Raw genomic sequence first — 57671 nt, 5'->3', positions numbered from 1 at the left:
ACTCCTAATGAACATCTCTCTCTTCATATGGGTGTATAATTCATTTCAAGAAAATAAGACAACACAAGTACCCCAAAAAGACTAAGTCTTTTTACAAGGCAGTTCACTTTAAAATAAACTGCCTTGTCGAGAAGAAACAGTAACTCTAGGCAGTAATCTATCTAGAATAATTTATGCTCAAAAATTTGCGCATAAATTATTCTCATTAACATTGAAAATGTTTCAGCTTAGTTCAAAGTCACTCGAGTGATTAGACATGATCCCCACAACAGAAGAATATACACACTTGATCTCATAATAGACCAATAAAACAATTCATTTAGATACATTGGATCATGGTTCAATAACCTAAAGACTCAAAATCGATTCTAGCTTCGCCCTACGCATGCACTCAACTAACAGGCTCCGAATTAGTGAAAAGCACAAAAACTCCCCCCGAAAACGTCTGCCAACTCATTGATGAACTTAAAGTGGTTAAGCTACAACACTTTGGCGAAGATAGTAAAAAACAAGAGCCAGGCTTAATAGAGCGATAATTATCGATACCGGATATTTTTTTATTGTCAATCCATCAATGCATGCTTGCATTCTGCTCTCTGTCCAAAGTTTCCCAGCTACCCTTAAGGAATATCTATCATCACGACTCGTGTTGATAACGATCAAATGCAGCATGTACCTCATTATTTTACTCTGAGCAAAATAGCCCAATGGGTGAAGACCCTCCCCACCCCCTACTTAGGGAAAATACTAGAATTCAACAGTTGCCCTTCTTACTAAATCATATCCAAAAATTCACGTTCACCAGTTAAGTGTGAAAATTAGAAAATCAAGTATTAAATTAAATAAACCATCATTTCATTTTTAATTCTACACAGATCTCACTTCACTAGTGAAATTAACTTTTTTTCTAGTTTCAGATCACAAAATATTCTCTATTTCATACTCACTCCCTTATTGAGTTCACAACCACATAAATTCAAATATAAACATCATTGATCAAATATAAATAAAACGTAAACTTAACTTTATCAACAAGGAGTATTCAATGTTCATCAACTATAATAATAATCCAAAAGATTCAAAAACTTATGACACATCCAGACTGCGAGATGAGTTTTTAACTGAACACCTCTTTAAATATGACAGTGTGCAGATAGTTTATAGTCATATAGATCGTGTTGTAGCAATTGGAGTATGCCCAACAACCACGGCAATAGCTCTCAATGATCATATTGATAAGAATGCATTCGGGACGGATTTTTTCCTACAACGTCGTGAATTAGGCATCGTGAATTTGGGCGGTCGCATTCAAGTTCAAACCAGCCAGCATATTTATACTCTAAATCAGTACGATGCACTCTATTTAGGCAAGGGTGAAGAAAATGTTGTTTTTAGTCGCCTAGATAAAGAGATAGAACCATCAATTTATTGTTTAAGTGCCCCTGCTCATCACACTTATCCATCACGAATCATTACTCAAGATGATGCGAGAAAAGTCGAATTGGGCAGTAATGAAGGAGCAAACAAACGAGTAATCAATCAATACCTACACCCTGATGTATTGCCAACCTGCCAATTATGTATGGGGGTTACTCATTTAGCACCAGGAAGCGTTTGGAACACAATGCCAGCCCATACACATGAACGCAGAATGGAAGCATACCTGTATTTTAATATCGAACCAGAGAATATCGTCTTCCACTTTATGGGAGAGCCTGATGAAACACGACACCTTATTGTAAGAAACAAACAATTGGTTCTTTCTCCCAGCTGGTCTATCCATTCGGGTTGTGGCACCAAAAACTACAGCTTCGTATGGGGAATGTTGGGAGAAAATCAAACCTTTGACGACATGGACTTTGTTGATATGAACAAAATCCAATAATAAACAAACCTAATAAAGTACCCCCCTTTTTTGGAGATATTCAATGCTAAAAAATAAAACATTTAAAATGGCAACGATTGCAGTCATGGTTGCAGGAACCCTAGGGTTTTCTACAATAGTGTCAGCTGCTACAGACATTAAAGCCGCGTTCAACCAATCTGATAAACACCCACAATACCTAGCTCTAGAAGAATTTGGGCAGCAGCTAGAAAAAGCGACAGATGGTCGCTACAAAATCACTATTTACCCAAATGCATTATTAGGAGATCAACGTGCGTCACTTGAACTTGTTCAATCAGGCGCGGTGCAAATGGCTGTGGTTGCTAATCCATTAATTGAAAACTATGACAACACGTTCACTGCAATTGGCATGCCTTTTGCATACACTGGAATAGAGCATCAAGAAAAAGTGTTCACTTCAGGTGCTCTTGATGAGCTATTTGCATCAACCAAGAAGTTTGGTTTTGAAGTACTCACGGCTTACACTGCAGGCTCGCGTAACATTTATACCAAAAACAAAAACGTAGAATCTGTTGCAGATATGAAAGGGCAGAAAATCCGTGTGATGCAATCAAATACTATGGTGGAAATGTTGTCTTGCATGGGCGGAACCGGAGTTCCAATGAGCCAAGGTGAAGTCTATACAGCTGTTCAACAGGGTGTACTAGACGGTGGTGAAAACAACGAAATCACTTATGCCGACATGAAACACTATGAAGTAGCACCCTACTTTAGCAAAACCTCTCACTTAATGGTGCCAGACCTTGTTGTCATTAGTAATGACTTTATGAACTCTATACCTGTATCCGATCAAGCCCTTATTCGTAAGATAGCAAAAGAGTCAACTGTTGATGAGTTTGCTAAATGGAATGAAAAAATTGGCGATGCACGTTCACTTGCAGAATCCAATGGCGCAACATTCCTTGATGTGGATGTGAAGCTATTCCAGGATAATTGTAAACCGCTACTGAAAAAGCTTATTAAAACGGACGCACAAAAAGAGATAACCAAAATCATCAATGAACAAGGCTAAGTATCAAAAGGCTAGGATGTGTAAATCTTATGATATCAAACATTTTATGAGTTGAAGGGGATAACCCTTAGACATCACCTAGCCTTTTAGCCGTTTTAAGGAAGAATTAAGTGGAAAAATTGTTGTACTGGGCCGACAAACTCAAAGCTATGACGGATTGGATAGTTGAAAGAGCGTGCGTTGCAATTATGGCACTGCTTACCATTCTTGTTACCTATCAGGTTGTTACCCGCTATCTTTTCGATAGCCCGAGCGCGGTTAGCGAAGTGCTATCTCGTTACATGTTTGTATGGTTAGTATTAATCGGCGGTGCTTACGTTTTTGGACTTCGAGAGCACATGGCTATTACATATGTCCGGGATAAGTTTTCGCCAAAAGCTGGCGTGTTAGTCGATATTTTTACTGAATGGACCATTGTTACATTTGCCTTTATTGTGATGTGGCAAGGCGGATATAAAGTAGCAGCTCGTCAAATGTGGCAGCAAGATTCAGCACTAGAGATCCCTATGGGTATTATTTATTCAGCCCTTCCCATTGCTGGTCTACTCATCATGCTTTACTTCATTATTAATCAAATGAAGTTAGTTCATCAATTTCATAAATTAAGAATAAAAGGTTGAGTTAGTATGGATGCAGCAACTATCGCCGCTCTAATAATGTTTGGCGGCGCTATCTTCTTACTCGTGTTGGGAGCTCCGATTGGTATAAGTATTGGATTACCTTCATTTTGTGCAATGGTAAGTATTCTTCCGATGGCTGGCGCTATGACAACCGCAGCTCAACGTATGTTCACAGGTCTTGATAGTTTCGCTTTACTTGCAATACCATTTTTTATCCTAGCCGGAAATATTATGAATAATGGGGGCATTGCGATTAGGCTGATTAACTGCTCTCGTATACTCACTGGCTACTTCCCAGGATCTCTAGCTCAAACAAATGTTGTATCAAATATGCTGTTTGGCTCAATAAGTGGATCTGGTGTAGCCTCAGCAGCGGCGATCGGCGGAATCATGAATCCTATTCAAGAGAAAGAAGGGTATGACCCTGCGTTTCGTACTGCTGTAAATATTGCATCAGCGCCCACCGGGATGTTAATCCCACCAAGCAATACGCTCATCGTATACGCGACAGTTGCAGGTTCAGTGTCAATCTCAGCATTATTTATGGGCGGCTACTTGCCTGGTCTACTTTGGGGAATTGGTGTCATGCTAGTGGCAGGTATCATGGCATACCGCCGGGGTTATATGTCTAAACATACACTCACTCTTTCTGAGCGATTTAAGTTGTTTATTGATGCTATTCCTAGCTTATCTCTAGTTATTGTTGTGATTGGAGGTATTCTTGCTGGTATATTCACTCCCACAGAAGCGTCGGCAATTGCGGTTGTCTATTCGTTAGCACTAGGCTTTGCTTACAAAGGAATAAAAGTTGATTTATTACCTAGTATTCTACTTTCCACCGCAAAACTAACTGCGATTGTTATTTTCATGATTGCAGCATCGTCGGTCATGTCTTGGGTCATGGCATTTACTCAGATACCTGGTGTTATTGCCGATACACTATTATCTCTGACGGACAACCCTATAATTATTTTATTAATTATCAATGTTATTTTACTGTTTGTTGGCACTTTTATGGACCCAACACCAGCGGTTCTCATTTTTACACCTATCTTTCTTCCAATCTGTATGAATCTAGGTATGGATCCCGTACAATTTGGTGTATTACTTGTATTCAACTTATCTTTAGGTACTATCACACCACCAGTAGGCCCAATTCTTTTTACAGGCTGTAAGGTTAGTGATATAAAAATTGATCAAGTTATAAAAACGCTGCTACCGTTCTTTGCCGTCATATTTGTGGTTTTGATGGCAGTGACTTATATACCGGCAATATCAATGGCGCTTCCGAAAATGATGGGATTGGTGAAGTAGATGGTATGGACCTTGTCCATTTAGAATATCGAGTCATACAATTGTATCTCTTGTATGGGCATGGTCTTTATCCCAAATAACCAGTTTGAATTTATGCCATAATAGGCAACTTCACTCATCTAATGATGAAAGCGTATTTGTAACACCGAGTAGAGTAATGGATCAAATAAAAAAAACTGAATATAGAGCGCCCGCTTTAGAAAAAGGACTTGACATTATTGAGCTCTTGGCTTTTTCATCTGAACCTCAAACGAAGAAACAAATAGCAGAAAAGTTGAATCGCAGTGTTAATGAAATATTTCGCATGCTATCTGTATTAATAGAGCGTCAATATATTGAATTTGATGAAGATTCCTCAAACTATGCACTAAGTTTAAAAACGTTTGTACTATCCAATCAGTACCCACCAACAGCTCAACTACTAAAACGCGCTAGACCCATGATGGAGGAGCTTTGCGCAAAAGTATCCCAATCTTGCCATCTAAGCCAATACTACAACGGTGAGTTAGTGGTTATTGGTGCGCAAGAAAGTCCATACAAAATGGGGTTTGGAGTTCGATTAGGTGCAAGTATAGATGTGTGCTCTTCAGGCTCTGGCACTGTACTTCTGGCTTATAGTTCAAACAAAAAGAGACAAGATATTATCGAAAAATCAAACGCAACTCAGGACGAAATTGATTATGTACTAAGCCACATGGATGAAACGGCACAAAATGGCTACTACGTTGGTGCTAGCCCTCAGATATCTGGCGTAACCAACATTAGCTTTCCTATTTTCGGAGCGCTAGGTGATATTATGGCTATTATCACAGTTCCATATATGACACTAAACTCACAAACTGTTCATCATCATATTGAAGATATTGAAAACACTCGCTTAGAATTAAGAAACGTAGCGAAAAACCTCTGTCAGAACTTCAAATAATTGTTATTTTCAATAATATATACAATTAGGGCCTTATTTGATGAAAACAACTCATTGTTGTTAACAGCAGTACAAAACGAATAATACATGGTTTAATATGGATTAGGTAACTGATTTCACTTTGCCCTTTCCAGTAGCCCATACTTAATTCTGCGTATAATATCTTCCCTCATACTACTTTCATATAAATGGAACCTCCCAATTTCAGATAATAAGTGCGATATTCATGGAAAGGTTTAGAACCGAGACTCGCAACCAATTTAGGAATAAACCGCTTCATACAGTGTGCCTAGAAGTTTGAGCAGCCAAGCCTGATGATCTTGAATACCCGTGATAAAGCTTTGACCGCCAATTTCGAGTGTGTCGATACCTTCGAATTTTAAGAATACCCAACGAGCAATCGGTTTGGTTGTCGTCTTGTTCTTCACCATACTAGGAAAGAATTCCTGGATATTGGTGAGACTTTCTCGGATTTTGTGCTCTAAACTTGCGTAAACGAGAAGGCTAAGTGTCATGATCATTAGCTGTGCCTCGATTCGCTGAGGCTTCTTCAGAAAAATTGATGATGTTAGGAACTCTGGGCTTTTTAAGAAGCGAAATCTACGCTCTACCTTTTGCTGTGACTTGTAATGCTCCAGTAACGAAGCCATTGTTAGACTTACGTGGTCAGTATCATTGGTAGCGAGGATAAACATGTCCACCTTAAGCTTGACCAGTTTCACTTTTTCTAAATCGGTATGAGGCGTAGCATCGATAAAATAGTGGTATCCCGTTGGCTTTGCGTCTTTCTTCGGCCGACCACGACCGGCATAGATTGGCTCTTTAACGATGGTTGATTGCGCGAAGCTAAGCAAGTGACACTGGCTGGCGAAGTCCCTCATTGCTTGCTCACAATGAACCAACAGCCACTTCTGAGTTAGCATCAATCCAGCAACCCGAGTAACCATTGCCTATACCGCTTAACTGCTTTGGCTCAAGGACCAATAGAGCTTCTTTGGCTGACTTGATAGTCATTGGGACGCGAGTAATAAACTTCTGCTGTTGCTCATCTAGTGAACGAATGCTTTCTTCCGAGTACAGAGCAGCATCAGCGATGAAGTAGCGACTGTTTTGTGCTGCCTTCCTTTAGACAATGGATATGTCGTTTAGTGATCTCTGAGAATGCTTTAGCGTCATTGGTATTGCCACTGAGTGCTTGCATGTAAACAGGTAGATCCGCTTGGTTTTAACAAATCAGCTCAAGGACGACTTGATTTAGCTCTGGACGGTGCTCTCGGCTGTAGCCTTTTACTAGTTTGATGGCATTAAGATCTTCGTCTTGGGCATATTCACCATCGACATGAAAACTAGTGATGTCAAGATGGACAGAGTTTGTTTTAAGTCCAAGCTTATCAACGATATGCTCTGCTATAGCTTAATAAAGTACGGATACATCTACTTCATATAAAGCATCTAGCGTGCGACCGAGTACATCGTCAGTTAAATGGTGTGCTTCAATGTCTTTAGCAAGCAACTTGGCGACAGGCTTCGTCTCGAAGAAATCAGAGAACATATGCAGCGTTCTACTGTGAAAGCCAAGGCCATTCAGAATCATTGCTAGGACGGCGTCGCCATGGGAGACGTTATGATCCGAGTATTTGGGGATGATACGATCAATAATACCGGGTAAGCCGATTTCATGACAGAAAGCAGCGATTAGCTCTAAGTGGTCTAGGCGTTTAATGACAGGTTGAGCAGCAGACATAATAAGTGACCGTTAAATAGCAGTAATAAATCAAAACTGGGGATCGCGGTCAATAGGTCTGTCGTATCTACATCTGCAAACGATCACTGGATCACATTATTTTAATTCTGAAATTGGCTGCGGAATGACGGTTGTATCGACGGTAATATGAAGTTTTCGTCAGACTCTACGCTTGTCATCTGTCCCGTGCTTTTTGACTTTCCATTCACCTTCACCAAACCTTAAGGCCAGTAGCATCAACGGCTAAGTACTGTATTACCCCCTCTTGTTTTAGGCTTAAGTGAGACCTCAACTTGCTTAGCTCTGCGACTGATGCAGGTGTAATTCGGACAAATTAAGGTACATGGGCTAGCCTAAATATCGAGTCGACAAATCCTTGCAGCGCTCTCAGTAGCATAGAAAAAACTCGTTCACCATAAGTGCTGTCGTAATCGCCAAACCACTGAACAGACCAGGCCTCCCGCGCTTATTCTGTTTGCTTTGCGCCCACCCGTTAATCGCCTCTTCATCAATCCAAAAGGTCAGAGAGCCATGATTAATTGGTTGTATTGTAACGAGGTTTAAGCATAGGGCTACGAGAGGGAGTGGACGTAGCTGATCAGATCGTAGGTTCTGGATTTAGTTCCATTGAATTACGCAACAAAGCCCCTTTGATGTGTTAGCTCCAATGGTTCGACTCTATAGTGAAGTGTTTAACTAAAGAATAGTTAATAAAACGTCACTACTCTCACGAATAGTGGCATTTTGATCATTATGTGGTCTTGAACCAGACCTAGAGTCGATATAACCCTTCAACAAAATAGTAATCGCTGTAAATCAGTGCACAATCAATACCGAACCCTTTCGGGTAATTAAAAGTTCCTCTAACTAAAATACATTGGTGCTAAATCTGAAAGCAGTAAAAGCGCACTAACAACACACGCGCCCGCCATCCATCACATCAATACTTCATCCCGCCGCAGATGAAGACCGAAATATCCGTGACAAAACGCCAAAATGTCGTCCAGAAGGAATTCAATGATCGCAACAATGAAACTAGACTCAAATCACATTTAGTCGTTTAAAGTAGAAATATGACTACCTAAACTTCAAATTATACTGGTAAATTACATTATATTGAAACGATGTTTCAAATAATTTCAAATTGCCTAATTGTTTCTTGAACGGCGTGAATAATGGTAATAACAAAACCAGCACACAAGGACCATTTAGTTAAATTAAATCAAAACTTTACTACCCGACTCTAACTCAGTAGAAACTGAAAAATGGGTCTATTTCAAGCTGGATATTTGACTATGAGCCAATACAAAATAGCGATCATCGGTGAATGCATGGTGGAACTACAACGCAAAGAAGACCTGCTGAAGCAAAGCTTCGGTGGTGACACACTCAACACTGCGCTGTATCTTTCTCGTTTGACAAAAAATCACAATATTTCAGTGAGCTACATTACCGCCTTAGGTAATGACCCTTTCTCTGCTGAAATGCTAAAAGCGTGGTCTGAAGAGGGCATTGATACCGATCAGATACTGCGTCTAGACGACAAAATGCCCGGCCTTTATCACATCGAGACCGATGAAACCGGCGAGCGCACCTTCTTTTACTGGCGCAGCGATGCAGCGGCAAAATTCGTGTTCGATCAGCCAGAGAGCCAATCCCTTGTCGATTCATTGATGGATTACGATGCGGTTTACCTAAGCGGCATCACCTTGGCTATTTTAACTGGCGCTGGACGTGACACCCTGTTTAGCTTCTTAGAGAAGTTCAAGGCCAAAGGCGGCAGCGTCTTCTTTGACAACAACTATCGACCAAAATTATGGGCGAACCGAGATATCGCTCAGCGCACGTACCTTACGATGCTAGGTTTCACGGATACCGCATTACTCACCTTCGAAGATGATCAATACTTATTCGGTGACACATGTCTAGAGGAGTGCATTGAACGCACTCAGCAAGCAGGCGTCTCTGAAATTGCCATCAAGCGCGGCGCAAAAGAGTGCCTAGTACTTAGCGAAGGTCGTGTCGAGTATGTCGCGCCTAAGCCAGTTAACTCCGTTATTGATACCACAGCTGCTGGGGACTCATTTAGCGCCGGTTATCTTGCCAAGCGCCTAACCGGTGGCGACGCGTTTAACTCAGCCGCAATGGGACACAAAGTGGCAGGCACAGTGATTCAGTACCGCGGTGCTATTATTCCTAACACAGCAACGCCAACTCTTGATTAGTAGGACAAAGACAAATGACAACCTTAAACGAACAGCTAGCAAGCCTAAAAGTAATTCCTGTAATTGCCATCAACAAAGTTGAAGATGCTATTCCTCTAGGTAAAGCACTAGTAGACAACGGCATGCCTTGTGCAGAAATCACGTTCCGTACCGAGTGTGCAGCCGATGCGATCGCTGCAATGCGTCAAGCTTATCCAGAAATGCTGATTGGCGCGGGTACCGTTCTTACCAACGAACAGGTGGATCAAGCGATTGAAGCTGGCGTTGATTTTATCGTAAGTCCAGGCTTCAACCCACGCACAGTTCAATACTGTATCGACAAAAAAGTACCTATCGTACCGGGTGTTAACAACCCAAGCCTCGTTGAACAAGCAATGGAAATGGGTCTGCGTACATTGAAGTTCTTCCCTGCAGAGCCATCTGGCGGTGTGGGTATGTTAAAAGCACTTACTGCCGTTTATCCAGTGAAATTTATGCCAACCGGCGGTGTAAGTCTGAACAATGTCGATGACTACCTATCCATCAAGTCTGTATTGGCCTGCGGTGGCACTTGGATGGTTCCGACTAATCTAATCGATGAAGGTCGCTGGGATGAGCTAGGCCAGTTAATTGACGACGCAGTTGCTCGCGTTAGCTAACCCAGCTTTCTACAGAAGAAAATCAGCCCGCGAACTTGTTAGTGGAGCTGATTTTATCAACCGGATAAATTCATTTCAGTAACCCTCGCCAGCAAATCATCCGTAAAACCTTCAACCTACTTAGCGAGCACATCGATAAGACTTGCCTTAACCGTGTGAAGTTTAAAATTGGATATGGGGAAAGGAATCAAAGATCATCGCCAGTGCTTGGTAAGCCGATAAGAAATCCGTTGATCATTGGGCTTGAAACTTAACTAAGCACAAACTGAAATACTGCCTAAAACTCAAGTAGCAGAGCGGTGAATTACGATAAACACGCTCGCTTTAGAACCATCATCGTTACCAAACAAACAACTACCGAAACCGTCAAAATCCACAGGGCATACATATAAATGACGGAGAGCTTTATGAAAACATCGTATTTCCGTCAATCGCCGCTTTATAGCCCATGAAGGAAAGGCAATAGCAGTAAATAAAGCTATACCATGTATTAGCGCTACGAAATGGAACCCTCTTACCAGCGCAAGCTCTCCACTTGTGTAATGCTGTGGGGAGAAAGCGTATTGAATGACTCTCTTGGATAAAAAAGGTTAAGAGTCCGCCGACCATTATAGCAGCCCACCAAATACAAAGAACAATATAAATGCCCACTCTACAACTTGCATACTTTATTTACCCCAAGGTTATCCACTAGATCAACATCAGCTAAATTAGACTTGTACAAATTGAGCACGGCTTTACCTGAATAGTGTTCATTGCTGATGCCCCACCAGTTAACAAAATAGATCCAACCTAACCAACAGGCGTCGCAAAAACTAGTAAAGAGATCGTGGCACCACCAACTAGTCCCATTACCGTACTTATTGCCGTCTCAACCATGATCTCATTCTTTTGGCCGTACTCTCGGCATTGGCTATTTCATGGCAAGCTACGCCAATACCAACGGCAGTCAATACGGAGCCACCTAGCTTCTAAAGACGCTGTGTATTGCTTCTCAGCGCTGCAGTAGCTGGTACACCACCTTTGCGGGATATTCGCATCGACTCTTGTGCTTTCTTTCCTTTAAAAAAGTTTTTCAACCGGACCTAAGTTTTTCGCCAACTTATCGAGTACTTTCTTTCACCTGTAGTCATTTTGGCCCTTCGTCAGCACACCCGGCTTATATTTATTATAAATCTCCTCTATTTCAGTTAGTTTTTTGACATTACCTTTTGAGCTATCCCAAGCATCCTCGAACCACGACAGAGCCCAAAACATATCTTGTTGCTGCTGAGGCATTTGTTTCATCGTACGCTCAAATTGTTGAAATGACTGGGGGTAGGGAAAATTGACTTACCACTGGAGAGATAGAGGCTGGTTTACTATTGAGACGGCGAAGTGCAATCGCTTGGACAATACTGACCTTGTCGGGATGTTTGATTTTTGGGTTGTCAGTGAGGATTTGATCAAGCGCTTGACGATAGCCTTCACTGTCATAACGGTAATGATAGATTTTGAGGATAATTTTACTTAACGTGTATCCGCCGGATATTATAGAAATACCGATAGCGATTGACGCTGTTAAAATACTCACTATTCATACTGCACATACCATTTCAAAATGAACTTGATGTGCCACTTTAAGTGGTACATTTTGTAGCTTCAATATGAGTTTTTACTTTTGAGATTGAGCAAGGATTACCGGTGAAATGATGAAAAACTGATAATAAAATTAGTTCATTACTGGAAATGAAAAAAAGCCAGTGATCACACTGGCTGGAGAAATCCCGATATGGATATCAAAACAACAAATAAAATGGTGCAACACTTGATTTAAAGCACCCTCAGAGACAAAGATTCCAGGAGTTCTGAGGCTGCTTCAAGTCAAATCGTATTAATCAATCAAAGTGCGAACGTATTCCGCAATTTCAGTGACTTGGCAATTAGCAAAGAAACACTCTTGGAACTGCGCGCTGCCAACAGCTTGCTTAACTAGGTCTTGGTCAATCGCTTTTAGTGACGTAACTACGTCTTTACAAACAGCCGCTTTAACTTCGCTAAGGATCGCCGCGTTACGCTGCTGAGGTTCAGCGCGCTCAATCGGGTAACCTTCACCACGAGCACCGGTAAATGCTTTTTCGAAAATGTAACGAACGTTAAGCTCACCAGCCCAACCAAAGCCTTTCGCAAATGCCAATGAAATAGCATTGCCATTGTTAATTTGGTTGAAAAGGAATGCATCTGATGGCTCTAGACAGTAACCACATACCACACCTGGGTGAAGGTTGCTTGCCATCAATGCACCTTGGCCTGTACCACAACCAGTAACAATAAAGTCTACTGCCTTTGAGTTCAGTAGGATGCTCGCCATTATACCAAGGTGGATGTAAGTCAGATGGTGGTCGTTTTCATCTGTCATGCCGACATTGAATACATCATGGTCTAAGTTACCAGCCACAAGGTTAAGCTCAGAAGCAACCATCGCATTTTTTGGTGCTTGGCTGTTTTCCATCATTAGTGCAATTTTCATAGTAGTTCTCCGACGAGACGACTCGTCAATAGTTTAATCTTAAACAAAATCTTTGCGCATTGGTGTGAACGTATCAATTAGCGTACCAGCCTCGACACACACACAACCGTGTTCAATATCTGGCTGCTTATACATGGTGTCACCGGCCTTAACTATGTGCTTTTCATCGCCAATCGTGAACTCAAAAGCGCCAGACAGTACGTAAGTAAGCTGCTCATGTGGGTGCGAGTGCATCGCGCCAACCGCACCTTTCTCAAAATGGACTTCAACCGACATCATGTTGTCGTTGTGTGCAAGCACTTTGCGGCTCACACCTTCACCTAGATCTTCCAATTGAACATCGTTGTTGAATACGAACATCTGTAAAAACCTATTATGTTTGTGATTCGCTAGATACCAAATCTGTTGATTTGCGTAATCGATAAATGGTCACTAGGTTTGTCACGATAATTGTTACTTCAAGTAAGGTGCCACCAATTGAGCCAACCAGTATGTTATTAATTAGCCAACATGTTGCACCAACCAAAAATCCCATACGCATCGCCACACCGCTAAGAACAAACATTGAGAATGTTCCGATCACCGTGCCAAAAATTGACCACAGTTGCCCTATGCCATCTGCAATCCAATACCCAAAGCCACCTGCAACAACAATGAAAAACACTGCGACAAGTTTGGATCGTGTATGTATCGATGCAAACGTTCTGGCTGCTGACAGTCCGGCTGCCGCGGCAGATACGGTCGAACCTAGTAGTAAATAATGGATAAGATGATTGATATTAAAGACAAACATTAAGATTTTGAGCTGCCTGTCATCTTTTTGGTAAAAGGTGGAGATTCCTAAACCAAAACTCAAAAAACCTAAAGCCTGTCCGACAAATACTAGATCAATCATCTTCTCTCGAGCCTGTTAACGAGACAACCAGCCACCATCTACAGCAATAGTGTAGCCATTGATATAGTCAGATGCTTTCGAAGCCAAGAATACACATGGCCCAGCTAAGTCTTCTGGCGTGCCCCAACGATCAGCTGGAATACGCTCTAGAATTTCAGCGTTACGCTGTTCGTCAGCACGAAGAGCTGCTGTGTTGTTCGTGGCCATGTAACCTGGAGCAATCGCATTAACATTGATGCCTTCTTTTGCCCATTCATTAGCCATCAGACGAGTTACGCCCATCACGCCACTCTTTGAAGCAGTGTAAGACGGCACTCGAATACCACCTTGGAATGAAAGCATTGAAGCAACGTTGATGATTTTTCCGCCTTGGCCTTGCGCAATAAACTGTTTTGCTACCGCTTGTGACATAAAGAACACCGATTTGATGTTGATGTTCATCACGTCATCCCAATCTTGCTCAGAGAAGTCGATTGCATCGTTGCGACGGATGATGCCAGCATTGTTTACCAAGATATCAATTCGGCCTAACTCGGTAATCGCGCGGTCAACAATGCCTGGAATGTCATCTAACTTCATTAAGTTAGCGCGAATATCAATAAACTTACGACCAGTCTCTTCGATCATCGCAATCGTCTCTGACGGTTCAACAATGTTCACGCCAACGATGTCACAACCGGCTTTAGCAAGTCCAAGAGCCATTCCTTGCCCAAGACCTGTATCACAACCAGTTACCACTGCTACCTTGCCTTCAAGGCTAAACGAATCAAGATTCATAGTCTGTTCCTTTATAGTGAATGTGTGGTGAACATAAAAGGGGGTGTTCACTCTGTTGAAACTAACATTACACAAAAAATGACATGACTAAAAGTTATTTTTGAAATTGCGTTTTATTTTTTTAGATTCATTGCCTCAGGTGTGACTTAAGTCTCATTTATTGGTTTTAAATTAATGAAATGGCTTTTCGAAACTACTGACTCACCCGAACATGTCAGGTATAATGTTTCTATCAAAAATGACTTAGAGCGTGAAATGGAAAAATCTACTCAACCGGAAGCTGTATCGTCAGTATTAAAAGTATTTAACATTCTCTCAGCACTGGCTGACCAAAAAGAGATTGGTGTATCCGAGCTATCTCAGCGCCTAATGATGTCAAAAGCGACGACCTATCGCTTTCTACAAACTATGAAGACGCTCGGGTTTGTTGAGCAGGAAGGGGAAGCTGATAAGTACTCACTAACACTAAAGTTGTTTGAGCTAGGTTCAAAAGCTCTAGAGCATGTCGACCTGGTTGACCTAGCCAATACTGAGATGGCAAAAGTCTCTAAGATCATCAATGAGACTGTTCACTTAGGCTCCATTGACGAAGATTCTATCATCTATCTCCACAAGATCGATTCCAGTTATCATTTGCGCATGCACTCGCGTATTGGTCGTCGCAACCCGCTCTACAGCACAGCTATTGGTAAGGTGTTGATGTCTCATATGGATGAACAAGACGTGCGAGATCTGTTGGCTAATGTTGAGTTTAAAAAGCACACACAACGTACGCATGAGAACGCAGATCAACTGCTTGAAGAGTTAAACCTCGTTCGTGAGCAACACTTTGGTGAAGACAATGAAGAGCAAGAGCCAGGACTACGCTGTATTGCGGTGCCGGTTTACGACCGATTTGGCGCTCCTATTGCGGCTATCTCAGTTTCATTCCCTACTATTCGATTCGAGGAAAGCCGTAAACAAGAGTATATCGCTCTTCTCCATACAGCAGGACGTAACGTCTCTGAGCATTTAGGCTACCATAAGTACCCTATTTGACATTGATAAAGAAAAAAAGCAGCACACGTGCTGCTTTTTTTTACCACAAATTTATAATTGAAACACCATTTCACTTAAGGGTTAGCATGGGAACTTCAGCTTCAAACAATATTCTTGATTTCTTGATTCATCTCGACCCTTTCGATCTTCTTCCAAAGCCCGTCGTTGAATCACTGGCTAGTGCGGTTACCGTCAAATACCTCGCCAAAGGCGAAAATATTGAATTTCATTCCATGTGCGAGAAACGTTACCTCTATGTGATTCGAAAAGGTGCCATTGAGCAACGAACCCAGCTCAATAAGTTACGAGCGCGCCTTGGAGAGGAAGATCAATTTGGATTTACTTTTCTAGAGCCTCTTAAAGAAGCTGAAGATGGGTATCGAGCAGAAGCGATTGAAGACTCGCTGCTTTACCTCATACCGCACGCCAACATCCAAGAAACGTGCGAACAGCATCCCGAGATCAAAGACTACTTTGCGGCTACGGTCAAAACACGTTTACACTCTGCGATACGCTCAATCGTCAATAAAGAAGATAAAAGTCTGTTCTTTCGTACTGTTGGTGAAGTAGCTAGCGAAAATATCACTGTATCTGACTATAACGACTCGATCATTGATGTCGCCAAAGCCATGTGTGGCAAACGTCGCAGTTCATGTGCAGTGGTTCTAAGAGAGCGTGAAATTGTTGGCTTAGTCACGGACCGAGATATGACACAACATGTTGTTGCCCAAGGGGTAAATACTCAGCGCCCCATTCATGAAGTCATGACTCGCAATCCCATCTTGATAAACAGCGAAGATAAAGTGATTCAAGCGATTTCACTTATGCTGCAGTACAACATTCGCTGCCTGCCTGTCATTGCCAACCACGAAGTAAAGGGCTTATTGACCACCACTCACTTAGTTCACAACCATAGAACTCAGTCACTATTTTTGATTGAAAAAATCAAGTACGCGAACTCGATAAGTGCCCTTGCGAATCTTCGAGATGAAAAGGAAACCATTTTCCAAGCCTTAGTCGAAAGTGGCGTGAGTGCCGAGATTCATGGTCAGGTCATGTCGATGATCATGGATGCTTTCAATAGGCGAATAATCCAACTAACCGAAGAGGTGCTCGGACCACCACCTTGTGACTATGCATGGATGGTTGCGGGATCTCATGCGCGAAATGAGGTACACATGCTGTCGGATCAAGACAATGCTTTAGTTCTTGCAGAAGATGCAACCGAGAATGACCGACTCTACTTTGCCTACTTTGCCATGCGCGTATGTAATGGACTCGCGGCCGTTGGCTACCCTTTATGCAGCGGTAAATACATGGCCGCTACTGCCAAATGGAACCAAAATGTAAGTCGCTGGAAAGATTATTACACGAAATGGGTAGCCAGTCCTGAGTATAACAAACTGCTCAGTATCAGTGTCTTCATGGAGATACGCTGCGTCTACGGGAATGCGGAACTTGTCGATACGCTTCAAAACCACTTACACCAGACCATTCATGCAAACCCTCGCTTTATCCCAGCGCTGACACGTGATGCCATCGAAACCTCACCACCACTTGGTATTTTTAACAGCCTAGTTCTTGAGAAAAGTGGTGATAATACCAAGTCACTCAACATCAAAAAGTTTGCCCTGAACCTTATTATCGATCTCGCTCGCATATACAGCCTTGCCGCTGGAGGCTCTTTAACAGGAACTGAAGAGCGTTTTCGTTATGCCGTCGAGCAAGGTACATTGTCTCAAGACAGCTGCGATAACATTGTTGGCGCTTACCGTTTTCTGATGCAGGTTCGGTTTAGACACCAACTCAACGCCCAAGTGCGCGGCGATACCCCAGACAACAACATCCGCCCTGATGAGTTCAGCAGTTTTGAACGTAAGCACCTAAAAGACGCGTTCAAGATCATTAGTGAACTGCAGGATGTCGCTAAACTCAAATTTTTAAGCGGGTTTTAATATGTTGGCCAAAACCCTACAAAAGCTCTTCTCTAAAGGCGATAGCATCGAAGCTCTGCACCAATCCATGCAGGCTAAACACTGGCCTTGTCATGCACTTGGGCATTACTTTGCCCACCCTCTCCCTAATGCAGAGCGCCCTGTGTCTGAGCAAAAATTTGTCGCCCTCGATTTTGAAACGACGGGGTTAGAACCAGACTCTGATAGGATCCTATCTATTGGAACGGTGGAGTTAAACTACGAAGAGATTGATTTAACCAGTGTTAGTGAAGTGATTTTGCGACAAGATGTGACTATTCGCCCGGAAAGCGCCGTCATTCATGAAATTATGCCAACGCAAGTTCGAGAGCAAGGCGTTGAAGCTGAGCATGCGTTCGATCAATTGATCGAGCACCTTAGGGGTAAAACCATCATTGCTCACAGCGCAGGTATTGAGTATGGCTTTTTGTCATCGTACCTAAAAAGGCGCTACCAAATAGAAAAGTTACCTTGTTACATGATAGACACCTTGATGCTTGAGAAACGATTTAGCTACTTAGGGAAAAATCGTGGACATTCCAGCTTTCAACTCGATGATCTGCGGCAACATTATAATTTGCCTAATTATTACGCCCATTCAGCGGCCAGTGATGCACTAGGATGTGCAGAGCTATTTTTAGCACAAATCAAAAGGCTAAAGCTCTGCCATCGTCCGCTCTGTGAGGTAATTTGTCGACCTTAAAGTACAACGTAATTCTACTTAACATGTCGCTAAGCGCTTCTTTTCAAATCCATAGCTGTTAGATTGTAGATCGTCAGATAACCGCTTGAGTTCTAGGAAGCTCAATGAAAACTGCTCAATTCGATTCAAGTTTACTTCTTGAACTTTGAGCAGTTGCTCGATGGACAGATAAACCTGCTCAGAAATGGCCAACTCATTTTTCGTCGACTGTTTTAAATCAGCTACAATACTCTGAACATCACTCGCACCTTGCTTAACTTGACTGAAAATCACACCAACCTGTTCAGATTTGGCCTCGCTCTGCGAAATTTTTTCAAGTAACCCCCTCAAGTCACTAGATACATGTTCAGACTCCAACAAGATATGCTCACTCATTTTTGAGATTTCCACCGTTGCATCGGACGTCCTAGCCGCTAGACTTCGAACCTCATCAGCAACCACAGCAAAACCACACCCTTGATCACCCGCTCTCGCTGCTTCAATAGCTGCGTTTAGGGCTAACAGGTTCGTCTGTTCAGCGATACCTTGAATCACCTCTACAACCCCTGTTATCTGCTCGTATTTTGCTGCTAACAGATCAAAACTGTGCAGTGAACCGTCTAGGCTAGCACGAATGTCCTCCACCGAGCTCTCCATAGATTGAATTGCCTCTACTCCCTCCTCAGACAGTGATTGAGACTGCAAGCTATTCGATTGTGCCTTATCAATACCTATATTGATTTCCTCGATACTGAGCTCAAGAGCCTTCATAGAGTTGAGAGTGTCATCTGAAATCGAACGGATTTGACCTAAGCTTTCCGTCGTTGTCGCGACATTACGATCTAGACTATCGGTAGACTGATTGATCATCATCGAAACCGAACTGATTTTATCGACAAATAGCTTCAAGGAAGCCTGCATCTGGCGAACCGACTCCAGAATGCTGCCTCGTGGAACCGACTGAGCAAGAAATTGAGATAAGTGCCCCTCTACTATGCGCTTTGTTAACGAAACAACGACACTCGGCTCACCACCTACAGAACGATAAATACTGCGCGCAATGAGACCGATTATCAGCAATATCACCGTTAAGATACCGCCGCTGTAGATCAAAAGGCGTGTCACAAGCTGCTGATAACTTTCTTCAACATCGTCCATGTATATACCAAGCCCCATCACCCATTTCAGCTCTGGGATCATAGTAATCGCGCTCACCTTGGTCATCTTTTCCGACGAGTTTGGTTTGCTCACCTCGCCGACAACATAGTTGAACTCCTTGTCCTTCAGCAAGTTTACATGACGAGCATAAGAGCTTTGGAAGATCCCCAGCTTTTCGCTGCGCACATGCACACGAGAGATAGCATTGTGGTCATTCGCCCAAATGTAAGCATTACCCAAACGATAAGTAGACAGCGCTGCAATGACGCGTTGCTCAGCTTCTTCCGGGGAGCGACTTTGCATAATGGCACCCGATGCTTGTTTCTTTGCAAACGAAAGTAGCGATGCCACCTCATGCTTTTTGGTTTCGACCAAAGATGTTTTTATTGAATCCAAGCTTACAAACACAATCAACGCGATACCCAACATCGCTGTAATCAGCAGCAATGCGCCCTTTTTTATCAATGTCATAATCCCTCACAATAAAAAATGACCACACTAACAATCTAGCGTGGCCATATCCGGTCAATCAGTTACAACAAACGCTTAGAAGCTATAGGTAATACCGATACGGCTTCGAAGCTGACGATCGCTTGAAGTGCTCGATACCGAAACATTGGCAAATTCCACATAAGGTCGCCAACTCCAGTCCTCTCCTTTGTAGCCTAGTTTGAACAACGCATCCCAGTTGGTGTCATCATTATCGAAGAACACTTGGTCATCCAAACCTTTCTCATAGTTCGCCTCTAACCCAAACTGAAAACCATTGTATTTGTAATCAAGGTTAGCCGTGACTTTACTCTTCTGCTCGGCAGAGCGATCATCAGAGAAGTTACGGAACTCATGGCGATAGCGGAGCTTAGTGACAAGCCCCGAATCAAAGGAGTACTGAGCACGGAGTTGAGGCTTGTAGGTTACGTGACCAGGAAAGAAGGTTACCGGCATACCAGGAATAAGCATCCAGTTATCATCAATTTTATATTTGTAGCCGAAGTCAAATTCGTTGCCTTTCGATTGCCATTCCGAAAACGGCTTACCTTTTTGCATTGCTTCGACACCAAAGTACATATTTCCAACGCCAGCACCAAGCTTTACGCGGCTAGCGTAAGTTTCACTTTCGTGTTTATATTCTTGACGAAAATCGAGAGATGCCGCAGAAACAGAGGCACTAGCAACCAATGCCACAACCGCAGTTGAAGCTAATTTATAGATTCTAGACACTGTATAATTCCTTTTATTTAAATAATAGATTTTCTACTTTTTTACTATTTGATTTTTCTTTACTTAGCTCAGAAACCGCATCAGTAAATAACGGCTCACCATACGTTTTTTGCGCATAAAGTAAATTTACAAAAGCTTTAGAACTATCAAATCCTTTTAATTCTTTGTATTGCCATTTATCAGGATGATTGGCATGTTTAGCAATATATTGATAGCCCTTTGCTAAAGAATGCTTGTCAACTTCATAATTCCAAACATCCACGCCAAGCTTATTTCCGAAGTGCCCTAGGTGATTATAGGCTTCTAGATTGAAGTTTGAATAATGCCAAGGACGAGTGCGTTCTAGCTCTCCATGCTGACGACCATTCATATCAAACTGACTACCAATTCGGCGCATTTGAGTGATTCTCAGGCGTTGCTTAGCAATATCGTCTTTGCCCACAAATATGGCAAAAGCGGCTACTTGCGCGTCATACCATGTGCCATGATTGTTATGCCAATTGTCTTCTTCAAAGCCATGATTACTGGTTAGAAGCCATTGGTTAAAGTCACTAAACCACGCAATCATGGTCTGATAGTCTTGTGGATCAAGCTGTTGCTTTAAAATGTTAATGCTGTCCAAAACTGGTATCAGCAAGCGGCTATCAATAATACCAATACCACGTCCATCAACAATTCCAGGAATCGCTTGAGCATGATTTAGGTTTGGGTTCATTCGTGTGTTTGGATCGACAAACCAAGCATTAAGTTGAGCTTTCGCTTTATCTGCATAGGCTTGATTGTCGGTGAAGTAATAAGCAAGGCTTAAATCTGTCACGTCTTTAGCAAAACGGATAAAGCGCTGTTTGTCGGTTGCCGCACTTTTGGTAGCCATATTATATTCACCGTCACGGCGCACATAAGGTAAGCCATCTTTAGTGTCAGGGTTCGGCCACCAATAAGGCCCAAAGCTGAAATAATCATGCTTGTCACCACTAGCTGGTAATAACGTTTTATTGGTCACTGGGTCTATGGATACTTCCAGTGCTTTTTCAGCCTTTTCCACTAACTCGTCAATAGAATCTTGTTTCACCGTTAGGTGTTGCTTGTTATATTCAAGAGCAGCCTCATCATATGAAATGAAATTGATATTTCCCGCTATTGAACCCCAAGAAACAACAAGAGAAATAGCTATCAAACCTTTCTTAAAAACCATAAAACCTCCTTAATGAAATTAAATTTAATATTAATTGAAACATTGGTTCAAAAGTAAGATCTAGATCATTTAATTACATAAACACTATATCGACATTAGTAATTGTGAGTTTGATCAAAAATGACAAAGTTAGAGATTTTGGTATTTAATCAAATATAAAAAGGAGCTCATAAAGAGCTCCTTTTTATATTGTTTAATAATTTGCAACTTAGTACGACCTAAAACTAACGTACTGACAATTGTTGTTTGCTTTTATTTGAACCAGTTTTCCTGTTAGAGTATTACTGCTCACATAGTTTGATGTCACGCTAATTGAGCTACTGCCATCAACACTGGATAACGTTCCCCCTGAAATCACAGCTACCATTTGCATCACTATCCCATACTTGTACTGTCTGCCTGCTAGATCTCTATCAGTCACTATGCAAGATGCTTGGGACAGATCTACTTCCATTTTCTGACCCCAAATATATTGGGTCATGGTATCACATCCCTCAAAAACTGGTGGATCAACAGGCTCTTCAGGCCCAGCACCTTCCGGTGGCCAAGAGCCTCCAGCAACAGTAACGCCAGATTCAGGAATATGCTGATGAACACCTTCTGCCAATGTTTGATCCCAAGTCACTAGCGGCACCGACATAAATAAGGTCGCCTTGGCTAAACTCGCCAGCTTTTCCGGATTCTAAGAAAATAGTGGTATCACCCATTTTTACTGGTTGTGCAAACTCAATGCTGTGTTTCCAGTGAAAGTTGACGCTCCCTTCGTAAGCAGGTTCTTTAACATGCTTCTCTCGCATCTCGACACGAAATACGCCAAAACCAGGGCAGTATTACCATCGTATTGTTACTCGTTGAGACATTAACCTCGTTGTCGATGATCGCTTGCAACGCAGTCGAGTCATCAATGCCATCATCAGCGATAACACCGTGGTCTACTGCATAGATAGTATTTTGAAATGTCGTAGGTAACACTGCACCTTGTTATAACCTGGAGCAGAAAGACCAGAGGCGTTATATAAGGTTAGAGGTATAAGTATGGCAATTATGTTCACGTTTGAATCTCCCTTCCGTGTTTAATCCTTGGTTCCTAGTTAAAAAGGAGCTACTGTGAATTGCGTAGCTCCTAAATGGGGTTAATAAATATTATGTGGAGGTGCTAGTCGTTAACTTACCCGCCTGCTTTGCACTTCTAAGAAGTAAGCTACCAACTGTAACAATAACTACACCACAAAAGACAAAAGCCATGCGACCCCAGAATGGATTCGGGATCAGCACCATTGCTGTCACCAATAAACCGAAGACTAAGATGAGCTTTCCAAGCATGTCACGTTGTTGACGGTCCATTTCATCTTGACCCTCTTCTTCAATAACTGGCGTATCAACATCATTCCAGAACTCTTTCAGTTCCGTATTACGAGCCCCAACAGGCTCTTTGTAGAATCGAGTTGTTAGGCAGAAGAAACCACCAGTAATGACTAAGTGACCGACAATACCTAACAGTACTTTAAGGTCTTTGGCTTCTCGACCTGTGAAAGGGGTCTCTAAGTTCAGTAAATCCGCCACCACATCCGCAGTAATAACAAAACTCACTAAATACGAAACGACCATACCGACCGCAAGCGTTGCCCAAGCGGCCCAATCAGGGGTTTTCTTAATGAACATACCAAAGAACAATGGTACGAGGATTGGCATTTGCAGCAGCGTACTGACGTACATCATCGCATCAAACAAGCTCAAACCGCGCAGTGAGTTAATAAATAAGGCGACCATAATAATCAATGCACCAAAGACCATCGTCACTATTTGACTCACGCGCATCAATTTTTTGTCATCCGCATTTTTGTCGATAATCGGTGCATAAAAGTTACGAACGAAGACACCAGAATTGCGATTAAGTCCCGAATCCATCGAAGACATTGTTGCGGCAAATACCGCCGACATGAGTAGACCAACCATACCAACTGGCATGACATTTTCTACGAATACCAAATACACCGCATCGGCTGCTTTACTGCCCAGCTCCGCAGCATGCGCTGTTGCTGCATCTGGGTAGATAACAGCTGTTACCCAAGGTGGCAAAAACCAAATAGCAGGACCAATCAGCATCAATACAAACGCAAGCAGCGCCGCCTTCCGAGCATTGATTGAATCTTTCGCTGTCAGGAAGCGATAAGAGTCCTGCATATTGTTGATATTTTGAAGTTGTTTAACAAACATGAAGATGAACCACGACACGAATAGGAGTGGATAATTCATGCCAGATCCCATGATGCTATCAGCAGGGAATTGCTCAATAAGGTTAGATGGACCGCCAATTTTCACTAGGGCGGCTACTGCACACACCACAGTTACGGCCATAATAACCACCATCTGAACAAAGTCAGACGCTACAACGCCCCAGGCACCGCCAATAACGGAGATGAATAGAACAATTAGGCCGGTAACAACAATTGTCGTCTCTATATCTATTTTAAATACCGCGCTGACAAACAGCGCCAGACCATTTAACCAAATACCCGTGTAAACCACACTTGTTGGCATGGTTGCCCATGTAAATACCTGTTCGTTTGTCGTGCCAAAGCGACGACGAACACCTTCAATTGGTGTGACAACACGCATTTGACGAAAACGGTATGAAAAGAATAGCCAAGAAAGTAAAAAGCCAAATGCGTTGGCCATAAATACGACCATGATGGGAAAGCCATCGGTAAATGCTTTACCTGCTGCCCCAGTGAACGTCCACGCACTGAACTGGGTCATGAAGGCCGTAGAGCCCACCATCCACCACAGCATTTTACCGCCCCCGCGAAAGTAATCACTGGTAGAACTACCTGCGAAGCGTTTAAAGATGACGCCTATCGCTATCATAAAGATAAAGTAAACGCCCACTACGAGCATATCGACATTCATTCTGAACTCCTTTTACATTTTATTTTCACGTAATTTTTAAAACCGTGTTTTATTATTTACCAAATAACGTTTTCATAAAGTTCATTTAGGTCATTATGTGAGCTATGTAACTAATTATTTCTAACGGTGTGATTTTGTGTTGTTGAGGTCAAAGAATGCGTAAAAGGCACAAGCAACGTTGCTGATATGGTTGTAGAAGGCTCAAATAGATGCCCACGAAGCACTCCTTACTATAAGAGCCACTCAGCGGCGTAAAGGAGGCAGCTGCGCTTACTGCTATTTGATTGGTGAGATCACTCAAGCATCATTAGTACAGAAGCAAAAAGCACTATAAGTTCTAAAGAAACCAAAGAAGAAATATCACATCCAATATAAAAAAATGAAAAACCGTTTCATTCATCACAAAAGCGCAGAGTTTGTTGGTAATCACCACGTACTTAAAGCAATATTGAACCATTGTTTTATTTTTAAAAATCTTTATTTTAGAGGTAAGTGTTATGAATATTGACATTGTTGTTGTCGGTGTCTATTTCGTCTTCATGATCGCTGTAGGCGTCATCTTTAAACGCTTCGCAGGTAGTTCTACCAGTGATTACTTTCGCGGGGGCGGTAAAATGCTGTGGTGGATGGTGGGCTCTACGGCCTTCATGACCCAGTTCAGTGCGTGGACGTTCACTGGGGCAGCAGGTAAAGCATTTACCGATGGCTTCCCTATCATGGTTATTTTCATGGCCAATGCGTTCGGTTTTTTGCTGTCTTGGCTGTTTTTCTCCTACCGCTTCCGTCAAATGCGTGTTGTCACTCCAGTAGAAGGGGTGCGTCGCCGCTTTGGCACGACAAACGAACAGGTATTTACATGGGCAACCATGCCAACCAGCATCGTTTATACCGGTATTTGGCTAAACGGTCTGGCGCTATTTGTTAGTGCCGTATTCAATATCGACATCGAAACGACCATCGTCATTACCGGCTTGATTGTTCTATTTATTTCCGTGATCGGCGGTTCGTGGGGTGTGGTTGCATCCGACTTTGTGCAAATGGTCGTCATCATGGCGGTAACTGTTGTATGTGCGGTTGCAGCTCTCATTAAAATTGGTGGCCCAAGCAACTTAATTGAGCAGTTCCCCGCAGATTCTGTTATGGGTCCGAACATGAATTACCCACTACTGTTCGTAGCATGGTTCATCTTCATGTTTGTTAAGCAACTTCAAAACATCAACAACATGCAAGATTCTTACAGATTCTTGACTGCAAAAGACTCAACCAATGCGCGTAAAGCAGCGCTGCTAGCGTTTGCTCTCATGCTGATTGGTCCTGCTATTTGGTTTATGCCGCCATGGGTAACTGCAGTCCTTTACCCTGATGCTGCGCTAGCCCACGCTGACGCTCTTGGCGGCAAAGCCGCTGATGCAGTTTATCTGGTGTTCGTTGAGCGCGTCATGCCAGTGGGTATGGTTGGCTTACTTATGTCTGCTGTATTTGCCGCAACAATGTCTTCAATGGACTCAGGTCTAAACCGCAACGCAGGGGTATTTGTTCGTAACTTCTACAGCCCTATTATTAATAAGAATGCATCTGAGAAGAAACTGATGCGTGTCAGCCAAGGTGTCACTGTGGTGTTTGGTGCACTGATTATTGCAGTTGCTCTATTCATCAACTCACTCCGCGGATTGAGCCTATTTGATGCCATGATGTACGTTAGTACATTGCTACAAATGCCTATCCTAGTTCCTCTGTTCTTCGGCATGTTTATTAAGAAGACGCCTGATTGGGCAGCTTGGGCTACGCTAGCTGTCGGTATGGTGGTTTCTTACATGGTGAGTTTTGTCATCACACCAGATGTCATCGCCAACCTTCTAGGTATCGAGGGCGGCTTCACAAGTCGTGAGGCATCAGACTTGACGGTAATGAATGGCATCATCGGTCACCTTGTGTTCACCGGCGGTTTCTTCTGCCTAACCACTAAGTTCTACAAAGAGCCACAAGGCGAACGTAAAACAGAACTTAACGAGTTTTGGACTGATGTGGCAACACCTGTTATCGAGGAAGAAGGACAAGATGCGGTTGACCGCCAGCAGCGCAGCATGCTTGGTAAGCTCATCTTAATCTTCGGCGTGCTGGTAACTGCTATGATACTGATACCAAATCCATTCTGGGGTCGCATGGCATTCTTGTTCTGTGGCGGTGTGGTACTGACCGTTGGTGCTCTGCTGCTAAAAAGCGCCAGAGAGACCAAAGTACTTAACCAGCAAACTCAGAGTTAACGTAGTGACAAGGGGCTGTCCACCAGCCCCTATTTTGCGTTTAGCAATCCACTAATCACCACTACGTTTTAAAAAGTATTTCGAGATGAAACCCATGAACCAATACATCCATGACGATTTTCTTTTAACCTCGGATTTGGCTCGCCGCTTGTTCCATGACTACGCCAAAGCCATTCCGATTATTGATTATCACAATCACCTAGATGCAAAACAGATTTGGGAAAACCATCGTGCGAGTAACATCGCTGAATGCTGGCTGCATAGTGATCACTATTTATGGCGAGCTATGCGTAGCAATGGAGTTGAAGAGCACTACATAACCGGCGATGCTCCAGACAAGGAAAAGTTCGAAAAGTGGTGTCAAACCGCCCCGTACCTGCTCGGCAACCCGCTTTATCAGTGGTCTCACTTGGAGCTAGAGCGATTCTTTAACTGCTCACTACTATTGAATCCAGACAACGACGATGCTATCTGGTCACACTGTGAAGCCGAACTTGCTACATCAAGACTCACAACTCAGAATGTATTAAAACAGTGTAATGTCAACACGCTCTGCACTACAGACTCTCCGCTCTCCGATCTTCGCTACCATAAACTGATTGCAGAGTCCGACTTTGACGTCGAGGTGCTGCCTACATTCAGAGCAGACGATCTCTTTGCGTTTGGGTCGCCGAGTGCTTTTCGCAATATGATTGATACATTAAGCACAATCACTTCTCTCCATATAGCATCGGTCAATGACTTTCTCAACGCTATTTCAAAGCGAATCGAAGCATTTCATGACGCAGGCTGCCGATTATCCGATCTTGGACTTACTCAGGTGAATTTTGCGCCTTGCTCACATAAAACGGCTCAACTACTATTTAAGAAGCTTTTAACAGAGCAAGCTCTTAAAGATATCGAAACCACACAACTTAGCTCTTATTTGTTCAACCAACTGGGTCAACACTACCATAGCCGTGACTGGGCAATGCAACTTCATATTGGTGTGCTGGTTAACGTCAACGAACGTCGAAAACAGCAGCTTGGTGGCGGTACCGGATTTAGCGTGATGAACGATCGTCTAATTGCTGAAAACCTCACCCAGTTTCTCAGTCAACTAGATTTAACCAACCAACTACCAAAGACCGTGCTTTACAGCATCAATCCGAGCCACAATGCACTACTCAGTTGTATTGCTGGCGCTTTTCAAGACAGTGACTCGGCCGCTGGGAAAATCCAATTTGGCGCAGCATGGTGGTTTAACGACCACAAAGACGGTATGGAAGCACAGCTAACCACATTAAAAAACGTGGGAGCGCTAGGTCGATTCATAGGTATGTTGACCGACTCCCGAAATGTGTTCTCAATGAGTCGCCATGAGTATTTTCGCCGTGTACTCTGTAATCAACTGGCCGTTTGGGTTGAAAATGGAGAGCTCCCAAATCACGATGTCCTACTTAAAGAGACGATCGAAAACATCTGCTATTACAACGCATTGCATTACTTTAACTTTCCTCAATCCACACTCACAGGGAATGCTCAATGATCCAGTTCAGCGAACAACAAATTCAAACCATTAAACAACGCGCTTCTGAGCAAACCATCGTCCAACTCATCGCTGACAATCATGTTGTCCTCAATAGCGAAACATTAGTACCACCCGATGGTCGCGCAACCTGGAACCTGTACTACTTTTGTCCAGAGCATGGCGTTCGCCTTACGTGGGATCGTGAAAAGCCACTTTCACACTGTTGCCCTGTTGACGGTAAAGAGTTCACGGGTGAACCATACGACGGCGCTTGGTGGCGATGGCTAAATGGCTTGAATGCAAAAGCGTGCTACGATCTTGGATTGCTTTGGAATCTAACCGGTGAGCAACGTTTCTTCGATAAGGTAAAAGACATTCTACTTCAATCCGCTAAATACTATCCGGATTACGAGGTTCATGGCGGGATCCCTTACAACGGCCCTGGTAAAGCCAATGCACAAACTCTATGCGAGGCAAACTGTCACTTAGACCTTGCTCGCGGCTATGACTTTATTCGTGAACAACTGACACCAGACGAGCAGTCGTACATCGAGCAGCGCCTACTTCGTGAAGGGGCTGAGTTCTTGATAGAGTACCGAACTGACCAACTCCACAACCATGAGATGAAAATCAACGCCACTATTGGCGTGATTGGGCTTATCTTGGAAGAGAGCCGCTACATCGATTTCGCTCTGAATACTAACTACGGAATCCACTATCAACTTAACCACGGCTGTTCAGAAGAAGGGATGTGGTTTGAAGGTTCGATCCACTATCACTACTACGCCTTACAAGCGCTGTTGAACTTTGAAAAGATCGCCTACTCGACACCTCATTCAGTAAGCTCTAACCCTAACTTTGTTAAGATGCTCAAGTTCCCTCTCAACTTGGTGCTGAATACCGGTGACTTCCCCCGTCTCAATGACTGCATAGCCGGCCAAGAACGCATTACTCATTCACATCTGTTTGAGTTTGCCTACGCTCAGTACCCTTGCAATGAGTTTGCGAGTGTTTTAACCAGCATCTATCAAAATATCTCAAGAGATAACATCGACGCATTACTTTACGGTGTCGATGAACTTCCAAAAGCTGCTCCACTGCAATGTCAATCTGTCCACACCATTCAAGCGGGCGTGACGATTCATTATGACCAAAGCAATGATCATTCACTGCTTGTTAAACACAGTCCATATGGAGGTGAACACGATCACTACGATCGATTAGGATTGATCATTGTTCGCAATGGCAAAGAGATCCTACCAGATCTCGGCACAACCGGATATGGCGCGGAGCTTCACTACGGCTATTACAAGAATACCGCCACGCATAACACCCTCGTTGTGAATCAACAAAACCAATCGCCAATCGACTCTACATTGCTTCACTTCTCTGACTCACCTATTTGTAAAGTCATTGATACGCTTGCTGATTGGAACCAGCCACCTGCGGAAGTTGATAGTCACACCATCGAGCAGTGGGATAGTCAGGCATATCAGAATGTTATGTTCAGACGTATCTTATTCTGTGTTGGCGAAGCGTATGTAGAAGCAAACTTGATTGCCAACCCGCATCAGCAACAGTTGGATTTGACCTACCACATTCGCGGTGAGCATACCGAAACAAATGACTTTGAGATCTGCTCCAACCCGCTGCCGGGCGCACTGAGCCGGATGACAAATACACGTCAGTTAAGTTCGGTTTCTGCACACTCCCATCGCTACGCCATTGAAGGACAAACGCCATTTAGCCAGAAGATGGTATTCAGTTCGCCGTGTGGCGTCTTGATTGGTGAAGCGCCAGATAACCCAGCAACATCAAACCTTGCGTACATCTTGATTCGCTCCAATGCAACCGCGTTAAATACCATGGTGCTACACGACCTGTCACGCGATGCCAATCTTCTGCTTGAAGATGTATCTTGGAGCGACACTGAAATCACATTCAGTATCAACCAAGATTGCAACAAAACCACCATCAAATACAACTTGTATTCGCATTCTTTGCGGACTCAAAATAGGCAGCCTGAAAGCGACAATCTGGCACTCAACGAATAACGGTAAGGCCAGCTCTTTCACCAAGAGCTGGCTGTATTTTTCTCAGTATCCTCAGTTAACCATCTGTCACCAATACACAAAATCTCTACTCCCATAATAATACAAACCGTACACTCCAGCGCTTTATACAACTTCAGGCCCCACGAACAAAACTTTGTCAACGATTTACTAAATCAACAATCCCAAAAGAAACACATGCATATGAGCCTAACTAAACTCCATCAATCTCAATAAAGCTCTTGCGCACACGGTGTAAGTTTAAATGAAGACTCCCTAGCAATAAGTTAAAAATCCCCCAAATACAAAATCCATCACTTTTAACTACCAACATCAAAAGTTGAGGTATATACTATTTATTATCCCTATACGGAGGCATAAATGGATAACCAACATACTACTACTACTTTTCAAGCGCTTAAAGTTGGTGCTGATGCCTATATTCAGCGCCGAAACCAGCGTTTACTCGCCAATCACCGTAAAGAACTACGAAACTTTACCCGGGCTGAAGCATCAACTTATCTAGGAATTGATGCGAAAACACTAGATCGCTACGTCACTGCTGCAGAAATAGACCCACGTCGCCATGAAGACTCTCAATGGTCCATCGATATTGCAGAAATGTATAAAGTCCGTGATTTACTGCCTGAAAGCCTGCGTAAAGACCCTAAATTTCTGCGTAATGAAAATCAAAAGACGCAAGTTATGGTGATCCAGAACCAAAAAGGTGGTGTTGGAAAAACAGTTTCTGCCGCAACTATCGCATCAGGTTTAGCGACCGAATTTCACCAAGAGTACCGTGTAGGCTTAATTGATATGGACGGTCAAGCGACATTATCAATGTACTACGCTCCTGAAGCCGAACAAGAAGGCTACTTGTCTGTCGGTGATCTAATGATGAAAACATTTGATCTCGATGAAGGTGAAACTGTTAAACAAGTTATTTCTGAAGCCTTTCTTGAGACTACTATTCCTAATTTACGAATTTTACCTGCTGCACAAAGTGACCGAGCAATGGAAGGGTGGTTCCATGAACAAGTGTTTAGTCAAACTTTAGCTTCTCCTTATTCATTACTTGACGACATCATTGATAGCGTAAAAGACGAGTTCGATATAATCATCATCGACACCCCACCCTCTTTAGGCTATGCGACTTTCAACGCCTATTTTGCGGCAACAAATGTCGTGTTCCCGTTATCGATTACCGAAAACGACATTGATGCTACATGCTCTTACTTTAGCTATATCCCACAAGTGTGGGCATTGTTAGAAAACGCTAACCATGAGGGCTATGACTTCATGAAAATATTACTAACTAATCATCGTGACAGCTCAACGACTACCGAGTTGATGAACAACTTATACGATCACTTCTCTCCTTATTTATACTCAAAAGAATTTAAGCACAGTGAAGCTGTTCGTCAGTCTTCTTCCCTACTCTCGACGGTATTTGACATGTCAAAAAGTGAATACCCGAAAAGCAAAGCAACCTTCCAAAGTGCGCAACAAAATAGCTATGAAGTCACGAGCCAGATCTTGCGCGATATTCTGAACGTTTGGCGTGAACAGGAGAACAAGTAATGGCAAAGAAACGTGGCGGTAGCCCTCTAGGTAATGCACCAGGTTCAGCGCAAGCACAACAATCAGCGGCCAAAGCAAACTTAGATACTCTAACATCGCAACTCAACACTGAATTAGAGAAAAGTGGCCAGAATGCCGCCGAGTATCTACAGCATAAATTCGGCCTAGAATCGGTAGGTAAAAAGATGGTGTGGCAACTGGCATCTGGTACGACTGCGACTTTTAACGAAGTTACCTTGTCATACGAACAGGTAAAGCAAAACACTGTAGTTACGTTTGATGTTAATGGCCGAGACCAGTCTTTGTTAACCAAAGAGTCCTTAGTAGATTTAGACTCGTTAGAGTTCCAACAGTTTTACCCAGCCGTAGGCCGCGAAATAGATGGCCACATTGATGTTCTTGATGGGTCTCGCCGCCGTGCTTGGTTTTTACTTCAAGAAGGTCGTGTAAAAACATTCCGAATTCTCGTCACCCAAGACGAACTTTCGACAGCTGATGCAAAAGCGCTTGCCAAGCAGTTACAAACAGCTAAAGAACACAATCAACGTGAGATTGGCTTGCAGTGCCAAATACTGATGAAGAGTGGCGAGCTTACTCAAGAAGATACGGCAAAAATATTGAACATTAGCCGTCAAGCGGTGGGCCGTGCGCTGAAAGCTGCCAGTATTGATAGTAAGCTGATCGCCCTATTCCCTGTTGTTAATGACTTGTCTCACACAGATTACTCTATCCTGGCTAAAGTGATGAAAGCGTTTACTGATGACAAGAAAGCTCTGAGTAGCTTCATCAAAAAAATAGCGAGTAAAGCTGTCAATGCTCAGCCTGAGCAGAGCCAAGAAGATGTCAAAGATGATCTAATTTCTTTCATCAAAACCGAGTTAAAGATCGTCGAAACCAAACAAGAATCAGACAAAGCGCTGGTAACTCCTTTAGCTGAATTTGATAGTAAAGGCATGTTCGCTCGCAAAAAAGTGAAAGGTCGTAATTTTTCGTATGAGTTTGGGCGATTGTCAAAAGAAGTTCAGTCCCAATTGGATTCCGCTATTCAAGATGTATTGAAAAACAATAGCAAGAACTAGCGCCCCACTCTTCAGAAATTAGTGACGAAACTTATTAACTTATATTGTAAGTGTCAGACAAATTACAGAGGTCTAGCTTTCAGCTAGATCTCTTATCTAATAAGAGTATCGAAATATAGAGACTTCAAAAAAACCTCTCCCCATCCATACGAATGAAACATGCTGCCATAGAACAGGTTGTTCCTAAAGATTGACTGGTTCGGAAAGTTGATAGCCCTATCAACTCGTGCCGTAAGCACCATCACCAAACACATCAAAGATACTTCGGCGTGTTTGATTCAGTAAGTTCGAGAGTACTTCTCCATCTGTAACCGTTGATAAACTACACAGCAACAATGATCTCATGGGTGCTTGTATCGACGGCAATATGCAACTTTCGCAAGACTCTACGCTTACCATCCGTCCCGTGTTTTTTGACTTTCCATTCTCCTTCGCCATAAATATTAAGACCAGTAACATCAATGGCTAGGGGCTGTATCGCCCCTCTCGTTTTAGCCGTAAGTGAGACCTCAACGTTCTTGGTTCTACGACTGATGCAGGGGTAATGCGGACAACTTAACGGTACATGAGCTAGCCTAAATATCGAGTCGATAAATCCTTGCAGCGCTCTCAGTGGTATAGAAAAACTCGTTGCACCATAAGTGCTGTAGTGATAGCTAAATCACTGAACTGACGCGGCCTCCCGCGCTTATTCTGTTTGCTTTCCGCCCACCCGTTTATTGCCTCTTCATCAATCCAAAAGGTCAGAGGACTACGGTTAATGAGTGATTGGTAGTATTGCTTCCAATTGGTTGTTTTGTTATGAGGTTTAGGCATGAGGATAGGACGTAGCTGATCAGACCGTGGGTTGATGATTTAGTGATACACACCAGAAGTTTTGGACATTGAGTTAAGTGGGTACAATCACTAATGGAGTGAACCATGACAACTAAGAAAAAACGTATTAGCCATTATCCTGAATTTAAAGCAAAAAACCTGATGCTGGAATAGAAAGTGCTCGAAATACCGCCAAAAGGCGGTCGTAAAGCTCGCAAGGCTCATTTAGATATCAAATATTCCCCCGTGACACTCAAGTCTCCTGCAAACAAGAAAGAGTTTGATAACATTCTGCTTTACTACGTGGGGTGTATCGAACAAGGAGAGAATAGCGATAAACTCGCATGGTACTGACTGACTTCAGAGCCGTTAAGGAGCAAGGAAGAGGCCCTCAAAATTGTCAGTGATTATGAGCGGCGCTGGCTAATAGAAGATTTTCATAAAGTCTGGAAAAGTGAAGGGACTGAAGTAGAGCAACTGAAAATGCAGAGTAAAGATAACTTAGAAAGGCTCAGCGTCATTTTAGCTTTTATCGCGACTCGCTTACTCCAGTTGAGGTTTATGCATGTGTCAGATGAGTTATCTAAGACCAGTTGTGAGCAAGTGTTAAAGGCAAAACATGGAAGTTAATGTAGCTAAAACTGGAGAAAAAAACTACCGAAGGAAGCGCCCAATATATCATGGTATTGCCCGGTTAGGTGGTTGGAAGAATACCAAGCGAACGAGTCGCGCTTCCATAAAGACGTTATGGCAAGGATGGTTTAGGTTACAAACCATCCTTGAAGTATATGAACTCGCTAAGTATCTTGATTAACCAGGTTTGTGATCAAGAGACAGAGTATCGGCTGGCCCTTTCATTTTCTAGTTATGTCGCTCTCTATCGAACTATCTGGAACCGATCGCTCGAACTAATTCTGCGATTCCGTCCCAATCACCCTTATCCATTTTGTCGGTAGGAACCATCCAAGTTCCACCGCAGGCAACGACTGATTTTAGCGCTAAGTAAGAATCTACGTTAGCTGGGCTCACGCCACCTGTCGGCATAAAGTTAACTGGATAAACCGCCGTAAGTGCTTTCAACATGGCGATACCACCAGATGGCTCTGCTGGGAAGAACTTTAGTGTCTTAAGCCCCATTTCCATTGCTTGTTCAACCAAGCTTGGGCTATTCACTCCAGGAACGATCGTAACCCCTCTTTGCTGACAGTATTTGACTGTGGTTGGGTTCAAACCTGGGCTGACAATGAAATCAACACCCGCATCAATGGCAGTATCTACCTGCTCTGTGGTCAGCACAGTACCTGCACCAATCAGTAACTGAGGATAGGCTTCACGCATCAAACGAATCGACTCTGCTGCCGCTTCTGTACGAAATGTCACTTCAGCACAAGGCAAACCATTCTCAACTAATACTTTCGCAAGAGGTACAGCCTGAGCAACGTCATTAATGGCGATCACCGGAACGATGCGAATATCTCTGAGTCGTAGTTCAATTGTTTTCATTATTCATTTCTCTCATTATCAAACAGACAAATTAAGCCAAGTCGCTGCCGTTACTTGCGATCACTTTTTTGTACCAGTGGAATGACTTTTTAGGAATACGATTTAACGTACCATTACCTAGGTTGTCTCTGTCCACGTAGATAAACCCATAGCGCTTGCTCATCTCTCCGGTCGATGCCGCGACAAGATCGATACAACCCCAAGGTGTGTAGCCCATCAGTGGTACACCGTCTTCCATTGCTTCATGCATCGCAACAATGTGCTGACGAAGGTAATCAATGCGGTAATCATCGTTCACTTCGCCATTGTCATCCAAGGTATCACGAGCACCTAAGCCATTTTCTACCAAGAAAAGTGGTTTCTGGTAACGATCATAGAGTGTGTTCATCGTAACTCGAAGGCCAGTAGGGTCAATGACCCAACCCCAATCACTTGCTGGAAGATGCGGGTTTTTGATCGACTTAACAACGTTCGCCGCGCTAGTATTACCCGAATTCATATCGGCAGAAGCACAACGAGAAGCGTAGTAACTGAATGAGATGAAATCGACGGTATTCTTCAGAATCTCGAAATCTTCTTCTTGCGTTTCAAGCACCACACCTTTGTTATCAAATACCTTTTGAGCATAAGATGGGTAGTAACCACGAGATTGAACATCGATAAAGAACAAGTTCTCACGGTCTTTTTCCATCGCCATGAGTACGTCTTCAGGTTTGCAAGAGTATGGGTAGAAGTTACCACCCGCTAACATACAACCCACTTGGTTCTGCTGGTCCACTTCATGGGCAATTTTAGTCACCAAAGCACTCGCCACTAGTTCATGGTGAGCTGCTTGGTACTTCACTTGATCGTGATTTTCGCCTTCCTGAAACAACAACCCAGCACCAGAAAACGGGCTCGCTAGTAAGATATTGATTTCATTGAAAGTTAGCCAGTATTTCACCAAGCCTTTGTAGTTCTCGAAACAGGTTCTCGCGTAACGGCTAAAGAACTCAATCATCTTACGATTGCGCCACGAACCATACTCGTTGACCAAATGCATTGGCACATCGAAATGACACAAAGTAACGAGCGGCTCAATACCGTATTTCTTACACTCTTCAAAAACATCACGATAAAAATCTAAACCAGCTTGGTTCGGCTTTAGCTCATCACCTTTTGGATAGATTCGGCTCCAAGCGATGGATACGCGGAAGACTTTAAATCCCATCTCTGCCAGCAAGGCGATGTCTTCTTTGTAACGGTGATAAAAGTCTATCGCGTTATGGCTTGGGTAGAACTCGTCTTCGCTGAGCGTCACCTGATCAACCTGACCAAGCTTAATTGGCATGCGGTTCTCACCGTAAGGGATCATATCTACGGTTGTTAGGCCTTTACCACCCGCTAAGTGAGCGCCTTCAGACTGGTTTGCGGCAATAGCGCCGCCCCATAAGAAATCTTCGGGAAATTGAATGTTTGACATCGAATACCTCGGAAACAATAAAAGTCACCTTACGATGAAGTAAGGTGACTGAATAAATTAATACTAATTAGGAAGCAGACGCCACGGTGACCTTCTCTTCTGCCTTACTAGCTTCTTTCTTTACTGGCTCTGAATTTGCGTTTTCATCGGTATCATCTTCTGGAATATCTTCAAAGCCTAAAACTAGGGTTAGAATAAATGACAGCACAATGGACAATGCGATCAGACCGAACACCCAAACGATACTCATAGGATCATTCACATCAAAGAACTGTACGCTCGTAAACAGGCTTGGTGCCGCCATCGAGTGACTCGCAAGGCCACCCATGCCCGCTAATGCACCTACGATAAAACCAGTAATCATTGTTGCTATAAGTGGACGTTTCAGACGAACAAGCACGCCGTACAATGCAGGCTCAGAGATACCGGCGAAGATAGCTGAAGCACCCGCGGCTAATGATGTCTGCTTTAGTGCGCTGTTTTTGGTTTTGTAAGCAACAGCTAGACACGCACCACCCATACCAAGATTGGCACCGATTTCTGAAGGCATAACCATACCTTCACGACCCGTCTCAGCAATGGTTTGAATAATCGTTGGAGTAAATACACGGTGCATACCAGTAAGAACAAGTAGAGGCCACAACGCACCCATGATAGCGACGGACAACCAACCTAACGTGTCATGAATTGTGTAAACAAGCGCTGAAAGCGCAGTACCTACCCAAATACCAAATGGACCGATAAGTACGATAGCAACCGGAGCTGCAATCAATACAATCAACATAGGTTTCAGGAAGTTTTTAGTTACAGCAGGGGTAATGCTATCTACCCAACGCTCTATGTAAGAAAGCGCCCAAGTCATTACAAGTACAGGAATAACCGTGTAGGTGTATTTTACTGACGTGATTGGGATACCGAAGAAATCAACGTACTTGCCTTCTGCAGCTTGCGCCATCAATTCCATAAAATTGGGGTGGATTAAGACGCCTGCAATCGCAATAGATAGCGACATGTTGGTCTTAAATTTGATTGATGCAGAAGCTGCAACCATAACGGGTAGGAAGAAGAATGCTCCATCACCAATCGCTTTCAGGATAAGCAACGTTGGCGCATTAGGTTCAACCCAACCCAGCATATCAAGTACCATGGCTAGCAACTTGACCATTGAAGCGCCAATGATTGCGGGGATAAGAGGAGACATGGTACCAACCAGTGCGTCCAACATTTTCGCACCAATTGACTTAGCCGTTAGTTTCTCTTTTTTACTTGGAACCTCTGTTGCCGATTCAGTAGATAGCTCACAAATAGCCATCACTTCCTTGTATGCATACGATACCTCGTTGCCAATTATAACCTGTACTTTGTCTCCATTATCAACAACACCCATAACACCTTTCAGTGTTTTCAGATTGCTGATGTCGACGCCATCTTGGCTGTTTAAAACGAATCGTAGTCGAGTCATGCAATGTGTTAGAGCTGCGACATTTTTCTTGCCCCCAAGATGCTCAACAACAGATTTCGCAATTGCGCGGTAATCGTTGGCCATGTTATCCCCCAAAGCTCTTTCTAGTGATATTTAAACGCGAAATATAGTGAGATGTGACCATGTTTGAGTCAATTCGTCGCAAAAAACAATCTCAATAGTTGTGAATTGTTGTTTTGTGTTCTTCATCACACTTTCTTAAGTTACCGGTAACATGTTACCGATAACACTTATAAGATAAAGCCATATTTACAAGCGATGTTCAAAATTGAGATCACGCGCAAATTTGTTAAGAGGATTGAGTTATGGCTGGTAGTAGTGTCATCGTCATGGGAGTCAGTGCTTGCGGGAAAAGCACAGTAGGCGAGCATTTAGCAAAAAGACTTGGACGTAAGTTTATTGATGGTGACGACTTGCATCCTCGAGCAAACATTCAAAAAATGGCATCAGGCCAACCTCTTAACGATAATGATCGTATTCCATGGCTGGAACGCGTCAGCGATGCGGCTTATAGCTTAGAAAGTAAAAACGAACACGGTATTATTGTGTGTTCTGCGTTGAAGAAAAAATACCGGGACCAAATTCGTAAAGGTAATAACAACATCACTTTTCTCTTCCTCGATGGGGATATCGACCTAATTTTACAGCGTATGCGTCAGCGCCAAGGTCACTTCATGAAAGAAAACATGATTAAAAGCCAGTTCGAAACGTTAGAAAGACCTGACAGTGAACCCGACACTGTGGTGATTAGCATTAACGACGATATTAATAGTGTCGTTGATTACGCTGCAATTGTCCTTTCTATGACCGACGAGGCAATCGCATGACCCATCCTATAATCCAAGCTGTTACCCAAAGGCTGCTAGCTCGAAGCCAAATGGCTCGCCAAGAGTTTCTACACAGAACTCAACAGCAAGCCAATGCTGGCAAAGGGGGAACAGGGCTCTCCTGTGGCAACTTGGCTCACGCAGTCGCGGCATCTTGTTCAGATGAAAAGCGCTCTATTCTGGATCTCACTAAGTCTAACGTCGCGTTAGTTAGTTCTTATAACGATATGTTAAGTGCGCACAAGCCTTACCAACACTACCCCGACCAAATCAAAAAGGCGTTAGCTAAACTCGGCCATACAGCACAGGTGGCAGGATGCGTACCCGCGATGTGTGATGGTGTGACTCAAGGACAACCAGGAATGGATATGTCTCTGTTCTCAAGAGACTTGATCGCTCAATCTACTGCTTTATCACTTAGCCACAACGTGTTTGATTCAACACTGTTACTTGGAATTTGCGACAAAATCGCCCCAGGGCAGCTAATGGGGGCACTCTCCTTTGCGCACCTACCTACCGCATTTGTTCCCGCAGGATTAATGGCAACGGGCATCAGCAATGATGAGAAAGTACACATCCGCCAAGAATACGCAGCAGGTAAAGTGGGGAAAAGCGCTCTATTGGATATGGAGTGTAACGCTTATCACTCTGCTGGAACCTGTACTTTTTACGGCACAGCCAATACCAATCAGCTGGTATTTGAAGCGATGGGGCTAATGCTACCAGGCTCAGCATTTATTCATCCTGACTCTGCACTTCGAGCGTCACTGACTCAATATGCCGCCATTGAAATCGCTTCAATGACACCGCAAGCTTCAAACTTCCGACCGCTATCTGACGTTTTTACAGAAAAAAGTCTCATCAACGGTATCATAGCCTTACTCGCATCGGGAGGAAGCACAAACCACAGCATTCACATGGTCGCAGTCGCGCGCGCAGCAGGGTTTATTCTGACTTGGCAAGACATCAGCGATCTATCCGATGTGGTCCCTTTACTTGCTAGAGTCTATCCAAACGGACCTGCCGACATGAACGCGTTCCAAGCTGCAGGAGGGGTTCCAGCACTGCTACGTCGATTAGACCAAGCGAATTTACTGCACCGTAATGTCACGCCTACCTTTGGGTCGTTTGAAGATCAAATGAGCATTCCAAAACTTGAAGGTGAACAACTAACTTGGAAGGTGTGCGAACAATCCATAGACACTGACGTTATCGCAGGACCAGAACAAGTCTTTCAGACGACAGGTGGAACGCGAGTACTTTCGGGGAATCTAGGCAACGCGGTGATTAAAGTGTCAGCTGTCGCAGAAGAACAACGTGTGATAGAAGCGCCAGCGGTCGTGTTCGACTGCCAACACAAAGTGGAAGTCGCTTATCAAAGAGGTGAACTCAACAAAGATTGTATCGTTGTCGTGGTTAACAATGGCCCTGCAGCGAACGGTATGCCTGAATTGCACAAGCTCATGCCTATTCTAGGCAACATACAAAAGCAAGGTTTTAAAGTGGCTCTCGTTACTGATGGTCGCCTATCTGGTGCATCAGGAAAGATCCCATCCGCAATTCATGTCTCACCAGAGGCTATTCGAGGCGGATCCATTGGGCTTATTCGCGAAGGCGATATCCTGCGCTTAGATTGTGCGAGTGGCGAACTCAATAACCTCAACGACATGCAGTCTCGCCAAGCGAGAGTGTTTGAGGCAGATGCCAACCAACAAACCATGGGACGCAGCCTATTTACCGTTATGCGCCAATGCGTTTCGAGTGCAGAACAAGGGGCGAGTTTTATCGTTTAACTGTGTTATCACTTAAATGTAAAAGCAAAAGAGGCATCATTTCGATGCCCCTTTCAGTTTCCACCATACGTGACTAAACGCTTTCGCCATCAGTGATGCGATAGCCCATATCCACTATCGTTTCCGTGACTGGCTCGCCTTTCAAGCAAGCAAGCAGTAGCTCGGCACTTTTCTTCCCCATCTCATAACGTGGAGTATCTACACTGGTCAGTTTTGGGCGTATGGTTTGGCCAATATCCAAAGCGTTGTAGCCCACCACAGATAGCTGTTGCGGCACTTGGATTCCACGTTGCTGGGCAATGAGCAAGGTACCTATCGCGATGTCATCATTGGTGCAGAACACGCCATCTAGATCTGGGTAATCCGCAAGAGCGCGATCAAGCAGATCTTCAGCCAAAGAGAAGTTAGAGTGCTGTTCAGTCAACACATGCTTAGGCTCTAATCCAGCCTCATGCATCGCTTTGTCATAACCTTGCAAACGCAGCTTAGTTCGCGCATCCAGTCGAGCGCCAAAGTAAGCAATAGAGCGTTTACCCGCTTCAATCATTCGCTTCACGACATGGTAAGAAGCATCAATATGGTCCAAACCAACAACCATATCGATCGGATTGGTTGGTAGTTCCATCGTTTCAACAACAGAAACACCTGAATTCTTGATCATCTGTAACGTGCGGGGGGTGTGGTGGCTTTCCGTTAATATCAACCCATCAACCTGATACGAAAGCAGCGAAGCAATTTTTTCCTCTTCTTCAACAGCATCATAGCTAAAGTGAGCGAGCAACGTCTCGTAGCCATTCTCTTTAGTAACCGTTTCGATACCTTGAACAAACGCGGCAAAGATTTGGTTTGATAAAGAAGGGAGCAAGATACCGATCGCTTTACTTGACGACTTAGAGAGCATGGCTGGCGCTTTGTTTTCGATGTATCCCATCTCTTCAATAACCGCAGCAATTTTCACGCGAGTTTTGGCTGCAACTGAATCGGGATTACGCATGTAACGAGAGACGGTCATCTTGGTGACGCCTACTTTGTCTGCCACATCTTGAAGTGTGGTTCGAGTTTTCTTGTGCTGCTCTGTCATAACTATTTGAACTCTTTATTATGTTACAAGTAACATTATAAAGTTCTCACCCCCTCAAGTTCAACCCATTCGTTCTCATAGCCACACAAAATTGAAATGCTTCACTCCTTAACTGGTTGATAAGACGTTAGCAAAAGAGAGCCTCACGCGTGCTTGATAAAAGCTTGGCTTAACCGTTGAAAAAGTGAATCTACGTTGGGTAGGGTCGTGAGATGTTCGGACAATGGCGTATGAACCTGCGCATCGACCACGGTTGGATTCCCGCACACTTGATTATAAAAATTCACCGGCGCAACGATGTTCTCTAAGTCGACATCTAACAAGATACAGGCTTGCGAAAGTACAATTTGACCGCCCCCTTGTTTAAGCAAAACACGCTGAGCCGTGCCCACTATTTTTTGTTTATTGATATTGAGGCTATAGTCGCCATCACAATAAGAACCGGGGGTTGCGTGTACATCCACATCGATGCCCAGTTCTTTGAAAAACAGGGTTAAGACATCGCATAAATGTCGATACGCTTTTGGGATGTTGTAGGCTTCATCACGAGGCTAGTGGTAAATGTACGATAGGTTAATGTGCGAGCGCCATGCTTTACAACATGTCGAGAGCGCGAAAGCCAACGCTCTTATCCCCTATGACTACCCGGTCAAGTGCATGAGAGTGTTGGCGAAAACAAAGCCTGATATTGACGCACTCCTACCTTGGAACTTCGAACATTAGCAATATCGCCCCAGTTGCGTTTACTATGACGCAGATCACCTCTTCTGCAAAAAATAACGAACCCCCCGCTCCCCTCTACTTAGTTATATTTTTGGTCTAAAAATCAAGAGCTAACTAACGGAAGAAGTCGGGGTGAATATCGCATACCGTTGGTTCCTTAGAGTTTCTCTGGCTTAAAAAATTGCCCATACCTCAATACTCAATCAAGACCGCATTCGTCGCATCAATAGTATTGATATCTTCGAATACATTTTAACTATCATCGAGATCCAAGTAATAGAGAAACGATTATCTAAATATGCTTGATATAGATATTGGTGTAGAGCGAGATGAAAAAGCAAAACGGCCACTAAAGTGAAGAACATCAAAGTCAATATAACAGTTCCAGAAAGCAACTTCATGACACAAGGATTCATCGTTCTCTACAATAATGCCGTTTATGGCCAGTATGCTATCACCCTACACACGTATGCAATAGAAGGCATTATCAACGACTCTCTCCCTTATACCTAACGCTTGAAGCATCGAGGCACCTTGATTGTGTTCTGTGACCGCCTTCCACCAATAACAAAAACACCTATAAGAACAAACACTTTAAGTACCAGAAAGAGACAATCACATATTTATGTCGAGCAGAGCAAGAGCTTAACTACAAGGCAACAAAGAGATACGGATATCGGAGATAATCATACAGACATAAAGGAATTACTCGATCCATAAAACCGGCTATTCACTCTATAATGTGGGTTGTATTTTTACCTTTATCCCAAACAACCAAAGCATATGATCAACCATCAATTTTAGTGCACAAACATTTATTCAAAGAAATCCGGAAACAAAATAAAATACCAAAAATTAATTCTCATTTATTTAACATAAATCTTCTACAATTAGTCAATGCTCAGGCTGAGCATTGACAAAAAATGAAAATCACGAGTTATCTTTATTTCGATTTTCAGCTGAAATGAACACTAACGCGGGTATAACGATAGTACTTCTGTTGTTAACTCACATAAAGTGAATAATAGAAGTAGCAGCTTAAAATTAAGACTATGTTTGATAACTCAGCCAAACATTTACGGTACCATCCAAAAAGTCATAAAGCTCATAAGTCCCTATGTGACTGGTGGCATTTATTATCTGGACAGTGCGCACTTTGTCTGATTATACTTAATGGTGCATATCTTATAAATGTAGTGCAACCTCTTGTATTTAGAGGTTTTATCATTGAAGTATCGCGAAATGAGTAAGAATTACATTTTTCGAGAACTGGAATGCCAAATGACCAAGGAAGAGGTCGCCGAATTGTGTTTTAAATCTGTGAGAACTGTCACAGGTTGGGATGAGGGGAATCCAATTCCACCCGAGTGTAAAAGGCTTATGAGAATGGCAAAAGGTCGGGAACTTAGCGTAAGTGATGATTGGGAACAGTTCAAAATGTTATACGACAGGATGGAGCTGCCGACAGGCCAAGTAGTGAGGGCACAACAAATATTAGCAGGGATTGCATTATTGGGTATTCAATCAGAGTTAGAGATTAAGACTTCAACACACTTGCTTGGTCTTGCTAGAGCGATAGCTAATATCAAGAAATAGGATTAGAAAAGTATGGCTCTATCAAGGCGAATTCAAAGTCTAGGTCATATCTGCGAACTAAATGGATTTTTGCTGATATGGTTAACTCGACTGGCGAAAGATAGACCTTGTTTAGTGGAATTAACCTTGTTTAGTTGGATTCGCTAGTCCTCCTTTTGGGTCATATCAAGGAGAAAAAAGCCGGACTCATTGAGTTCGGCTTTTTAACTTACGATGATCATCAGCCTGCAATTCTGGCGCCTATAGAGAACTATTATTGAAAGTCCATATCCCCCAGTTGCAACGCCATATCAAACTCAAAATCTGCTTCGTCATAGTACGATGACAGAGGAACGTAATGGTTCTCATGAATATCTTTAACAATACGATTAATGTCTTCAAAGAAGTCATCATATAAGCCAGCAAGTTCGAATAAGGTTATAATATTAATAGTGAAAGAAGCAGTCCCATCTTTATGTTCTCTAATTCTATTTCCATACTTTGCAAGTTCTTTGTCAAACAACTCACTGTTTAATATAAAAGATTCATCGAACACTACTTTGTCTAACTGGTTGGATATCGAAAATGGTAGCGTCCTATCTCTGCTAACCATAAAGTACAGACCAGTTAAAAATTGGTTTTTTTCTATGATTGGAACCATCTCCACATCATAGTCTTTTTTTGCGATGTCCTCTTCTGAGTAGTCTTTGTCAACCAGATGCAATGATGTATTTTTAAAAGCAAGATCTATTATTTTCTTTGTGATCTCTTTCGGGCGTGACTTATACATTTCAAAATTGAGCTTTTTAAACTGCTCAAGCACAACGTAATTATTATAGTCATCTATATTTAGTGAGTATAAATATGACGCCATATTATCGAAATTGTCATAGCTTAGCATGAATCTAGCAACGAATTGATAAAGTTCGGGTTTCTTAGTAGAACGGATTGTTGATACGAAAAGCGCAGCGTAGAACTCTTGAATAGACTTGTGAAGGAATACGTAGTTGTCGTAACCGTCTTTCTGAACCAAGCAAGTGACTTCGATTATGTCTTTTGCAACTTTCTCTGCTTCGATTTCCTGCTTTTTTATCATGCCCAAAGAATCATGGATCGCATCATAAAATCCAATCTCAGTAAAATCTGACTGATTTTCCTTTAATGTGTGGAAGCAGAAACTATTAAAAATGGCTTGGCTGTTTTTGATTGAAACATCACAAGATTTTTCTCTGACAAAGTTTTTCAACTTATCGTGCTTTATATAAAGAGTCATATATAGAGCACTATAAAAATCAGTCACATTATCAGGAATGTTATCTAAGTGTGGGTAACAAATACATAACAGGTTAACTAGTATAGGGGATACTAAAGTGCCTCTTAATGAAATATTGCTTTCTATTAAGTTTGGCAGGTCAGCAAGGGCTTCACTTTCCAATTTAGATATTATTTTCAAAATATCTTCTTTTTCAAGATCATTAACATACATGTTCACGATGCCAACATGGCCGCAAAGCTCAGTGTTAGGTCTAGTTGACGTAATGATATTGCACAAGAATCGGTCTTTGAGCTGAGATATAGAAGCTAGGGTCTGTTGTCTAAGACCTGTAGATACTTCGTCAAACCCGTCAAGTAACAGGACTACTTTTTTAGATTGCAGTAAATACTCGATGTAACCATCAGCTAAGGACAACCTTAGATCTTCAAGTAACTTCCTCAAATGCGCGAGAATATCACCGTTCTCTACTTTTCGAAGTTCGATAAAGAACGGAATCCGATCGCCTTTTTTAAGCTCCTCTAAAAACAACTTTCTTAGAATTGTGCTTTTACCATGTCCGGCAATACCGATTATATTCACGGTATTCTCAGATTTGATTGTGGTGCCGTTCTCTATTTGTAGTGAGAATTGTCTTTGTTTTTCCGGGTTCTTGCTTTTTTTGGTGACAGTTAAAGGTGTGTATATTTGGTCAAGGAAAACATCTTCGTCATCACTCCATAACGTTCTCATCTTCAAAACTTTCGATACGTAGTTTTCAATGTATATTTTTCTGATATGCGGTGTATTGAGCTGGATTAAAATCTCTTTTCCATCTTCTGTACCAATAGACCAATGAGAGTTGATAAGCTTACTGGTTAAAACCCTAGCAACTTCAGAAAGCATTGCTGTACTAAGTTCTGCAATCATAAATTGACGCCTTGTTGTATTGTTCTTGTTTTAAAGGTTTTATTATTAAAACATAAAGTTAGTATTGGATATTATGTTCACTCTAGATTGCAATGCAAACATTTTCAGTTCATTGAAGGTCTTAGTAGCTCAATAGCTGTTGAAGTGTCGAATTTACCCCCGTGATACATGTCGGACTAATCAAAAAAATGAACTTGAAGTTGTCAATGCTCAGGCTGAGCATTGACAACTTTTTACTACCGAAGACCATATTGCTCAGTTCAACAGCAATACAAAATAGCGATACTGAAGTACAGGAGATCCAAACAATTAGTGTCTAATGAGCCCACTTCATTGGTTAAATATATAAAGTAGGGTGGGGCAGGGGATTGTTTCTTTTAGTAATCAATAGACCGATTTGAAAGACGATTCATATACTTACACTTTATATAGCTTTACCTAAAATTGTCCTTTCCTGATCGTCTAAGGCTAAAAGCTCATAAGAACTTTAACTACACATCCAAGCGTTCGTTAAATAACAGCATAGGTAAACGAATGCTGAAGAGAGTAAGTTGTTCCCTCTTTAAGTACACATATGTATCTGTTTAATAAGCCATTGAATGCTGTCTTGGTTATCATACAATTGATGGGTAAACATACTTAACGACAAGTTAGGGGCATCTTTCGGTAACTCGACAATACGTAAAGGAAGCATTTCTTTTAGTTCTTGCGCCACTCTCAAAGGTACACACATTAAATTATTGGTTTGCGCTGTCACCATGCCACCGACCGCATAACTTTGTACAATCATTGATATATGACGCGAGTGGTGATTTTGGTGTAGCCATCGGTCAATGGGATCGGCCCCTGAATTAATCAGTGGGAGGTGTATTTGTGGCACTTGAACAAATTCGTTTAAAGTGAGCTTGCTTTTAACACTTGAAGCCTTTGCAACAATACCAACGTAAGAGTCCGTCAACCAATGGTATCGATTGTAATATCGAGGTATGGCCTGTAAGTCGTCAACCCCCAGAATCAAATCTAATCTCCCCTGCTCAATACGTTCCATCTGCATGTTCTCAGACAAAATATCAATCGCAACGCGCACGTTCGGCGCACTTCTTTCAAAGGTCTTACCGAGTTTTGGTAGTGCATAAAACTCAAAGTAGTCAATAGCTCCAATGTAGAACGTTTTCGCATCAAGCATCGGTTCAAAAGGCTTCATGCGATCAAACGCCATATCAATCGAGCTAAGGCCTTTTTGTATATCAGGCAGCAAGCTTTCTAGTAAAGGTGTAGGTTCCATCCCTATGCGTGTTTTTATAAATAAAGGGTTATCGAAACGACTTCGCAGCTTCGCTAACACATGACTCGCCGCCGATTGACTCATAAACAGTTTTTGAGCGGCTTTTGACAAATTCCTTTCACGCTCTAGCACGACTAAAAGACGTAACTGATTGATATCTACATCCATAGGTTATCGAAACCCTTCATATCCAAATAAAAATTATGCACTTCCATAATAACATAAATGGTATTAAAAATATTCGTAACAGTAAGAAATACATAAGGATTATGATGAGAACGTCACTGTAGCAGCCACTCAGATGGCTTGTAGTTGGGATACCCAAGCAAATATTGAACATGCTGAAAGGTTAGTTCGCGAGGCCGCAGCCAAAGGTGCTCAGATCATCTTGCTGCAAGAGTTATTCGAAACACCTTACTTCTGCATAGAGATTCATGAGTCATACCATGCGCTCGCCACACAGCTTGAAGAGAATGAAGCTTTTCAACGCCTTTCTAAACTTGCTAAAGAGCTTGAAGTGGTGCTGCCTTTCAGTTGGTTCGAAAAATCAGGCAACGTTAAGTTTAACTCTTTAGCCATGATTGATGCCGATGGATCATTACTCGGAACTTACCGTAAAACGCATATTCCTGATAGTGATGGGTATTTAGAAAAATACTACTTCAGCCCTGGCGATACAGGTTTCAAAGTTTGGAATACCCGCTATGCGAAAATTGGCGTCGGTATTTGTTGGGATCAGTGGTTTCCTGAAACTGCGCGCAGCATGGCTCTGCAAGGTGCAGAACTTCTTTTCTTTCCCACGGCAATTGGCAGCGAGCCGAGTCAACCTGATATGGACTCTCAACCTCATTGGCAATGTGTGATGCAAGGTCATGCAGCCGCAAACCAAATTCCTGTGATTGCATCAAATAGAATCGGGACTGAGCAAGCGCAATATCGTGACCTTGAGCTCACGTTCTTTGGCTCGTCATTTATCACTGACTACACCGGGAAAATTGTCGCGAAAGCTGACCGCGAGACTTCAGGCGTGATTATTCATGAATTTGACCTCGATAATATCCAATACCAACGCGAAGCTTGGGGGCTGTTTAGAGACCGTCGACCAGAGCACTACAAACCATTACTCACACTCGATGGACAAGTGAAGGGATAAATCATGGAAGATAAAAAAATGGGGATCACTCCTCTCGCATTATTTAGCCTTTGTGCTGTATTAGTCGTGGATACTTTAACTGCATCTGCGTCTATTGGTGTTAGTTCTATTGGTTGGTGGCTATTAATTCTCGTTGTTTTTGTACTGCCATACGGTCTGATCACATCAGAGTTGAGCTCAGCTTACCCAGGTGAGGGCGGTATCTACGATTGGGTCAAAAAAGCATTTGGTTCAAACTGGGCAATCCGAACGACATGGTTCTATTGGATCAACGTAGGGCTATGGATGCCTGCTGTTTATATTCTCTTTGCCGGAATGTTTGCCGAACTGTTCGCTCCTGACCTTCCTTTATCCGCTCAAATCTTGATTTGTATTGCTCTTACTTGGGGTAGGTGGTTTTATTTATGCTGCTAATAATGGCGTAGCGAATGAATTCAGCTTTCAAGCGATACTGCCATCTTTCGATACAGGCGTCGCTTTTCTACCTGCTTTAGTTTTCAACCTGATGGGGTTTGAGCTAGTCGCCACAATGACTAAACAAATGAAAGACGTAAAGCAAATGCCAAAAGTCGTGTTCCTTGCCATCGCTATTACTTCTTTTCTCTACATCGCGGGCACTATAGGCATCTTAATGGCTCTTCCTGTCGATGAGATTGGATTAGTAGCAGGTATTGTCGATACACTTAAAGTTCTGTTTGGTGAAGGTCCTCTAGGACAATTCATTATTTACGCATTGGGTGTTGTCACGCTTATCACTTTTATCGGTAATATGGTTAGCTGGACGATGGGTTCTAGCCGAGCTGCCGCAGAAGCGGGTAAAGAAGGAGAACTACCTCAAATAGCCGCAAAAACGTCTGATAAACACGGTACACCCGTCGGAGCCAATCTAATAACAGGTCTCGTTTCTACCTCCGTTATCATTATCTACGCCTTCTTTGCTAACACAAATGATGAACTATTTTGGTCAATGTTTGCTTTCTCTAGTTGTGTTTTCTTGATGCCATACCTGTTTATGTTTCCAGCCTATCTTAAGCTTCGAACTACCGATGCAGATCGAACACGTCCATTTAGAGTTCCGGGTAACTTGGTGGTACAAAAAGTCATTACAACAGTCTGTTTTTTGATTGTTTTTCAGACTGTTGTACTATTTATCTTCCCTGACATTATTTTTGGCAATATTGATTGGACCTATTCTCTACCAATTCTTACTGGTGTTCTCATTACTATTGCTGTCGGAGAAATCCTACTCATGCATGCCAACAAACGCAATAATATCAAGACCGCAGAGGAAATCGCATGAGTACTATGATTTCAGCACTACCAAAAGACCATAAGTTTCGTATGCCAGGGGAACACGAGCCACAAAGTGAAGTATGGATTGCTTGGCCAATTCGTAGTGATAATTGGCGCTACAGTGGCAAACTTGCGCAGAAGGCTTTCATTGATGTCGCAACGACTATTGCGCAAAATACTCCAGTCGTCATGTTGGTGAATCATGAGCAATTTGATAATGCTCGCACTCAACTTCCCGCGCATATTCGCGTTATTGAAATGTCGTATAACGACTGTTGGATGCGTGATATTGGCGCAACCTATATCATCAATGATGAAGGCCATCGGCGCGGCATAAGTTGGCAATTTAACGCTTGGGGAGGATTAGTTGATGGCTTATATTTCCCATGGGATCTCGATAACGCGGTCGCAGGGAAAATGCTAAACATAACCCAAGATAACGGCTATCAGGCACCTTTTGTGCTTGAAGGAGGTTCCATACATACCGATGGTGAAGGGACCTTATACACTACTGAAGAGTGCTTACTTCACCCTAGTCGAAACCCCAACTTATCAAAAGAACAACTAGAGCAATACTTGATTGATTATCTAGGTATTGAGAAAGTGATATGGCTTACTCGCGGTTTATACAACGATGAAACTAACGGACATGTTGATAATATCATGCACGTCGTAAAACCTGGAGAAGTTGCTCTAACTTGGTGTGAAGATCCAAATGACCCGCAGTATCAGATCAGTCGTGAAGCCATTGATATTTTATGTAGTCAATGCGATGCAAGAGGGCGTTCTATCAAGGTACACAAGCTGCCTATGCCAGGACCTTTATTTATGAACAAAGAAGAAGCAGCCGGTATAAATCCAAGTAACGGGATGGAACGTAAAGCTGGAGAACGATTGGCAGCATCCTATGCCAACTTTCTCATCAGCAATGGACAAATTATCTTCCCATTGCTTGATAAACAAAAAGACCATAAAGCAAAAACTATACTGGAACACGCCTTCCCTGATTATAACGTTATCGGAGTTGAAGCTCGTGAAATTTTACTTGGAGGAGGGAACATCCACTGTATCACCCAACAAATACCAACAATCTAGTTTAAACTAGACCATTCAATACAAAGACCTTCATAATACATACAATCGATAGTTGATAACCTTTCTGGTTATCAACTATCGATTGTCCATCATACCTAGATAATAACTAACACAGATTTATGCCTTCAATCAGATTTATATACATCTAATAATGTTGCATCTTAAAAAAAACAGATAGATCAGTGATAAAGTATTGATATGTTTTATTTCTATTTAAGGAGCAACACCAAAGCTCTCTAGAGATTTGGTGTTGCTCCTTAAGTCACCGACTAAACCTCAGTGAAGTTGGTATTTTTTTAAAACTAGATCCTTAAGGTTCTAGTTTCTTAGAGATGCTTCTTAAATATCAACATTTACCGAATACGTATTGATATTGGCCGATGTTATATAGATATTTACCGATCTAATATTAATACTTAACGATCCTTTGTATCAACATTTACCGACATTAGCCTTATACATATGAACATTCACCGATCTAAATGGTCAAAAGATCAAAATTGACCAAGTTCACAGATCAACCATTAATAACAATCGTTTATCTGATCTAAAATGAAGTTCATACTAACATTTGAAATGAAGAAAAGATCTCCATCACAGAACTAAACATTTACCGAAGTTAGTGAACATTTACCGATGAATATGGCCTTTCTAACTATCTATTTATAGATATTTACCGATCTGATATGGATATTTACCGAAGTTAGTGAGTTAATGATAGGTCTCTGTTAGGATAACACTATCGACATATTAGGTAATGATCATGGCTTTGACATCCAATTCTAGTTTGACAGTTATTAATGAAGAAGATCGTAAGAATCGGTTCATCTCATCCATTTTGTTTTCGAGAGCCACCATCTTTCATCCAGCTTCACGTTTAACTTCAACGATGCAATCCAAACTCATTGAGATTGCACAAAGCGGTGGTACAGATCCTAACTATCCACTAGAAAGTGTGAACATCAATAGCTACGGAAAGAATTTCAGAGTCGATTTACATGTTGATTATCTACTTCAACCACATCGAGATATTCTAGAAACAATGCTCGCGTATGCTCAAACTATTCAATTAGACGATACATCTTATGATGCTGGTGCTCGTTTAACTTGGTCTCAGGTATATAAAACGATAAGTGATGGTGATATATCAGACACTCAACAAGATGGTTTTGATTCATTTATTGATCGAGATGCAACAGTTCTATCAATGAGTATGTACGAACTGGCAACCCGTATGGGTATGGCGACGACTCGTGCAAATTATGATCAAATAGAACGTCGTATTACTCAGTTAGCTACGGCACACTTGGTCATAAATGAGCTCGATGAAGATAAAAATGTTGTGGGAAAAAAACCGTTGGAGTTTGTTCAAGACTACCGTTTTTACTGTGATCGGAGTAAATTCAAAACAACTCGTAGAAACAGTAAGAATCTAACTAACCATGTATTTTTAGTTCCAGATATGCGTTTACTGCAAGCAATACGGGATCATGGGTACTACTATCGACTAGAGCAACATAAGATGACGAACTACAGTAAACCATCAGTTCGTTCATTCTTGAAATACATCACTACGCATAAAGCTGAATTTTTACACAACAAGAAATTTGAGTGGGCACTCGATAGCTATATTCAATCAATTGCTTCGAAAGTCAGTCATAGTTTCCGCAGTGATCTCAGAAAAGATTTGTTGGCCAATGCTGTCCAAATCGAAAAAGACTTCAGTCTTCAATTTCGTGATGTAGGCAATGGTATACAGATTTTCTATATCGGGGAGGGAGAATCATGATAACTCAATCTCTTGATAGTCTGATGTCTTCGACAGCGAGTCAAAACCTGAGTTTTAGTTTAAAAGGTTTGCTCAAAGGGCATGTAGGCATGTTGATTGCTGCGCCTAACGTTGGTAAGTCTCACCTAGCATTGTGTATTGCAATGGAGCACGCTTCTTCAATGTCATTATTAGGGATGAGTGCAACAGAAAAACCAGCAAAAACCTTAGTAATCAGTTCAGAAGATAGTGCGGGAGTCATTCAATCTAGGATGAAAGAAAAGTTAGCTAACTGTACAACAAGCATTAAGTCAGAGTTAAAAAATAATTTACACTTTCTGACAGACATTGAACCGATAGTGATACCACCCGATAGCTCATTACAAGAACAGGCAGAACAAAAACAGTATTTAGAACAGCTCAAGCAAACTTTCTCTGAGTTTAATTTAGTGATAGTTGATACGGTGACGGAATCAATAGGCCGTTGTGAAGAGGTGAAACATGATCGCTTAATTAAGAATGTTTTTCAGAGCCTTGCCAGTGAATCGGGTGCCAGTTTGTTGCTTGTTCATCATGTGAATAAAGATGAGATCCGTGGTAACCAAGAAATTACTATGGCATCAGGTGCTGGCTTAACGTCGATAATGCGCTTAACAAAGTGTTTGTTTACGCTAAAGAAAAGCAGAGAGTCTTTGTCTATTAAGTATCTTAAGAGTAACTATTTACCTGAAAATGAGAGTCAAGAGTTCAGCGTTGAAGTGAGACAAGGCCTCACGATTAACCCATACGTATTTAGTTTGAAATCCAAAACGTCTAAGTCAGCTAGATCAACACCATGCATTAAGAAAACTCCTAAAAAAATTACGTTACCCGGCACAATTCCAGAGCAGGAAGAAATTGAAGAGCGTAAAAATCTCAGGGACGTTTTATAAATGGCCTTTTATACTTTCAATCAGCACCGAGATTATTTTAAGGGTTAAGATAATTATGAAAAGTGCTTGGCCGGAGACATGTGCTTACCAAGCACGGCAGCAATAACAATGTGATCTCGCTTTTGGATGTAATAAATCACATGATGCTTTAAAGGAAACCGGAAATAGTTTTGGCCTAGCTCAAAAAAAGCTATGCCGAGTAGCTGGTTGTTAGCCAGTAATTCCATAGATTGCTTTAGCTCTGAGAAGTAAGTTGTCCATTGTGTTTTCCCCCATCGCTCTAAAGTATAGCGACGAATCTCAATGAGATCCGATTGCGCTGCAGAAGAAAGCTTATATTGCTTCATTTATCAAATTTACCTTGGCCAAGTGCGTTCATGAAATCATTACCGTCGACTAGGTTATCTGATAGAGCGTCAGCTTCAGCTTGTTCGAAGCGTGATTTTATCACCATCAATTTCAATGCCTCAAGTTGTTCGTATTCCTCACAAGACATCATCACCGCAACGGGTGAACCATTTTTATTAATTTGTATAGGTTCACGTTGAACCTTCATTAATAAGTCACCAAATTTGGTTTTAGCTGTATTAGCAGTAAGTGATTGCATAATAATCTCCTTTTTCGTTCATTATAAACGAATCGAACGATTTAACCAATTTGTATGATTGTGATGTTGGATCTAGTTTTATTACATGTCCGTAAAGTTGTATCTTTATGGATTGATCCGCACCAGCAGTTTTGGACACTGAGTTAAGTGAGTACAATTACTAATGAGGTGAACCATGACAAGTAAAAAGAAACGTATTATCTATTCTCCTAAATTTAAAGCAGAAACCCTGAAGCTGGCAGATAAAGTGCGAGTCGCTGCAGCCGTAAGACAGCTCTCGTTACATGAATCTCAGATCTACGGTTGACGAAAAGCCACAAAGAAGAATTCTAGTATTAGCCAACGAGAACAAGAATTGGGCCATTGAAGTTGCTAAGTTCAAGAGGCTGTTGGCAGAGCAAACAGAAGAGCTAGAATTCGTAAAAAAGGCCGCCACCCACTTCGCGAAAAATCTAAAGTAAATTGCTATGAATTTATGCTCGAACACCTGCTGAGTTTTAGTATTTCCCGTATGGCAAAGGTGTTCAGAGTTTCTCGAAGTGGGTTTATTATTGGTTTGAGAATCGTCACAAGGCGATTAAACGTGAGGTTGAACACCAAAAGCTTGATACCAAAGTAAAAGAAGCCTTTGACGTTAGCAAAGAACAAAATGGCTCAAGACGTATCCAGAAAGAGCTGGAAGAGAGCGCTGATAACCATAATGTTAAGACTATTGCCGCCAGTATGAAACGTTAGGGTTTAGTAGCGAAAGCAGCACGCAAGTTTAAGTGTACAACAGACAGTAAGCATAAAATGCCTGTTGCTCCGAACTTGCTCGCTCAAGATTTTAACACAACAACTCCAAATCAAAAATGGGCAGGAGACATCACCTATGTTGCCACAAGCGAAGGCTGGCTTTACTTAGCTGTCATTATTGACCTTTATTCAAGGCAAGTTATTGGTTGGTCTGTGGATACGAGATTGGTGGCCTCACTGGTTTGTGATGCCTTATCGATGGCTTTATTCCGTCGAAGGTTCCCTGAGCATGTTATAACTCATAGCGATCGAGGTAGTCAGTACTGTTCGAAAGACTATCGAGACTTGATAAACACTTATAATCTAAAACAAAGTATGAGTAGAAAAGGGAACTGTTGGGACAACGCATGTGTTGAGAGCTTCTTCCATTCACTGAAAGCTGAAGCAATCCAATATGAGCCGATCATGACGAGAGAGCAGATGCGCCAAACGATCTTCGAGTACATAGAAGTTGGTTATAATAGAACAAGAAGGCACGGTGCACTTGGGTACCTAAGCCCAATGAACTTTGAAAAGCAAAATGTCGCTTAGCTAAGTGTCCAGTCTGACTGGAGCAGATCAATGTGATCATTATGTTTATCCTGGACACAAGCTTGGGAATATACATTGTCAAAAAATTAATGATATGGAAGCGGGCAATAAAGCTATCGACTTTGGATTGGCAAAGTTCACACACTTGAATTGTAAATGTAAAATGTGTCCGTATTTGGCACAATGTTATGGTGGTTGTCCTAATCATCGATTTAACCTTAGCTCTTCTGGGAAGCCAAACCATAACTACCTTTGTGAAGGCTATTTTAAGTACTTCCAACATACAGAGAATGCGATGAAGCTCATGCGAATGTTGGTCCAGTCCGGTAAGCCGGTATCTCACGTAAGTCGTTATATTTAAAGAATAGTTTATATAATAAGAGCGCTGTGTTACAAGGTGTCACCGTTTACCAGCTCTTATTCATTAGAATTAATATTCACTATTAAAACTGAAATAAATTAAGTGATTTTTTGTGATTATTTATCAAAGATTTCAATAGTTTTAGTTATTAATTGCTTTCTGTTATGCATTAGAGAACAATCTGTTGGACGGAACCATTTATTTGGAGGCTTCAAGGATGATACCTAGTGGGGCTTTCTCGTTACCAAAAAGGCGCTGAATTTGTGCTAAATAGAGCTCGGCAGCAGAAAGTGCATCATTTAATGCGTGATGTGCGGTATAGCAAGGTAAGCCTATATTTTGCCTCAACGAGCTAAGTCGCCAATCCGCTTTATGGCGCGTCATTTGAAGTCTATATTTTTCAATTTGTAATGTATCAAACCAAAGGAGTGGGGGAATAGGTACATTAAATTTCTGTTGGATATATTCATTGATGAAATGTCTTTCAACAACTGTACCATGGGCCACAATAATTTTACCAACCATGGCGTTAAACAGTAACTCAAACGCGACATCTTGAGGAATGCCTTCTGAGCGTAAATCTTCTGGACGTATATGGTGTATTTTTACTGATTCAGGGGCAATACTATCACGATGATGTATATATAGATGATGGGCTTTGTTTAAGTGGATAATACTCTGAATCACCTCTACCCACCCAATACTGAGTACACTATCTTTGTTAGGGTCTAACCCTGTTGTTTCAAAGTCAAGAACGAGCAAGTCTAAATCCCTCACATCACACTCTTCATCCGGCAGTGGTGTCGCAATCAAATTTTCTAAGGTTCTAGGAAGAAGTTGCTCTGCGTATTGATACCTTTCTTTTTGTATTGCCGCTATTTTGTGTAGCCTTTTTTTTAACATATTAATAGCCAAACTTCATTTTCATGGCATCTTGGTAACTGTTAATAATTCGGAAAGCATCTTTTAAATGTTGCCTTTCAAAGTTGCCAAAATTATTTGGCGTAATGGAATTTGAAATCTCATCATTATTTCTTATTTGATGTAGGTGATGGGTATATCTAAGTTGAGTTATATATCGGTATGTACCGACAAGATCTTCGATGGAGCTTTGATTCATCGCTTCTCTATCTAAAATAAAATTCAAGCGTTCTTCCGTTGGAAGCTTATTGCTCCCCT

46 protein-coding genes and 8 pseudogenes (2 of these 54 cut by a window edge) are annotated in these 57671 nt (G+C 42.3%); 29 read left to right on the top strand and 25 right to left on the bottom strand.

What is annotated here, in order from left to right; genetic code table 11:
• The 6 genes from ACFI6G_RS16585 to ACFI6G_RS16560 form a co-directional block, all read left to right on the top strand.
• Nucleotides 1-85: the 3' portion of a BCCT family transporter gene (locus tag ACFI6G_RS16585; protein ID WP_046209552.1), read on the top strand. The gene continues 1457 nt to the left of window position 1, outside the view; 85 of the gene's 1542 nt are visible here — the last part of the coding sequence; its start codon lies beyond the left edge, outside the window; it ends in the stop codon at nt 83-85.
• Nucleotides 86-1045: 960 nt separating this feature from the next.
• Complete coding sequence (kduI, locus tag ACFI6G_RS16580) at nt 1046-1885, top strand: 5-dehydro-4-deoxy-D-glucuronate isomerase (protein ID WP_046209554.1); 840 nt, start codon at nt 1046-1048, stop codon at nt 1883-1885.
• Between the two features lie 43 nt (nt 1886-1928).
• A complete protein-coding gene (locus ACFI6G_RS16575; RefSeq protein ID WP_046209555.1) occupies nt 1929-2918 on the top strand; it encodes a TRAP transporter substrate-binding protein in 990 nt (329 codons plus the stop codon).
• Nucleotides 2919-3028: 110 nt separating this feature from the next.
• Entirely contained in the window at nt 3029-3538 is a 510-nt protein-coding gene (locus ACFI6G_RS16570) for a TRAP transporter small permease (protein ID WP_197080431.1), read from the top strand.
• 6 nt (nt 3539-3544) lie between these two features.
• On the top strand, nt 3545-4852 hold the full coding sequence (locus tag ACFI6G_RS16565; RefSeq protein ID WP_046209556.1) for a TRAP transporter large permease: 1308 nt from the start codon (nt 3545-3547) through the stop codon (nt 4850-4852).
• 157 nt (nt 4853-5009) lie between these two features.
• On the top strand, nt 5010-5777 hold the full coding sequence (locus tag ACFI6G_RS16560) for an IclR family transcriptional regulator (protein ID WP_046209557.1): 768 nt from the start codon (nt 5010-5012) through the stop codon (nt 5775-5777).
• Between the two features lie 260 nt (nt 5778-6037).
• On the opposite strand, the pseudogene ACFI6G_RS16555 reads toward ACFI6G_RS16560, so the two are convergent.
• Together ACFI6G_RS16555 and ACFI6G_RS16550 are read right to left on the bottom strand one after the other, a co-directional pair.
• Nucleotides 6038-7521: pseudogene (locus ACFI6G_RS16555) on the bottom strand (IS1634 family transposase).
• A gap of 162 nt (nt 7522-7683) precedes the next feature.
• A pseudogene (locus ACFI6G_RS16550) lies at nt 7684-8089 on the bottom strand (transposase); the annotation flags it as partial.
• Nucleotides 8090-8816: 727 nt separating this feature from the next.
• Here ACFI6G_RS16550 and kdgK point away from each other — a divergent pair.
• Nucleotides 8817-9746, top strand: coding sequence for a 2-dehydro-3-deoxygluconokinase (gene kdgK, locus ACFI6G_RS16545; protein WP_046209558.1), 930 nt, complete (start codon nt 8817-8819; stop codon nt 9744-9746).
• 14 nt (nt 9747-9760) lie between these two features.
• Nucleotides 9761-10384 (top strand): bifunctional 4-hydroxy-2-oxoglutarate aldolase/2-dehydro-3-deoxy-phosphogluconate aldolase, encoded by a 624-nt coding sequence (locus ACFI6G_RS16540; protein ID WP_046209559.1) that lies wholly within the window; start codon nt 9761-9763, stop codon nt 10382-10384.
• A gap of 1294 nt (nt 10385-11678) precedes the next feature.
• Here the strand turns inward: ACFI6G_RS16540 and ACFI6G_RS16535 are convergent.
• The 5 genes from ACFI6G_RS16535 to kduD all read right to left on the bottom strand — a co-directional run bounded on the left by ACFI6G_RS16535 (nt 11679) and on the right by kduD (nt 14565).
• Nucleotides 11679-11957, bottom strand: coding sequence for a hypothetical protein (locus ACFI6G_RS16535; RefSeq protein ID WP_231576290.1), 279 nt, complete (start codon nt 11955-11957; stop codon nt 11679-11681).
• 300 nt (nt 11958-12257) lie between these two features.
• On the bottom strand, nt 12258-12893 hold the full coding sequence (locus ACFI6G_RS16530; protein ID WP_046209560.1) for an RpiB/LacA/LacB family sugar-phosphate isomerase: 636 nt from the start codon (nt 12891-12893) through the stop codon (nt 12258-12260).
• A 39-nt stretch (nt 12894-12932) separates the two neighbouring features.
• Nucleotides 12933-13253, bottom strand: a complete 321-nt coding sequence (locus ACFI6G_RS16525; protein WP_046209561.1) for a cupin domain-containing protein — start codon at nt 13251-13253, stop codon at nt 12933-12935.
• Nucleotides 13254-13266: 13 nt separating this feature from the next.
• Nucleotides 13267-13788: a YgjV family protein gene (locus tag ACFI6G_RS16520; RefSeq protein WP_046209562.1), complete on the bottom strand. Its 522-nt coding sequence runs from the start codon at nt 13786-13788 to the stop codon at nt 13267-13269.
• 15 nt (nt 13789-13803) lie between these two features.
• The gene (gene kduD / locus ACFI6G_RS16515; protein ID WP_046209563.1) at nt 13804-14565 is read right to left on the bottom strand and encodes a 2-dehydro-3-deoxy-D-gluconate 5-dehydrogenase KduD; all 762 of its coding nucleotides are present in this window, start codon (nt 14563-14565) and stop codon (nt 13804-13806) included.
• A gap of 255 nt (nt 14566-14820) precedes the next feature.
• Here kduD and kdgR point away from each other — a divergent pair, with 255 nt between their 5' ends.
• The 3 genes from kdgR to ACFI6G_RS16500 all read left to right on the top strand — a co-directional run bounded on the left by kdgR (nt 14821) and on the right by ACFI6G_RS16500 (nt 18279).
• Nucleotides 14821-15603, top strand: a complete 783-nt coding sequence (gene kdgR, locus ACFI6G_RS16510; RefSeq protein WP_046209595.1) for a DNA-binding transcriptional regulator KdgR — start codon at nt 14821-14823, stop codon at nt 15601-15603.
• 86 nt (nt 15604-15689) lie between these two features.
• Nucleotides 15690-17558, top strand: a complete 1869-nt coding sequence (locus ACFI6G_RS16505) for a DUF294 nucleotidyltransferase-like domain-containing protein (protein ID WP_046209564.1) — start codon at nt 15690-15692, stop codon at nt 17556-17558.
• Between the two features lies 1 nt (nt 17559).
• Nucleotides 17560-18279: a 3'-5' exonuclease gene (locus tag ACFI6G_RS16500; protein ID WP_046209565.1), complete on the top strand. Its 720-nt coding sequence runs from the start codon at nt 17560-17562 to the stop codon at nt 18277-18279.
• An 18-nt stretch (nt 18280-18297) separates the two neighbouring features.
• Here ACFI6G_RS16500 and ACFI6G_RS16495 read toward each other — a convergent pair whose 3' ends face one another.
• The 6 genes from ACFI6G_RS16495 to ACFI6G_RS16470 all read right to left on the bottom strand — a co-directional run bounded on the left by ACFI6G_RS16495 (nt 18298) and on the right by ACFI6G_RS16470 (nt 24742).
• Nucleotides 18298-19887, bottom strand: coding sequence for a methyl-accepting chemotaxis protein (locus tag ACFI6G_RS16495; protein WP_046209566.1), 1590 nt, complete (start codon nt 19885-19887; stop codon nt 18298-18300).
• Nucleotides 19888-19962: 75 nt separating this feature from the next.
• The gene (locus ACFI6G_RS16490) at nt 19963-20637 is read right to left on the bottom strand and encodes an oligogalacturonate-specific porin KdgM family protein (RefSeq protein WP_046209567.1); all 675 of its coding nucleotides are present in this window, start codon (nt 20635-20637) and stop codon (nt 19963-19965) included.
• Nucleotides 20638-20650: 13 nt separating this feature from the next.
• Complete coding sequence (locus ACFI6G_RS16485) at nt 20651-21832, bottom strand: alginate lyase family protein (RefSeq protein WP_046209568.1); 1182 nt, start codon at nt 21830-21832, stop codon at nt 20651-20653.
• A 208-nt stretch (nt 21833-22040) separates the two neighbouring features.
• A complete protein-coding gene (locus tag ACFI6G_RS16480; RefSeq protein WP_046209569.1) occupies nt 22041-22472 on the bottom strand; it encodes a hypothetical protein in 432 nt (143 codons plus the stop codon).
• A gap of 137 nt (nt 22473-22609) precedes the next feature.
• Complete coding sequence (locus ACFI6G_RS16475) at nt 22610-22804, bottom strand: hypothetical protein (protein ID WP_046209570.1); 195 nt, start codon at nt 22802-22804, stop codon at nt 22610-22612.
• Nucleotides 22805-22975: 171 nt separating this feature from the next.
• On the bottom strand, nt 22976-24742 hold the full coding sequence (locus ACFI6G_RS16470) for a sodium:solute symporter family protein (RefSeq protein ID WP_046209571.1): 1767 nt from the start codon (nt 24740-24742) through the stop codon (nt 22976-22978).
• Between the two features lie 497 nt (nt 24743-25239).
• On the opposite strand from ACFI6G_RS16470, the gene ACFI6G_RS16465 reads away from it, so the two are divergent.
• The 5 genes from ACFI6G_RS16465 (at nt 25240) to ACFI6G_RS16445 (ending at nt 33227) form a co-directional block, all read left to right on the top strand.
• Entirely contained in the window at nt 25240-27006 is a 1767-nt protein-coding gene (locus ACFI6G_RS16465) for a sodium:solute symporter family protein (RefSeq protein ID WP_046209572.1), read from the top strand.
• A gap of 85 nt (nt 27007-27091) precedes the next feature.
• Nucleotides 27092-28534, top strand: coding sequence for a glucuronate isomerase (gene uxaC / locus ACFI6G_RS16460; protein WP_231576291.1), 1443 nt, complete (start codon nt 27092-27094; stop codon nt 28532-28534).
• Nucleotides 28531-30570, top strand: coding sequence for a heparinase II/III domain-containing protein (locus tag ACFI6G_RS16455; protein WP_046209573.1), 2040 nt, complete (start codon nt 28531-28533; stop codon nt 30568-30570). Before uxaC ends, ACFI6G_RS16455 begins: the two co-directional genes overlap by 4 nt.
• Before the next feature lie 378 nt (nt 30571-30948).
• Nucleotides 30949-32148: a ParA family protein gene (locus ACFI6G_RS16450; protein ID WP_016794756.1), complete on the top strand. Its 1200-nt coding sequence runs from the start codon at nt 30949-30951 to the stop codon at nt 32146-32148.
• Nucleotides 32148-33227 carry a ParB family protein gene (locus ACFI6G_RS16445; protein ID WP_046209574.1) on the top strand — a complete coding sequence of 360 codons (1080 nt, stop codon included), beginning with the start codon at nt 32148-32150 and terminating at the stop codon, nt 33225-33227. Before ACFI6G_RS16450 ends, ACFI6G_RS16445 begins: the two co-directional genes overlap by 1 nt.
• 225 nt (nt 33228-33452) lie before the next feature.
• Here the strand turns inward: ACFI6G_RS16445 and ACFI6G_RS16440 are convergent.
• Nucleotides 33453-34043, bottom strand: a pseudogene (locus ACFI6G_RS16440) (IS5 family transposase); the annotation flags it as partial.
• Nucleotides 34044-34217: 174 nt separating this feature from the next.
• Between ACFI6G_RS16440 and ACFI6G_RS16435 the strand changes: the two are divergent.
• A pseudogene (locus ACFI6G_RS16435) lies at nt 34218-34857 on the top strand (IS4 family transposase); the annotation flags it as partial.
• Between the two features lie 71 nt (nt 34858-34928).
• Here ACFI6G_RS16435 and ACFI6G_RS16430 read toward each other — a convergent pair.
• The 3 genes from ACFI6G_RS16430 to ascF all read right to left on the bottom strand — a co-directional run bounded on the left by ACFI6G_RS16430 (nt 34929) and on the right by ascF (nt 38554).
• Nucleotides 34929-35546, bottom strand: a complete 618-nt coding sequence (locus ACFI6G_RS16430; protein ID WP_046209575.1) for a bifunctional 4-hydroxy-2-oxoglutarate aldolase/2-dehydro-3-deoxy-phosphogluconate aldolase — start codon at nt 35544-35546, stop codon at nt 34929-34931.
• Nucleotides 35547-35577: 31 nt separating this feature from the next.
• The gene (gene ascB / locus ACFI6G_RS16425) at nt 35578-37008 is read right to left on the bottom strand and encodes a 6-phospho-beta-glucosidase (RefSeq protein WP_046209576.1); all 1431 of its coding nucleotides are present in this window, start codon (nt 37006-37008) and stop codon (nt 35578-35580) included.
• 67 nt (nt 37009-37075) lie between these two features.
• The gene (gene ascF, locus ACFI6G_RS16420; protein ID WP_046209577.1) at nt 37076-38554 is read right to left on the bottom strand and encodes a PTS cellobiose/arbutin/salicin transporter subunit IIBC; all 1479 of its coding nucleotides are present in this window, start codon (nt 38552-38554) and stop codon (nt 37076-37078) included.
• 242 nt (nt 38555-38796) lie between these two features.
• Between ascF and ACFI6G_RS16415 the strand changes: the two genes are divergently transcribed.
• Nucleotides 38797-39318, top strand: coding sequence for a gluconokinase (locus ACFI6G_RS16415; protein WP_046209578.1), 522 nt, complete (start codon nt 38797-38799; stop codon nt 39316-39318).
• On the top strand, nt 39315-41111 hold the full coding sequence (gene edd, locus ACFI6G_RS16410; RefSeq protein WP_046209579.1) for a phosphogluconate dehydratase: 1797 nt from the start codon (nt 39315-39317) through the stop codon (nt 41109-41111). The genes ACFI6G_RS16415 and edd overlap by 4 nt, the downstream gene beginning before the upstream one ends.
• A 73-nt stretch (nt 41112-41184) precedes the next feature.
• Here edd and ACFI6G_RS16405 read toward each other — a convergent pair whose 3' ends face one another.
• A complete protein-coding gene (locus tag ACFI6G_RS16405) occupies nt 41185-42192 on the bottom strand; it encodes a substrate-binding domain-containing protein (RefSeq protein WP_046209580.1) in 1008 nt (335 codons plus the stop codon).
• Between the two features lie 143 nt (nt 42193-42335).
• Nucleotides 42336-42770, bottom strand: a pseudogene (locus ACFI6G_RS16400) (lipoyl protein ligase domain-containing protein); the annotation flags it as partial.
• 2 nt (nt 42771-42772) lie between these two features.
• On the opposite strand from ACFI6G_RS16400, the pseudogene ACFI6G_RS16395 reads away from it, so the two are divergent.
• Together ACFI6G_RS16395 and ACFI6G_RS16390 are read left to right on the top strand one after the other, a co-directional pair.
• A pseudogene (locus tag ACFI6G_RS16395) lies at nt 42773-42915 on the top strand (transposase domain-containing protein); the annotation flags it as partial.
• Between the two features lie 1227 nt (nt 42916-44142).
• The gene (locus ACFI6G_RS16390) at nt 44143-44511 is read left to right on the top strand and encodes a phage protein (protein ID WP_046209581.1); all 369 of its coding nucleotides are present in this window, start codon (nt 44143-44145) and stop codon (nt 44509-44511) included.
• Nucleotides 44512-44764: 253 nt separating this feature from the next.
• Here the strand turns inward: ACFI6G_RS16390 and ACFI6G_RS16385 are convergent, their stop codons facing one another.
• Together ACFI6G_RS16385 and ACFI6G_RS16380 are read right to left on the bottom strand one after the other, a co-directional pair.
• Complete coding sequence (locus ACFI6G_RS16385) at nt 44765-46672, bottom strand: NACHT domain-containing protein (protein ID WP_046209582.1); 1908 nt, start codon at nt 46670-46672, stop codon at nt 44765-44767.
• A 562-nt stretch (nt 46673-47234) separates the two neighbouring features.
• Nucleotides 47235-48125 (bottom strand): LysR family transcriptional regulator, encoded by an 891-nt coding sequence (locus tag ACFI6G_RS16380; RefSeq protein WP_046209583.1) that lies wholly within the window; start codon nt 48123-48125, stop codon nt 47235-47237.
• A gap of 88 nt (nt 48126-48213) precedes the next feature.
• On the opposite strand from ACFI6G_RS16380, the gene aguB reads away from it, so the two are divergent.
• The 5 genes and pseudogenes from aguB to ACFI6G_RS16355 all read left to right on the top strand — a co-directional run bounded on the left by aguB (nt 48214) and on the right by ACFI6G_RS16355 (nt 54198).
• Nucleotides 48214-49110, top strand: a complete 897-nt coding sequence (gene aguB / locus ACFI6G_RS16375) for an N-carbamoylputrescine amidase (protein ID WP_269429389.1) — start codon at nt 48214-48216, stop codon at nt 49108-49110.
• 3 nt (nt 49111-49113) lie between these two features.
• Nucleotides 49114-50410, top strand: a pseudogene (locus ACFI6G_RS16370) (APC family permease).
• Nucleotides 50407-51498, top strand: coding sequence for an agmatine deiminase (gene aguA, locus ACFI6G_RS16365; RefSeq protein ID WP_046209585.1), 1092 nt, complete (start codon nt 50407-50409; stop codon nt 51496-51498). Before ACFI6G_RS16370 ends, aguA begins: the two are co-directional and overlap by 4 nt.
• A gap of 763 nt (nt 51499-52261) precedes the next feature.
• Nucleotides 52262-53287, top strand: coding sequence for a hypothetical protein (locus ACFI6G_RS16360; protein WP_046209586.1), 1026 nt, complete (start codon nt 52262-52264; stop codon nt 53285-53287).
• Nucleotides 53284-54198, top strand: coding sequence for an AAA family ATPase (locus ACFI6G_RS16355; RefSeq protein WP_046209587.1), 915 nt, complete (start codon nt 53284-53286; stop codon nt 54196-54198). The genes ACFI6G_RS16360 and ACFI6G_RS16355 overlap by 4 nt, the downstream gene beginning before the upstream one ends.
• 53 nt (nt 54199-54251) lie before the next feature.
• On the opposite strand, the gene ACFI6G_RS16350 is transcribed toward ACFI6G_RS16355, so the two are convergent.
• Together ACFI6G_RS16350 and ACFI6G_RS16345 are read right to left on the bottom strand one after the other, a co-directional pair.
• On the bottom strand, nt 54252-54545 hold the full coding sequence (locus tag ACFI6G_RS16350) for a type II toxin-antitoxin system RelE/ParE family toxin (protein WP_046209588.1): 294 nt from the start codon (nt 54543-54545) through the stop codon (nt 54252-54254).
• Nucleotides 54542-54805: a type II toxin-antitoxin system Phd/YefM family antitoxin gene (locus tag ACFI6G_RS16345; protein WP_046209589.1), complete on the bottom strand. Its 264-nt coding sequence runs from the start codon at nt 54803-54805 to the stop codon at nt 54542-54544. The genes ACFI6G_RS16350 and ACFI6G_RS16345 overlap by 4 nt, the downstream gene beginning before the upstream one ends.
• A 175-nt stretch (nt 54806-54980) precedes the next feature.
• Between ACFI6G_RS16345 and ACFI6G_RS16340 the strand changes: the two genes are divergently transcribed.
• The 3 genes and pseudogenes from ACFI6G_RS16340 to ACFI6G_RS16330 all read left to right on the top strand — a co-directional run bounded on the left by ACFI6G_RS16340 (nt 54981) and on the right by ACFI6G_RS16330 (nt 56492).
• Nucleotides 54981-55112 carry a hypothetical protein gene (locus ACFI6G_RS16340; RefSeq protein ID WP_462710356.1) on the top strand — a complete coding sequence of 44 codons (132 nt, stop codon included), beginning with the start codon at nt 54981-54983 and terminating at the stop codon, nt 55110-55112.
• A gap of 48 nt (nt 55113-55160) precedes the next feature.
• Nucleotides 55161-56131: pseudogene (locus ACFI6G_RS16335) on the top strand (IS3 family transposase).
• A gap of 4 nt (nt 56132-56135) precedes the next feature.
• Nucleotides 56136-56492 (top strand): SPASM domain-containing protein, encoded by a 357-nt coding sequence (locus ACFI6G_RS16330; RefSeq protein WP_082082264.1) that lies wholly within the window; start codon nt 56136-56138, stop codon nt 56490-56492.
• A gap of 198 nt (nt 56493-56690) precedes the next feature.
• Here ACFI6G_RS16330 and ACFI6G_RS16325 read toward each other — a convergent pair whose 3' ends face one another.
• Together ACFI6G_RS16325 and ACFI6G_RS16320 are read right to left on the bottom strand one after the other, a co-directional pair.
• Nucleotides 56691-57407, bottom strand: a complete 717-nt coding sequence (locus tag ACFI6G_RS16325) for an exonuclease domain-containing protein (protein WP_156155702.1) — start codon at nt 57405-57407, stop codon at nt 56691-56693.
• Nucleotides 57397-57671 carry the final stretch of a DUF294 nucleotidyltransferase-like domain-containing protein gene (locus ACFI6G_RS16320; RefSeq protein WP_046209599.1) on the bottom strand. 1570 nt of this gene lie beyond the right edge of the window, so 275 of the gene's 1845 nt are visible here — the last part of the coding sequence; the start codon falls outside the window, past its right edge — the gene reads right to left on this strand; the stop codon is at nt 57397-57399. The genes ACFI6G_RS16325 and ACFI6G_RS16320 overlap by 11 nt, the downstream gene beginning before the upstream one ends.

Source organism: Vibrio sp. PSi01 (assembly GCF_054960695.1).
This window is presented reverse-complemented; position numbering and strand designations above follow the sequence as displayed.

Bases quoted from the DNA above. Each gene is read 5' to 3' on its own strand.
- kduI (WP_046209554.1), top strand. From the start codon at position 1,046: ATGTTCATCAACTATAATAATAATCCAAAAGATTCAAAAACTTATGAC.
- ACFI6G_RS16575 (WP_046209555.1), top strand. From the start codon at position 1,929: ATGCTAAAAAATAAAACATTTAAAATGGCAACGATTGCAGTCATGGTT.
- ACFI6G_RS16565 (WP_046209556.1), top strand. From the start codon at position 3,545: ATGGATGCAGCAACTATCGCCGCTCTAATAATGTTTGGCGGCGCTATC.
- ACFI6G_RS16560 (WP_046209557.1), top strand. From the start codon at position 5,010: ATGGATCAAATAAAAAAAACTGAATATAGAGCGCCCGCTTTAGAAAAA.
- kdgK (WP_046209558.1), top strand. From the start codon at position 8,817: ATGAGCCAATACAAAATAGCGATCATCGGTGAATGCATGGTGGAACTA.
- ACFI6G_RS16540 (WP_046209559.1), top strand. From the start codon at position 9,761: ATGACAACCTTAAACGAACAGCTAGCAAGCCTAAAAGTAATTCCTGTA.
- ACFI6G_RS16530 (WP_046209560.1), bottom strand. From the start codon at position 12,893: ATGAAAATTGCACTAATGATGGAAAACAGCCAAGCACCAAAAAATGCG.
- ACFI6G_RS16525 (WP_046209561.1), bottom strand. From the start codon at position 13,253: ATGTTCGTATTCAACAACGATGTTCAATTGGAAGATCTAGGTGAAGGT.
- ACFI6G_RS16520 (WP_046209562.1), bottom strand. From the start codon at position 13,788: ATGATTGATCTAGTATTTGTCGGACAGGCTTTAGGTTTTTTGAGTTTT.
- kduD (WP_046209563.1), bottom strand. From the start codon at position 14,565: ATGAATCTTGATTCGTTTAGCCTTGAAGGCAAGGTAGCAGTGGTAACT.
- kdgR (WP_046209595.1), top strand. From the start codon at position 14,821: ATGGAAAAATCTACTCAACCGGAAGCTGTATCGTCAGTATTAAAAGTA.
- ACFI6G_RS16505 (WP_046209564.1), top strand. From the start codon at position 15,690: ATGGGAACTTCAGCTTCAAACAATATTCTTGATTTCTTGATTCATCTC.
- ACFI6G_RS16500 (WP_046209565.1), top strand. From the start codon at position 17,560: ATGTTGGCCAAAACCCTACAAAAGCTCTTCTCTAAAGGCGATAGCATC.
- ACFI6G_RS16495 (WP_046209566.1), bottom strand. From the start codon at position 19,887: ATGACATTGATAAAAAAGGGCGCATTGCTGCTGATTACAGCGATGTTG.
- ACFI6G_RS16485 (WP_046209568.1), bottom strand. From the start codon at position 21,832: ATGGTTTTTAAGAAAGGTTTGATAGCTATTTCTCTTGTTGTTTCTTGG.
- ACFI6G_RS16480 (WP_046209569.1), bottom strand. From the start codon at position 22,472: ATGTCGGTGCCGCTAGTGACTTGGGATCAAACATTGGCAGAAGGTGTT.
- ACFI6G_RS16470 (WP_046209571.1), bottom strand. From the start codon at position 24,742: ATGAATGTCGATATGCTCGTAGTGGGCGTTTACTTTATCTTTATGATA.
- ACFI6G_RS16465 (WP_046209572.1), top strand. From the start codon at position 25,240: ATGAATATTGACATTGTTGTTGTCGGTGTCTATTTCGTCTTCATGATC.
- uxaC (WP_231576291.1), top strand. From the start codon at position 27,092: ATGAAACCCATGAACCAATACATCCATGACGATTTTCTTTTAACCTCG.
- ACFI6G_RS16455 (WP_046209573.1), top strand. From the start codon at position 28,531: ATGATCCAGTTCAGCGAACAACAAATTCAAACCATTAAACAACGCGCT.
- ACFI6G_RS16450 (WP_016794756.1), top strand. From the start codon at position 30,949: ATGGATAACCAACATACTACTACTACTTTTCAAGCGCTTAAAGTTGGT.
- ACFI6G_RS16445 (WP_046209574.1), top strand. From the start codon at position 32,148: ATGGCAAAGAAACGTGGCGGTAGCCCTCTAGGTAATGCACCAGGTTCA.
- ACFI6G_RS16430 (WP_046209575.1), bottom strand. From the start codon at position 35,546: ATGAAAACAATTGAACTACGACTCAGAGATATTCGCATCGTTCCGGTG.
- ascB (WP_046209576.1), bottom strand. From the start codon at position 37,008: ATGTCAAACATTCAATTTCCCGAAGATTTCTTATGGGGCGGCGCTATT.
- ascF (WP_046209577.1), bottom strand. From the start codon at position 38,554: ATGGCCAACGATTACCGCGCAATTGCGAAATCTGTTGTTGAGCATCTT.
- ACFI6G_RS16415 (WP_046209578.1), top strand. From the start codon at position 38,797: ATGGCTGGTAGTAGTGTCATCGTCATGGGAGTCAGTGCTTGCGGGAAA.
- edd (WP_046209579.1), top strand. From the start codon at position 39,315: ATGACCCATCCTATAATCCAAGCTGTTACCCAAAGGCTGCTAGCTCGA.
- ACFI6G_RS16405 (WP_046209580.1), bottom strand. From the start codon at position 42,192: ATGACAGAGCAGCACAAGAAAACTCGAACCACACTTCAAGATGTGGCA.
- ACFI6G_RS16385 (WP_046209582.1), bottom strand. From the start codon at position 46,672: ATGATTGCAGAACTTAGTACAGCAATGCTTTCTGAAGTTGCTAGGGTT.
- ACFI6G_RS16380 (WP_046209583.1), bottom strand. From the start codon at position 48,125: ATGGATGTAGATATCAATCAGTTACGTCTTTTAGTCGTGCTAGAGCGT.
- aguA (WP_046209585.1), top strand. From the start codon at position 50,407: ATGAGTACTATGATTTCAGCACTACCAAAAGACCATAAGTTTCGTATG.
- ACFI6G_RS16360 (WP_046209586.1), top strand. From the start codon at position 52,262: ATGGCTTTGACATCCAATTCTAGTTTGACAGTTATTAATGAAGAAGAT.
- ACFI6G_RS16355 (WP_046209587.1), top strand. From the start codon at position 53,284: ATGATAACTCAATCTCTTGATAGTCTGATGTCTTCGACAGCGAGTCAA.
- ACFI6G_RS16350 (WP_046209588.1), bottom strand. From the start codon at position 54,545: ATGAAGCAATATAAGCTTTCTTCTGCAGCGCAATCGGATCTCATTGAG.
- ACFI6G_RS16345 (WP_046209589.1), bottom strand. From the start codon at position 54,805: ATGCAATCACTTACTGCTAATACAGCTAAAACCAAATTTGGTGACTTA.
- ACFI6G_RS16340 (WP_462710356.1), top strand. From the start codon at position 54,981: ATGACAAGTAAAAAGAAACGTATTATCTATTCTCCTAAATTTAAAGCA.